Below are 53,823 nucleotides of genomic sequence, written 5' to 3'. Positions count from 1 at the left end.
GTGCAGCAGCCGCGCCAGGCGCGGCTCCATCATCACGTAGGTCTGCTCGATGCCGTTCAGCAGCAGCAGCGCCGAGGCCGCCAGGAACAGCCCCATGGCGATGAGCGGGTAGTGGCGGTCGGCGCTGTCCTCGGCGTCGGCGTTGCCGCCCACGGGGTTGTGGAAGTCGCCGCGGCGGCGCCTGAAGTCGTGGTGCACCGCCAGGCGCGACACCTCCACGGCCGCGTCGCGAAGGGCCGGGTCAGGCTCCAGGTAGTCCGGGTACAGCCGCTCGCCGCAGGCGCGCTCGAAGGGGAAGCGCCAGCCGGGCGGTTGGTGCGGGTGCGTGATCAGCCGCACGCAGCCTGCGGGGCGGCCACTGGTGCGGTGGCGCACCAGCGCGAACATCGAGTGCGGGTCGCAGTCGTCGCTCTCGATGCCGTCGGGGCGCGGCGGCTCGTAGCCCATTTCCTCGCAGTACACGGCGTGGCGCAACTGCAGCACCTCGCGCCGGGAGTCGGCGTCGCGCGCCGGCGCGGCCTCGAAGTACAACGTGAAGCGATCGACCAGCCCGAGGCTTTCCATGAGGGCGCTCCCGACGTGATGCAATGTGCCGGACCGTCCGGCGCCACGGCGCCGGCCTCTCCTCTTATCCCGATCGAGCCTACTCCATGGGACTGCTGCTTCTGGAGGCGCTGGCGGCGCTGGCGCTGCTGGTGTTCATCGTCTGGTGGACCATGTTCAGCGGGCGCAAGCGCGGCGAGCGCCATGAGCGCGACGAGGAATGAGCCCTGAAGTCTCTTTCACCTCGCGCTTGCCGGGGGGCTCAAAAAGCCTGTGACTGAAGGGGTGAAGCGGGGCGCCGCCCCGGCTCACCGCTCCGGCACCAGCAGGCTCAGCGGGCGGCGGCAGATGCGGCGGCGGATGGCCGCGCCCAGGTGCGCGCGATCCTTGCGATGCAGCCCGCGCGCGCGCAGCGCCAGGCGGAACGCCAGGTAGAAGCTCACGCCCACGTTGAGCAGGCCCGTGACCACGATGCCCGCCACGCACCACCAGAAGGCGGGCTCGCCCAGCAGGCCCCAGCCCAGCGCGCCGGCCGCCGCGGCCAGCTGGCCGGTGGACAGCGTGACGTGGCGCACGTCCAGCGGCAGCGCGAAGAAGCCCGCCACCGCCGGCGTGAGGCCCAGCATCAGCCCCAGCGAGACGTTGGCCGCCAGTCCCGAGACGTTGGCCCGCGCCCACGCCGCCCAGCGTGCCGCGCGCGCCGTCCCCAGCCGCGCCACGATGCGCGGGTTCCAGGCGATGGCGCTGTCGAGCCGGTTGAAGACGAACCAGTTCTCCACCCAGCCCGCGATCACCGAGCTGGCGAACAGCAGCACCCCGGTGAAAGCCGCGTACAGCGGCGTGGGGCCCAGCAGCGAGAGGTTCTTGAGCGCGTACACGGCGTGCTTGGCGTCCACCAGCGGCGCGTCCATCAGCCACCACGCCAGGGCCTGCAACGCCACCACCACCGGCGCCACCAGCGCCAGATTGCCCAGGATGCCCGCGGACTGGGAGCGGATGAGGTGCACCACCTCGTCCACGAAGCCTTCCTCGTCGCGGTGGCTGCCGCGCAGCCGCGCCGCCATGGCCGGCGCCGTCATCGCCGGCTGCTTGGTGGCCACCGTGAAGTGCAGCAGCATGATGATCACGAAGCTGGCGGCGTAGTTCACTCCCGCCAGCAGCCCGCTCCAGAACGCCGTCAGCCCCAGCCCGGCGATGGCGAACTTCACGAAGGTGGTGCCCGCCATCACCATGCCGCCGCCGGCGGCGCGGCGGAACATCGAGGCGTACTCGGCGCGGTCGCGGGTGATGTAGTGCTCGCCGGTCTCGGCGCTGCGCTCGGTCATCTTGCGGGCGAGCTGCCCGTACTGCGCCGCCAGCAGCGAGCGCACGCCCTCGCGCTCGCGCAGGCCCTGCACCAGCTGCAGCGTCAGCAGCTGCAGCTCGCGCGCGGGCTCGGGGCTGACCAGGCAGTCCAGCAGCCGCTCGATGCGCAGCGTGCGCAGGCGCAGCTGCTCGGTCTCGTAGACGATGTCCACCGAGACGCCGAACTCCTCCAGGTGCTCGCCGATGCTGTCGGCCGCGCGCCGGCAGGTATCCAGCAGCGCGCGCAGGTACAGCGCCTCGCGCAGCAGCGCGGCCGGGTCCCCGGCGAGCTCGGCGTCGCGCAGCCGCTCGCTGGCACGCGTGAGCTGGCGGAAGGGCTCCTCCGCCAGCAGCGCCGGGCTCATGCGCCGGCGCAGCGGCGGCGACAGCCCCGCGCCGTGCACCGCGCCCACCAGCAGCGTGACGGCGTCGGCCATGGTGTCGCGCCAGCGCGGCGCGGACAGCGGCGTGGCGGCGGGGTCGCCCGCGTCGTCCAGGGCGCCGTCCGTGCCGGCGGCGGGTGGATCGTCCGCGTCGCGCGGCGCCATGAGCACGGCCAGGCGCTGCAGCGTGTCGGCGTCGATGGCCTCGATCCACGGCGCGTCGCTTTCCTCGAACAGCAGCGGGAACAGCTCGGCGAGGTCGGTGGTGTCGGGCGTGCCGGGCAGCACGCGCTCGCGCAGCCGGCGCAGCAGCTCGCCGGTCAGGTGCACGCGGTGCGGGAAGCCGAAGTCGGCGAACAGCGCCGCGGCGTCGACCTCCTGCCAGAAGCGCTGGATCAGCCCCTGCACCGCGGCGCGGTGCTGCGGGTGCTGCTCCAGCACGTTGAGCAGGTGGCGCAGCCGCAGCAGCGGGGCGGGGGTGGCGTCCGGGTCGAGGCGGCGCGGCGGGTCGTGGCGCAGCCACTCCAGCAGCCGCACCAGCCAGAGGTGGCGCTCGGCCAGCGGCGCGCGCGGGTCGGCCGCGTTGAGCAGCGCCGTCAGGTCCCAGGCCGAGGTGGGCTGGGCTCCGGCCATGCCGAAGCTCAGCGCGATACCCGCCGGCGCGGGCCGGGGCGGCGCGGCATCAGTGCAGCGCGCCCGGATGGGCCAGCATGAACTCGGGCACCTCGGCCTCGAAGGGGCGAGCCTCCTCGGTCATGCAGTAGAAGGTGCCGCGCATGGTGCCCTGCGGGGTGGGCAGGCTGGTCCAGCTCGTGTACTCGAAGGACTCGCCGGGCTTGAGCACCGGCTGGTGCCCCACCACGGCGAGCCCGCGGACTTCCTCCTCGCGGCCGGTGGCATCGGTGATGAGCCAGCGCCGCGCCACGAGCTGGGCCGTGATGTCGCCGCGGTTGGTGATGGTGATGGTGTAGGCCCAGGCGTGCTGACCGCCTTGGGACTGCTCCGGCAGGAACTGCACCTTGACGCTGCAGTTGAACTCGGGTTTGGCCATGCACCGATTCTAGGGACCCCCCGCGGCGGAGCCCCTGGGTTGCTCAGGGCTTGGCCGGCGCCCCCGCCGCCGGATCGACCATCACCGCGGCCGGCAAGGCCCGGCCCATCACGCCCGTCGCCGTGTCGGCCGCGGCTGCCGGTTGCCCAGCGCCCGTGCCGACCGTGAGGCCCACCGTGGCGGTGGCCGGGCCGGTGGTGAGGAGCGCCGGCGCCGCACGCCCGGTGGCCGGCGCGGCACCGGCGGCGGTGAAGGTACCCGCGTCGTACTGCTCGTCGTTGTCGAACTCGCCTTCCCAGCGGTCGCCGTTGCTCCAGGTCAGCGTGCCGCGGCCCTGCTTGCGGCCGGCCTTGAAGGCGCCGACGTAGTGGTCGCCGTTCTTCCACTGGTAGCGGCCCTGGCCTTCGGGCAGCCCGGCCACGAAGGGGCCGGCATAGACGTCGCCGCGGGCGTAGCGCATGCGGCCCACGCCGTGTGGCTGGCCCGCCACCAGCGGGCCCTCGTACTGGTCGCCGTTGGCGAAGCGCAGGGTGCCCGCGCCGTGCGGGCGCTGGCCCTGGAAGCTGCCTTCGTAGCGCTGGCCGTTGCGCCAGACGTACTCGCCGCGCCCGGCGGGCACGCCGCGCTCGAACTGGCCGCTGTAGCTGTCGCCGCTGGCATAGACCATGCGCCCGGCGCCTTCGGGCATGCCGCCGGCGACCTGGCCCTCGTACACGTTGCCGTCGGGGAACCTCAGCGTGCCGCGGCCGTGGGGCCGGTCCTGCGCCCACTCGCCTTCGTAGCGCAGCCCCTTGGCGCTGCTGAAACGGCCCTGGCCCTGGCGCTGGTTGCGCGCCAGGCTGCCTTCGTAGACGTCACCGTTGCTCCATGTCACGCGGCCTTGGCCGGACCAAGTGCCGGGCTTGCCGGAACCGGGGTCGGGCGTGAAGCGGCCTGTCAGCACCATGCCGCCGAGGTCCACGGTGACCGGCGGAACCGACGGGTCCTGCGCGGCGGCGGCCTCGGTGCCGCCGGCACTGGCCTTCGGGGTGCCCGGGACGGCGCCCGCCGCGGCGCGCGCGGGGACGACGGGAATCGCGGCGCTGGGTGCCGGCGGTGCCGCGCTCGTGCCCGGTGCAGGCGGCGTCGCCGTGGGCGTGGCGGAGGGCAGTGGGGCAACCACGGGCGGCGAGGCCATCGGCGCTGCCTGGGCCGGCGCCAGCGTGGGAACGGCCGCGGGCGCTGCGGCCGGCACCGGCACGGCGTCGGCCATGGGCGGGGCGGCCACGGCTGCCGCAGGTGTCGCGGCCGTCGGGGCGGACAAGGCAGCGGGCGTAGGAGACGTGGCCGCCGTGGGCAAGGCCTCGGGAGCCGTCGTGGCTGCCGGCGCGGCCGCCGCACTCGGCATTTCGACCAGGAGCGGACCACGTTCCCGCGCCATGGCTTCGGCTTGGGCCCGCGCTTCGGCCTGCTCGGCCCCGCGGCACTGCGATGCGGCGAGGCGCCACAGCGATTCCGCGCTCAGGTACAGCTGCTGGCGCTGGGCCGGTGCCTGGCGGGCCGGGGCGTTGTTGAGCTGCTCGGTCTGGGCGCGCGCGCGCTCCATGCGCGGCATGCAGAACTGGGCGTTGTGGCCGGCGACGCCGGCCTGCGTGCGCTGCGTCAGCGCCAGTTGCTGCTGGTCGCCGCGGCAGCGGTCGGCCGCTTCCTCCCACATGCCCTCGGTCTTGCGGAACAGGCGCGACGCGTCGTTCCAGCGCTGCTCCTCGACGGCCTGCTGCGCCAGCGCCTGCAGCGCCTGGGCGTTCTCCTGCGCCGCGCTGCAGGGCTGGCCGGCACCGAGGCGTTCCTGCGCCGCCGTGACCGCCTTGCGGTTTTCCTCCAGGTTGCGCAGCGCACGCTCGCGCGCCCGGCCTTCGCAGCGCGTGGCCGCGGCCTGCCAGGCGCGCGTGGTGGCGTCTAAAAGCTCGACCTCCTGCAGCGGGTCCTGTGCTTGCGCGCCGGCGGCGCTGAGCTCGGCTTCCATGGCGTGGTCGGTCAGCGTCAGGCAGTCGTTGCCGGCTTCCGGCGCGGGCTGGGCCGGCGCGGTGGCCGTTCCCGCTGGAGCCGGCGCTGGGGCCGCTGGCACGGCTTCCGCCCTCACCGGGACAGCCGGGGCTGCGGGGGCGGCCGGCGTCGTCACCACCCCGGTCGAAGTCACCGTCAAGCCGCGGGCCGCCGGTGCGGAAGGCGCTTCTGCCGTTTCGGCCGAGCCTTGCGCCACGCCCGGGGCCGCCGCGATGCCGGCCGGTGCTGCCGGCGCCGTGGCCGTCCGGGCCGTTGCCGGCTTGGCCGCAGGAGCCGTCGCCGCAACGGGCGCGACGCCGCGGATCGGCGGCGGCAGGGGGGCGTTATCGCTGGCCGGGGCCGCGTGCAGGGCCGAGGCGCCCAGCATCGCCACGCACAGGCCGGCCTGCTGCAGCCGTTGTCGCAGGCGCGTCGCGGGTTCAGGTGGGCTGGCCTGGGACTCCATCGCGGGCAACGCCCGCTGGTCCTGCAGGCTCTTGGACGTCCTCGTGCGAGGGAAGGTCTTCATGCGCGCACCCCTTGAGCGATGGCTCTGTGGCTGGGCACGCGGCGCGCGACATGGCGACGCGAGCCCAGGGACCATTGCACTCGCGCGCAGGGCGCCGCGGCAAGTGCGCAACCCCTGTGCCTTCCTGCATGTGGGGCACCGGGAGTTGCCTGGGTCCGGGGGCGCCGCGTCAGCGGCCGCGCTTGCGCTCCCCGCCGCCCGGCGCCTTGGGGGCCGGCGCCGGCGCGGGGGTTGCCGCGGCCACGGTCGCGGCGGGTGCGGCGGCGAGCGAGCGGAACTCCTCGTCCTCGTCGAACTCGCCTTCCATGCGCTCGCCGTTGGCGCGCACCAGCGTGCCGCGGCCCTGCTTGCGGCCTTCCTTGAAGGCGCCGACGTAGTGGTCGCCGTTCTTCCAGTCGTAGCGGCCCTGGCCCTCGGGCATGCCGCTGACGAACACGCCGCTGTAGCCGTCGCCGTTGGCGTAGCGCATGCGGCCCTCGCCGTGCGGGATGCCGGCGGCGAGCGTGCCCTCGTAGAGGTCGCCGTTGACGAAGCGGAGCTTGCCCTCGCCGTGGGGCTGCTGGTCCTTCCAGGGACCCTCGTAGCGCTGGCCGTTGCGCCAGAGGTATTCGCCGCGCCCGGCGGGCACGCCCTGCGCGAACTGGCCGCTGTAGCTGTCGCCGCTGGCGTAGGCCATGCGGCCCTGGCCCTCGGGCACGCCGTCCACCACCTGGCCCTCGTAGCGGTCGCCGTTGGGGAACTTCATCTGGCCGCGCCCCTGCGCGCGATCCTGCACCCATTCGCCCTCGTAGTGCTGGCCGTTGGCCCAGGTGAAGCGGCCCTGGCCGTGGCGCAGGCCGTGCACCAGCAGGCCCTCGTAGACGTCGCCGTTGGGCCAGGCCAGCCGGCCCTGTCCGGAATAGGTGGGCAGCTTGCCGTCGGCACCCTCGTTCAGCGTGAACTGCCCGCTGTAGCGGATGTTGCCGCTGGTGAACTCCGGCGGCTGCACCTGCGGTGCGTGGGCTGCTCCCGCCGTCGCCACCGCCGTGGTGGCGGCAGCGGCGGCCGTTGCCGCGGCTGCCGGTGCAGGCGCCGCGCTCCGGGCGCCGGTGCCGGTCGCGGCGGCGAGCGCCGATGCCGGGGCCGCCGCGGTGCCCGTGCCCGCGGCCGGCGGCGCGGGCGTGCGCGCCATGCTGGCCTCGGCCGTGGCCACCCAGGGCGTGCCGCGCTCGCGTGCCACGGCGCCGGCGTTGGTGCGGGCGAGCTCCTGCGCAGAGCCGCGGCAGCGCGAGGCGGCGTCGCGCCACAGCGTCTCCACCACCTGCGACAGCTGGCGGCGCTGCCCGTCCTCCATGCCCGCGCCGCTGGTCTTGAGGCGCTGGGTCTGCTCGCGCGCGCGTTCGTAGACGGGGGCGCAGAACTCGGCGTTGTGGCCGTCGGTTTCGGACTGCTCGCGCCGCTGCTGCGCGAGCTGCTGCTGCGCGCCGCTGCAGCGCTCGGTGGCCAGGTCCCACATGCTCTCGGCCTTGCGGTAGAGGATGGCGGCCTCGCTCCAGCGCCGCTCGGCCGAGGCGCTCTTGGCCAGCTCCTGCAGCGAGGTGGCGTCCTTGTGCGCGGCGCTGCACTGCGGGCCCGAGCCCAGCAGCTCCTGCAGCGAGGCGGCAGCGCGGCGGCTGTCCTCCAGGTTGCGCTGGGCGCGCTCGCGCGCGCGGTCCTGGCAGCGCTCGGCCGCCTGGCGCCAGCCGCCCACCGCTTCCTCGTACAGCGCCAGCACCTGCTGCGGCTCCTGGCGCGCGGACTGCGCGGATGCCGCCTTCAGGTCCGCCGCCATGGCCTGGTCGGTCAGGGCGCGGCAGCTCGGCCCGGCAGGAAGGGCCGGCGCGGCGCCGGCCGCGGGCTCCGTGGACGCCGTGGGCGTCGGCAACGGCGCTGCCGCCGTGGCAGCGGCGGCTGGCGCGGGCGCATCAGCCGCGGCGGCGTGGACGGCCGCGGCGCCCAGGCCGGCCAGCGCCAGCGCGCGCAGCGCGGCGCCCAGGCGCTGGCGCCAGGCCTCATCCCCGCGCGGCGGTTGCGCGGGCCGGGCGGGAGGGCGGGAGGCCACGCCCTGTGATGGCGCGCGGCGCCGCAGGGCGGCCCAGGAAGGCTTCGGGGCGGACGGTTTCACGGCTTGTCCTTGGATTCGATGGGCAGTTCGAGCATGGTTTCGATAAGGCCGGGCCGGGCGGCGGCGACCGGGCGCACGGCGGCGTCCTCGTAGGAGAAGCGCGGCGGCGCGGAAGCCAGCGGCATGTCGGAGAGATCGAGCAGCAGCTCCTCGGCGGTGAGGCCCTGCAGCGCCGCCGTCACGGCTTCGCCGCGGCCCTGGGCGCGGGCGATGCCTTCCAGCGCGGCCAGCCGCTCCGGGTCCAGCACCATGGCGTTCTCCGGCAGCTCCTTCTCCAGCAGCTTCTGGTGCAGCGTGAAGGCCGCCACCGGGTCCTCGCCCAGGCGCTTCATGCGCTCCCAGGCCCAGGCATCGGCGCGGTCGAACACGGTGGAGGCGACCCAGGCCACGCCGCTGAGCGAGCCGCGGTTGGCGGCGGAGCGCTCCATGGCGGCCATGGCCTGCGCGCGCGTGACGCGCTGCGCGGCGTCGCCCAGCTCCGAGCGCAGCTTGGCGCTGGCCGCGGCGCTGGCCTGCTGGATGAGCTGCTGCTTGAGGGCCTCGCTGATCGCGGCGGCCGCGGCGTTGCGCGCCACGGTGGCGGCCTGTTCCGCGGCCAGGGCCACGCCCTTGGCGCCCGACACCAGCGTCGCCAGGTCGTAGAGGGTGCCCACGATCTTCTTGGTGTAGTGGAAGGTCTTCATGCGCGCGCCGCCCTCCTCGGACACGCCTTGCGTCCACAGCACCAGCCACAGCGCCTCGGGGCCGTTGAGCCGCGCCTGCGTCACCTCCAGCGGGTGCACGCTCATGAGCCAGTGGTAGTCCTGCACCTTGGGCGTCTCCACCGGGGCGAAGCGCGTGTAGCCGCGGCAGACCTGGAACGGCTGCACCCGCACCTGGCGCCCGTCGGCCAGCAGCAGCTCGAAGGGCTGGCCCGCGTCGCGGCGCTGCGCCAGCTCCAGCAGCATCTTGGCGCTGTCGCGGCGCGAGTAGCCGGCGACGGCCTCGATCTTGTCGCCCGGCGCCAGCGGCACGCCGGGCGCCGCGCCCACCACCGTCACGCGCTCGTCCACGTCCAGCGCGCGCACCCAGGCGACGCGGTCGGTGGCGTCGTCCCAGCCGTAGCTGGTGGCCACCGAGATCGGCAGCTCCCACTGCGGGTCGCACTCCGGGTCGCGCAGCTCGGCGCTGCGCGCGATGGCCGGCCGCACCACCTGCTCGGCCTGGCCGTAGTGGCGCAGCCGCGCCAGCAGCTCCTCGTTGACCGGACGGCCGTCGTCGACCGTGTACTTCACCGTGCCGCAGGCGGCCAGCCACAGCAGCGGCAGCCACCCGGCCAAGCGCAGCGGGCGGCGCAGCGCCGCGGGAAAACGGGCCAGGGGAGGGCGTGCAGGCATGGCGGGACTTCCAGTGCCGGGCAGGCACGGGGGCCCGGGCTCAACGGCAAAGTGAAACAAACAAATTTGCTAAGAAAGCAAATGTTAAGCCGTGGCGTCTTGCGCGGGCCGGACGTCCGAGGAGCGCAACCTAGAATTTCCGCCCGCTTTTCACCTTTGTTTGCCCGCCGTCATGACCACCTACCGCATCGCCCCTTCGATCCTCTCCGCCGACTTCGCACGCCTGGGCGAGGAGGTGCGCAACGTGATTGCCGCCGGCGCCGACTGGATTCACTTCGACGTGATGGACAACCACTACGTCCCGAACCTGACCTTCGGGCCGATGGTGTGCCAAGCGCTGCGCCCGCACGCCGTCACGCCCGAAGGGCAGCGCGTGCCCATCGACGTGCACCTGATGGTGCAGCCCGTGGACGCGCTGGCGCAGGCCTTCGCGCGCTCGGGCGCCGACCTCGTGAGCTTCCACCCTGACGCCAGCGCGCACGTGGACCGCACGCTGCAGCTGATCAAGGCCGAGGGCTGCCAGGCCGGCCTGGTGTTCAACCCCGCGAGCCCCATCGACGTGCTGGAGTGGGTCATCGACAAGGTGGACCTGGTGCTGGTGATGAGCGTGAACCCGGGCTTCGGCGGCCAGAGCTTCATCGACAGCGCGCTGCGCAAGGTGGAGAAGCTGCGCAAGATCATCGACGCCAGCGGGCGCGACATCCGGCTGGAAGTGGACGGCGGCATCAAGGTGGACAACATCCGCCGCGTGGCCGACGCCGGCGCCGACACCTTCGTGGCCGGCAGCGCCATCTTCGGCCAGCCCGACTACAAGAGCGTCGTCGACGCCATGCGCGAGCAGCTGGGCCGTTGAGCCTGCAACCGTAGCGGCGTTCGGGGCTGGCGCCGCTGCGAATTTTCGCTTGACGCGCGTCACGCACCGGGCCCACACTGCGCAGCGCTCCGGGGTGCAAGGCCAGTTGGCCTTGCTGAGATGGTGAATCAACCAAACCCGCGAACTTGAACCGGTTAGTACCGGCGGAAGAAGAGCCCTCCTCCTTGTCTCCCGTGGCCCCAGTGGCCTTGCGGGAGCCGGGACGACCTTCGGAGCAGCACCACTTGCGAAGGAGTCCCGATGAACGCCCCCCACGACCTGCCTGATCTGGCCCAGCGCCTGGGCCTCACGCGCGAGCCGCTGCCCGCTTCCCGCAAGGCCTACGTCACCGGCTCGCGGCCGGACCTGCGCGTGCCGCAGCGCGACATCGCGCTCACCAACGGCGAGCAGGTCTCCGTCTACGACACCTCCGGCCCCTACACCGACCCGGCCGCCGAGATCGACGTGCGCCGCGGCCTGCCCAGCGTGCGCGCGGCCTGGATCGAGGAGCGCGGCGACAGCGAGGCCTACGCCGGGCGCGAGCGCCAGGCCATCGACGACGGCGGCAAGGCGCGCGACGGCGAGCACATCGCCTCCATCCGCGAGCAGGCCGCGGGGCTGCAGCGCCAGCCGCGCCGCGCCAAGGCCGGCGGCAACGTCACGCAGATGCACTACGCGCGCCGCGGCATCGTCACGCCCGAGATGGAGTACGTCGCCATCCGCGAGAACGGCCGCCGCGAGTGGATGGCCGAGTACCTCTCGGACGCGCAGCGCGAGCAGCGCCGCCGCGGCAACCCCATGGGCGCGCACATCCCGGACCTGATCACGCCCGAGTTCGTGCGCGACGAGGTGGCGCGCGGGCGCGCCATCATCCCGTGCAACATCAACCACCCCGAGGTGGAACCGATGGCGATCGGGCGCAACTTCCGCGTCAAGATCAACGCCAACATCGGCAACTCGGCCGTGACCTCCAGCATCGAGGAGGAAGTGGAAAAGCTCGTGTGGGCCATCCGCTGGGGCGCGGACAACGTGATGGACCTCTCCACCGGGCGCGACATTCACACCACGCGCGACTGGATCCTGCGCAACTCGCCGGTGCCCATCGGCACGGTGCCGATCTACCAGGCGCTGGAGAAGGTGGGCGGCATCGCCGAGGACCTCACCTGGGAGATCTTCCGCGACACGCTGGTCGAGCAGGCCGAGCAGGGGGTGGACTACTTCACCATCCACGCCGGCGTGCGCCTGCCCTTCGTGCCGATGACCGTCAACCGGCGCACGGGCATCGTCTCGCGCGGCGGCTCGATCATGGCCAAGTGGTGCATCGCGCACCACCGCGAGAGCTTCCTGTACGAGCACTTCGAGGAGATCTGCGAAATCATGAAGGCCTACGACGTGGCCTTCTCGCTGGGCGACGGCCTGCGCCCGGGCTGCGCCTCGGACGCCAACGACGAAGCGCAGTTCGCCGAGCTGCGCACGCTGGGCGAGCTCACGCAGATCGCGTGGAAGCACGACGTGCAGACCATGATCGAAGGCCCCGGCCACGTGCCCATGCACCTGATCCAGGCCAACATGGACGAGCAGCTCAAGCACTGCCACGAGGCGCCGTTCTACACGCTGGGCCCGCTGACGATTGACATCGCACCCGGTTACGACCACATCGCCAGCGCCATCGGCGCGGCCATGATCGGCTGGATGGGCACCGCGATGCTGTGCTACGTCACGCCCAAGGAGCACCTGGGGCTGCCCGACCGCGACGACGTCAAGCAGGGGATCATCGCCTACAAGATCGCCGCGCATGCCGCGGACGTGGCCAAGGGCCACCCGGCCGCGCGCGCCCGCGACGACGCGATCTCCAAGGCCCGCTTCGAGTTCCGCTGGACCGACCAGTTCAACCTCGGCCTGGACCCCGACACCGCGCGCGAATTCCACGACGAGACGCTGCCCAAGGACGCGTCCAAGGTGGCGCACTTCTGCAGCATGTGCGGCCCGAAGTTCTGCTCGATGAAGATCACGCAGGAGGTGCGCGACTACGCCGCGCAGCAGGCGGCCGACGCGGGCATGGCGCAGAAGTCGGCGGAGTTCAAGGCCTCGGGCGGCGAGCTCTACATCCCCATCGCGAAGGGCTGAGCCATGGCGGCCCTTTCCATCGGCATCGCCGGGGCGGGGCTGCTGGGCCGGCTGCTGGCATGGCGGCTGGCCCGGGGCGGCCATCGCGTCACAGTGTTCGATCCGGCTGCGGGGGCCGCGCCGTCCTTCGACGGCACGGGCGCGGCCGGCTTCACCGCCGCGGGCATGCTCAGCCCGCTGGCCGAGCTGGACAACGCCACGCCGGCGCTGGCCGCGCAGGGCTGGCGAGCCATCGGGCTGTGGCAGGCCGTCGTGCAGGCACTGGATGCGCCCGCACTCATGCGCCGCCGCGGCAGCCTGATGCTGGCGCACCGCGGCGACCTGGGCGCGGCGCAGCGCGTGCTGGCGCGGCTGGAGACGGCGCCGGCGGGCTTTCCCACGCCGCAGGCGCTGGTGCCCGCCGCGCTCGCGGAGCTGGAGCCCGCGCTGCAGGCAGCCAACGCCTGGCTGCTGCCCGAGGAAGGGCAGATCGACACCGTCGCCACGCTGGAGCAGCTGCACCGCCAGGCCCGTGGCGCGGACTGGCGCTGGGGCGCGCGCGTGGCGGACGTGTCGCCGGGGCGCCTCACGCTGGAAGGCGGCGAGGCGCTGGCCTTCGACCTCGCCATCGACGTGCGCGGCGCGGGCGCGCGTCCGGCGCTGCCGGTGCGCGGCGTGCGCGGGGAAACCGTGTGGCTGCGCCTGGCCGGGCACGGCCTCACGCGGCCGGTGCGGCTGCTGCATCCGCGCCATCGCGTCTACCTGGTGCCGCGCTCGGGCGATCTGCTGATCCTGGGCGCCAGCGAGGTGGAGAGCGAGGACCGCTCGCCCGTGTCGCTCAAGAGCGCGGTGGAGCTGATGAGCGCCGCGCACAGCGTGATGCCGGCGCTGGCGGAGGCGCGCATCGAGCGGCTGGACCGCAACCTGCGCCCGGCGCTGCCCGACAACGAGCCGCGCACCGAGCTGGGCGAGGGGCTGCTGCGCCTCAACGGCCTGTTCCGCCACGGCTGGCTGCTGGCGCCCGCGCTGGTGGAGGAGGCGCTGGCGCGTGCGGCGCTGGTGCCGCCGCTGGAGGCCGCGGCATGAGTGAAACGGTGCAGACCATCGAGATCCAGCTCGACGGCGTGTCCTGCCAGGTGGCGCCCTGCACCCTGGCCGAGCTGGTGCAGCGTCTGGGCCATGCCAGCGAAGGCGTGGGCACGGCGCTCAACGGCCGCTTCGTGCCGCGCGGGCAACGCGACCGGGCGCTGCAGCCCGGCGACGCGGTGCTGCTGTTCAAACCCATCGTCGGCGGCTGAAGGCCGTCCGACCTTTCTCCCAGGAGTCGTCATGCATTCCCACGACGCCACCACCGTCCCCGGCCTCGACGATCCGCTGCGCATCGGCGATGCCGTGCTGGGCAGCCGCTTCTTCCTGGGCAGCGCGGGCTATCCCTCGCCGCAGATGCTGCACGACGCGCTGCGCGCCGCGCAGACGCAGGTGGTGACGGTGGGCCTCAAGCGCACGCTGCACGCTGCCGGCGACAACGGCTTCATCCACCTGCTGCAGGAGGCCCTGCGCGCCAACGGCGCGCGGCTGCTGCCCAACACCGCCGGCTGCCGCAGCGCGCGCGAGGCGGTGCAGCTCTCGCACATGGCGCGCGAGCTCTACGGCACGCCGTGGGTCAAGCTGGAGGTCACGGGCGACGACCACACGCTGCAGCCCGATCCCTTCGAGCTGCTGTCGGCCGCCACCGAGCTGGTCAAGGAAGGTTTTACTGTTTTCCCCTACTGCACTGACGACCTGGTGCTGTGCCGGCGCCTGCTCGATGCCGGTTGTGCCGTACTCATGCCCTGGGGCTCGCCCATCGGCTCGGGGCAGGGGCTGCTCAACCCCTTCGCGCTGCGCACGCTGCGCGAGCGGCTGCCCGATGCGGTGCTGATCGTCGATGCCGGCCTGGGCGCGCCCTCGCACGCGGCGCAGGCGCTGGAGCTGGGCTTCGATGCCGTGCTGCTGAACTCGGCCGTGGCGCAGGCGCGCGACCCGGTGCGCATGGCCGCCGCCTTCCGCGACGCGGTGCGCGCCGGGCGCAACGCCTGGTGCGCGGGCGTGATGGCCAAGCAGGACTTCGCCGTGCCCAGCACGCCCGTGGGCAGCGAGCCGGTGCTGCTGGGATGAGCGCGATGTTGCCCATCGTCTGGAGCATCGCCGGCACCGACAGCGGCGGTGGCGCGGGCCTGTCCGCCGACCAGCGCATGGCCGACGCTTTCGAGGTGCACTTGTGCCCGGTGGTGGCGGCCGTCACGGCGCAGAGCTCGACGGCGGTCACGCGCGTGGAGCCGCTGGCGCCGGAGCTGATCGAGGCGCAATTGCTAGCGCTGGAGCACGACATGCCGCCGCAGGCCCTCAAGACCGGCCTGCTCGGCGGTGTGGCGCAGGTCGAGCTGGTGGCGCGCTGGGTGGACCGGCTGCGCGCGCGCGGCCCGCTGGCGCTGGTGGTGGACCCGGTGCTGGGTGCCAGCACCGGCGCCGGCTTCGCGGACGAGGCCACGCTGCGCGCCTACCAGGCGCTGCTGCTGCCACGCGCCACGGTGGTCACGCCCAACCGGCGCGAGGCCGCGGCGCTGCTGGGCGAGGCGCCGGCCGGCGGTGACGCCGCGTGCGCCGCGCCTGCGCTGGCGCGCGCGCTGCAGGCGCGGCGCGGCGCGCGCAGCGTGTGCATCACCGGCGGGGACAGCGCGCAGGACGGGGCGCTGGCCCTGGACTGGATCGCCACGCCGCAGGCCGAGGGCTGGCTGGCGCTGCCGCGCCAGGCCACGCCGCACACGCACGGCACGGGCTGCAGCTTCGCCACCGCGCTGGCCTGCGCGCTGGCGCTGGGCTTCGTGCCGGCCGACGCCGCGGTGCTGGCCAAGATGGCCACGGCGCAGGCACTGCGCCACGGCGGCGCGGCGGGGCAGGGCGCGGGGCCGGTGTGCGCGCGGGCAGGCTTCGGCCTGGAGCCGGCGCTGCTGCCGCGCATGAGCTGGGGCGAGGCGCCGGCGTTCGGCGTCGGGGAAGCCTCCTCCGGTGCCGCGGCGGCGCGTCCGCTGGACCTCTACGCCATCGTGGACAGCGCCGCGCGCGTGCGCCAGGCGCTGGCGGCGGACGTGCGCACGCTGCAGCTGCGCATCAAGACGCCGGCCGTGCCCGATGCCGCCTGGCACGCCGCGCTGGCCGAGGAGATCCGCGCCGGCGTCGCGGCCTGCCGCGCGGCGGGAGCCGAGCTGTTCGTCAACGACCACTGGCGGCTGGCGCTGGAGCTGGGCGCCGAGGCCGTGCATTTGGGGCAGGAAGACCTGATGGCGCTGGGCGACGCGGGCCGCCGGGCGCTGCGGGACAGCGGTCTGAAGCTGGGCATCAGCACGCACAGCCTGTGGGAGCTGTGCCGCGCGGCGACGCTGCGCCCGCGCTACCTGGCCTGCGGCCCGGTGTGGCCTACCCTGACCAAGGCGATGCCCTGGCGTCCGCAGGGGCTGGACAACCTTGCGTGGTGGTGTGCCATGGCGCCGGCGCCGGTGGTGGCCATCGGCGGGCTGCTGGAAGCGGCGCAGTTCGAGCAGGCTGCGCGCTGCGGGGCCGACGGCGTGTGCGCCGTGCGCGTGCTGGGCGAGGAGCCGGCGCGCACGGTGCCGGCGCTGCAGCGGGCGCTCAGCCAAGGGCGCGCCGCGGCGGCGCTGCCGGTGCCGGCCCTGCCGCATCCCAGCCTCGAACGCGAGGACTGACCAACCGGCCGGGTGTCCATCCCCCGGCCGTCTCCAAGCCGGCCTGGAACATCCCCTGGGCACAGGGCTTGCCAGATCAGGGTTCCCAAGCTGGTGATGTGATGAGCCCTCAAAACCCTGCCTCTCCCGACCCCGATCTCCCGGTGACCTTGCCGGTGGTGAGGGAAGAACTGCACGTGAACACGCGGACCGAGGAGGTCGGCGCATTGCGCGTGCGGGTGCTGACCGAGGAACACAGCGAAACGCTGGAGCACTCGCTGGAGCAGGAGAGCGTGGTGGTGGAGCGGGTGCCCGTGGGTGTGGCGGTGGCGCAGACGCGCGAGCCGTGGACCGAGGGCGAGGTGCTGGTGGTGCCGGTCTACGAAGAGGTGATCGAGCGCCGTCTGGTGCTCAAGGAGGAGATCCGCCTGCACCGTCAGCGCTTCACTGCGTCGCACACCGAACAGGTGCCGCTGCGGCGGCAACGTGCGGTAGTGGAGCGGCGCCAGGCCGATGGTTCCTGGACCGAGGTCGACAACGCCTGAGGCCCATCGCAACCCAGCTGCAACTGCCTGCGGGCACGTCCCGCCTGCAAACCCAAGGAGTCCGGAAATGAGACAGACCGTCGTTGGCGTATTCGATTCTGATGCCGAGGCTCAGCGCGCAGCGCAGGCCCTGGCCAGCACGGGTATCGACCCGGCCTGCGTGCATGTCACGCATTCCGACGACACCACGCTGGGCAGCACCGCGGCCACCGACACGACCACCACGCACGCCGAGACCGGCGTGATGGGTCGCGTGCGCAACTTCTTCGCCGACCTGTTCGGGCCGGATGACGACCGCGAGGTCGGCCACTACGCCGAGGCCGTGCGCCGCGGCGCGGCGGTGGTGAAGGTGGACGTGGACGACGACACGCGCCTGGACGAGGTGCGCGACACGCTGCAGAACGCCGGCGCGGTGGACATCGACGAGCGCGTCGAGTCCTGGCGCTCCGAGGGCTGGAGCGATGACGCCCTGTCCACGCCCAGCACCGCAGCGGCCGCCACCAACACCACGCTGGACCGCGACCGCACCACGCTGGGCGAGTCGCTGGGCAACGAGGCCACGGCCCGCGTGCGCGCCACGGGCGACACCGAGGGCGTGATCCCGGTGGTGCGCGAGGAGCTGCAGGTCGGCAAGCGCGCGGTGAGTACCGGCGGCGTGCGCGTGTACTCGCGCACCATCGAGACGCCGGTGAGCGAGACCGTGCAGCTGCGCGAGGAGCATGCGCAGGTCGAGCGCCGCCCGGTGGACCGTCCGGCCACCGCCGCCGACCTGGCGGACCTGAAGGACCGCACCATCGAAGTCCGCGAGACCGCCGAGCAGGCCGTGGTCGCCAAGACCGCGCGCGTGGTGGAAGAGGTGCGCGTGGGCAAGACCGTGGAGCAGCGCACCGAGCAGATCAGCGACACGGTGCGCAGCACCGAGGTCGAGGTCGAGAAGCTGGCGGGCAGCCGCACCGGGGCCTTTGACAGCGACTACTACCGCAACGACTGGCAGACCAACTACGCCAGCCAGGGCGGCACCTATGACGACTACGAGCCGGCCTACCGCTACGGAAGCACGCTGCGCAGCGATGCGCGTTACGCGGACCGCGACTGGGACGCCATCGAGGCCGATGCACGCCGCGACTGGGACACCCGCAACCCCGGCGGCACCTGGGAGCGCATGAAGGGCGCCGTGCGCCGCGGCTGGGAGCGCACGAAGGACGCCGTGACGCCGGACTCGATGCAGCGCGGCTCGGCCTATGACGCCGACTACTACCGGAACGACTGGCAGACCAACTACGCCAGCCAGGGCGGGACCTACGACGACTACGAGCCCGCCTACCGCTACGGCCATTCGCTGCGCGACGACGCGCGCTACAGCGGCCGTGACTGGGCTGCCGTCGAACCCGATCTGCGTCGCGACTGGGAAAGCCGCAACCCCGGCGGCACCTGGGACCGCATGAAGGGCGCCGTGCGCCGTGGCTGGGATCGCATGACCCAGTAACGACCGTCCCGCCCCGGGCCGGTGGCCGCCTCGCGGGCGGCCTCGGCCTTCGGCTCTGCCAAGAAGCGAAGCCCGGCCCGTGCCGGGCTTCGTGCTTCTTGCGGGAGCAAAGTCCCGCTTGCGCGGGGTGACGCGAGGCAGCCGCTACATTGCGGGCCCTTGTCGAACGCTGCCGTAGGATCCGCCGTGAATGCTCTTCGTTTGGACGCCGCCATCATCGACCTCGACGGGACGATGGTGGACACGCTGGGCGACTTCGTCGTCGCGCTCAACGCGATGCTGGCCGACCTGGCGCTGCCGGCGGTCGAGCGCCACTTCGTCGAGCAGACGGTGGGCAAGGGCTCGGAGCACCTGATCCGCCGCACGCTGGCGCACGCGGGCGCCGCGCCGGAGCGCTTCGACACCGCCTTCGCGCGCTACCAGCACCACTACCTGGCCATCAACGGCCGGCATTCCGAGCTCTATCCCGGCGTGGTGGAAGGCTTGCGGCAATTGCAGGCGGCGGGGCTGAAGCTGGCCTGCCTGACCAACAAGCCCAACGCCTTCGCGCGGCCGCTGCTGGCGGCCAAGGGCATCGAACAATTCTTCAGCTTCGTCTTCGGCGGCGACGCCTTCGCGGCCAAGAAGCCCGATCCGCTGCCGCTGCTCAAGACCTGCGAGGCGCTGGGCACGGCGCCCGGCCGCACGCTGATGGTGGGCGACTCCAGCAACGACGCCGAGGCCGCGCATGCCGCGGGCTGCCCGCTGGTGCTGGTGAGCTACGGCTACAACCACGGCCAGCCGGTGCGCGAGCTGCGCGCCGAGGCGCACGTGGACCGGCTGGACGCGCTGGACCTGGCGGCGCTGCGGCGTCACCTCTGAGAACAGGCCCGGTTTCAAAGCGTCCCACCCCGGGCCTCGGGCTTGCGCCGCGGGCCTGCTAGACTGGAACGCATCATGTTTTTGGCGCGCAAACTGACGAAGGGGTCGATCGACCGGGGAGCCTGGCCCTGGCGAGGCTGGCCTGCCTGACGTTTGGTTTGCGCCCCGGCCGTCGTGACGACGCGCCTGCGGCGCCTGCCCCAGCCGGCCGCCCCTGAGCGGCCCTGAACCACCGACCTTACGGGCCGCCCGCCTCGGGCGCCCGCCGGGCCTGGAGGGCCCGCACCGTGATCACTGAACTCGAATTCAAGAGCCTGGCCGCCGAAGGCTTCAACCGCATCCCGCTCATCGCGGAAGCTTTCGCCGATCTCGAAACGCCGCTGTCGCTGTACCTGAAGCTCGCCGGCGGACGGCCGAACAGCTTCCTGCTGGAGTCCGTCGTCGGCGGCGAGCGCTTCGGCCGCTATTCCTTCATCGGGCTGCCCGCGCGCACGCTGCTGCGCGCCACGGGACAGAAGACCGAGATCGTCACCGACGGCCAGGTGGTGGAGAGCCACGAGGGCAACCCGCTGGACTTCATCGCCGCCTACCAGCAGCGCTTCAAGCCGGTGCTGCGCCCGGGGCTGCCGCGCTTCTGCGGCGGGCTGGCCGGCTACTTCGGCTATGACGCCGTGCGCTTCATGGAGTCCAAGCTCGCGCGCACGGTGAAGGAGGGCGGCATCGGCACGCCCGACATCCTGCTGCTGCAGACCGAGGAGGTCGCCGTCATCGACAACCTCTCGGGGCGGCTGTACCTCATCGTGTGGGCCGACCCGGCGCAGGCCGAGTCCTATTTCCGTGCCAAGAAGCGCCTGACCGAGCTGACCGACCAGCTGCGCTACAGCGTCAGCGCCCCGGCGGTGCGGCGCGGGCAGTCCTACCCGGTGGAGCGCGAGTTCGCCAAGGCCGACTTCGAGGCCGCGGTGCTGCGCTGCAAGGAGTACATCGCCGCGGGCGACTGCATGCAGGTGGTGCTGGGGCAGCGCCTCAAGAAACGCTACACCGAGAGCCCGCTGAGCCTCTACCGCGCGCTGCGCTCGCTGAATCCCTCGCCCTACATGTACTTCTACGACCTGGGCGAGTTCCAGATCGTCGGTTCCTCGCCGGAGATCCTGGTGCGTCACGAGCACGTGGCCGAGGGCGAGAAGGTCACGATCCGCCCGCTGGCCGGCACGCGTCCGCGCGGCGCCACGCCGGAGAAGGACGCGGCCAACGAGACGGAGCTGCTGGCCGACCCGAAGGAGCGCGCCGAGCACCTGATGCTCATCGACCTGGCGCGCAACGACATCGGCCGCATCGCCCAGACCGGCAGCGTCAAGGTGACGGAAGCCTTCGCGGTGGAGCGCTACTCGCACGTGATGCACATCGTCAGCAACGTCGAAGGGCTCCTGAAGCCCGGCACCAACAACCTCGACGTGCTGCGCGCCACCTTCCCGGCGGGCACGCTCTCCGGCGCGCCCAAGATCCGGGCCATGGAGATCATCGACGAGCTGGAGCCGGTGCAGCGCGGCATCTACGGCGGCGCCTGCGGCTACCTGAGCTTCGCCGGCGACATGGACGTGGCCATCGCCATCCGCACCGGCATCGTCAAGGACCAGGTGCTGTACGTGCAGGCGGCAGCCGGCGTGGTGGCGGACTCGGTGCCCGAGATGGAATGGAAGGAAACCGAGGCCAAGGCGCGGGCCGTGCTGCGCGCCGCCGAGCTTGTTGAAGAAGGCTTCTGAAGGAGACCGCCATGCTGCTGATGATCGACAACTACGACTCCTTCACCTTCAACCTCGTGCAGTACTTCGGCGAGCTGGGCGAGGAGGTGCGCGTGTTCCGCAACGACGAGATCACGCTCGAAGGCATCGCGGAGCTGAAACCCGACCAGCTGGTGCTGTCGCCGGGGCCGTGCTCGCCGGCGGAGGCGGGCATCTGCGTGCCGGCCATCCAGCACTTCACCGGAAAGCTGCCGATCCTGGGCGTGTGCCTGGGGCACCAGAGCATCGGTGCCGCGCTGGGCGGGAAGATCATCCGTGCCAAGGTGCAGATGCACGGCAAGGTGAGCACCATCCACACCGACCAGGCGGGCGTGTACGCCGGGCTGCCGCAGGACTTCGACGTGGTGCGCTACCACTCGCTGGCCATCGAGCGCGAGACCATGCCGCAGGCGCTGATCGTCACCTCGCAGACGGACGACGGCGAGATCATGGGCGTGCGCCATCGCGACCTGGCGGGCACGCGCACGCCGCTGGAGGGTGTGCAATTCCATCCCGAGTCCATCCTCTCCGAGCACGGGCACGCGATGCTGCGCAACTTCATCGAAATGAGCCGGGCTGCAGCATGAGCACCGTGAGCTACGGCAGCGCCGCGGCAGCGGCACCGGTGGGCACGCCGGACGTGGTGGACCTGCGCAGCGACACCGTCACGCGCCCCACCGCCGCCATGCGCGCGGCGATGCTGGCCGCGCCGGTGGGCGACGACGTGTTCGGCGACGACCCCACGGTCAACGCGCTGCAGGCGCGCGTGGCGGCGCTGCTGGGCAAGGAGGACGCGCTCTTCATGGCCAGCGGCACGCAGAGCAACCTGTGCGCGCTGCTGTCGCACTGCGGGCGCGGCGACGAGTACATCGCCGGCAACCTCGCGCACTGCTACCGCTACGAGGGCGGCGGCGGGGCGGTGCTGGGCGGCATCCAGCCGCAGCCGCTGCCGCAGCAGCCGGACGGCACGCTGCGGCTGGAGGACATCGAGGCCGCCATCAAGCCCGATGACGAGCATTTCGCGCGCACGCGGCTGCTGTGCCTGGAGAACACCTGGAACGGCAACGTGCTGCCCGCCGGCTACGTGGAGGCAGCCACGGCGCTGGCGCGCCGGCGCGGGCTGGCGACGCACCTGGACGGGGCGCGGCTCTTCAACGCCGCGGTGGCCTCGGGCGTGGCGCCGGGCGAGATCGCGCGCCACTTCGACTCCGTCTCCGTCTGCTTCAGCAAGGGCCTGGGAGCGCCGGTGGGCTCGATGCTGTGCGGCTCGCGCGAGCTGATCGCCCGCGCTCGTCGCGTGCGCAAGATGGTCGGCGGCGGCATGCGCCAGGTCGGCGTGCTGGCGGCGGCGGTGGACCACGCGCTCACGCACCACGTGCAGCGCCTGGCCGAGGACCACGCGCTGGCGGCGCGCCTGGCGCAGGGGCTGGAAGGCCTGCCGGGCCTGGCGGTCAAGCGCCCGCAGACCAACATCGTCTTCGCGGACGTGGCCGGCGGCCGCGGCGAGGCGCTGCTGGCGCACCTGCGCGCGCGCGGCGTGCTGGCCACGGGGCTGATCGGCCTGCGCTTCGTCACGCACCTGGACGTGGACGCCGCGGGCGTGGAGCGCGCCATCGCCGCCGTGCGCGAGTTCTGCGCACAAGACAACTGACAACGACTGCCTGGAGGCCTGCGATGCCCATCACCAACACCGAAGCCCTGACGCGCGTCATCGAGCACCGCGAGATCTTCCACGACGAGATGCTGGCGCTGATGCGCCGCATCATGAGCGGCGAGATGAGCGCGCCGATGATGGCGGCGCTGCTCATCGGGCTGCGCGTGAAGAAGGAAACCATCGGCGAGATCACCGCGGCGGCGCAGGTGATGCGCGAGTTCTCGACCAAGGTGCCGGTGGCCGACCGCGAGCACCTGGTGGACATCGTGGGCACGGGCGGCGACGGCGCCCACACCTTCAACATCTCCACCTGCTCGATGTTCGTGGCCGCGGCCGCGGGCGCGCGCGTCTCCAAGCACGGCGGGCGCAGCGTCTCCAGCAAGAGCGGCAGCGCCGACGTGCTGGAGGCGCTGGGCGTGCGGCTGGACCTGGCGCCGGCGGAGATCGCGCGCTGCATCGAGCGCACGGGCATCGGCTTCATGTTCGCTCCCAACCACCACCCGGCCATGAAGAACGTGGCGCCGGTGCGCAAGGAGCTGGGCGTGCGCACGATCTTCAACATCCTGGGCCCGCTGACCAACCCGGCCGACGCGCCCAACATCCTGATGGGCGTGTTCCACCCGGACCTGGTCGGCATCCAGGTGCGCGCGCTCCAGCGCCTGGGCGCGAAGCACGCGATGGTGGTCTACGGCCGCGACGGCATGGACGAGGTGTCGCTGGGTGCGGCCACGATGGTGGGCGAGTACCGCGACGGCGGCATCGAGGAGTACGAGATCCATCCGGAGGACTTCGGCCTGTCCATGGCCAGCAACCGCGCGCTGCGCGTGGAGACGCCGCAGCAGTCGCTGGAGATGCTGCGCGGCGTGCTGGACAACCGGCCGGGCGCGGCGCGCGACATCGTGCTGCTCAACAGCGGCGTGGCGCTGTACGCGGCGGACGTGTCGGCCTCGATCGCCGAGGGCATCGAGCGCGCGCGGGAGGCGCTGGCCAGCGGCGCGGCCAAGGCCAAGATGGAGGCCTTCGTGGCGGCCACGCAGCCATCGGCTGGGAGCGCGGCATGAGCGACATCCTGAACAAGATCGTCGCGGTCAAGCACGAGGAAGTCGCGGCGGCGCGGGCCGTGCGCCCGCTGGAGGTGGTGCGCCGCGAGGCGGAGGCCCTGGGCGGCCAGCGCGACTTCGTGGGCGCGCTGCGCGCCAAGGTGGCGGCGGGGCAGGCGGCGGTGATCGCGGAGGTCAAGAAGGCCAGCCCGAGCAAGGGCGTGCTGCGCGAGCGCTTCGTGCCGGCCGAGATCGCCGCCAGCTACGAGCGCCACGGCGCGGCCTGCCTGAGCGTGCTCACCGACGAGCGCTTCTTCCAGGGCCATGCCGACTACCTGCGCCAGGCGCGCGCCGCGTGCGCGCTGCCGGTGCTGCGCAAGGACTTCATGGTCGATGCCTACCAGGTGTTCGACGCGCGGGCGATGGGGGCGGACTGCATCCTGCTGATCGCCGCCTGCCTGGACGACGCGCAGATGGCCGACCTGGAGGCGCAGGCGCAGGCGCTGGGCATGGCGGTGCTGGTGGAGGTGCACGACGGCGAGGAACTGGACCGGGCGCTGAAGCTCAAGACGCCGCTGGTGGGCATCAACAACCGCAACCTGCGCACCTTCGAGGTCAGCCTGGACGCCACGCTGGCGCTGCTGCCGCGCGTGCCGGCGGAGCGGCTGCTGGTGACGGAGTCCGGCATCCTGGCGCCTGCGGACGTGCGCCGCATGCGCGACGCCGACGTGCACGCCTTCCTGGTCGGCGAGGCCTTCATGCGCGCCCCGGACCCGGGCGCGGCGCTGCAGGCGCTGTTCGGCTGATTCCACGCGCCGCCAAGGTGGCCTGATGAGCCTGCCCGGGGCCTCGCAGGAGGTCGCGGGCAGGCTTTCTTCATGGTGCGGCCGATGTGCCGGCGGGGAGATGGCGGCTGGGGCGCGGCGGCGGGTCCGCGCCGGCCCTAGGCTTGCGCCATGGACGACATCGAACAACTCAATCGCCTGCAGCCGCCCCTGGAGGCGCAGCTGCAGGGCATCGATCCCGGCTGGCAGCACGTCGTGGACGGCTGGCTGGACTCGATCACCGGGCAGGCGCTGGTGAGCTTCGTGGACCAGCGGCTGGCGGCCGGGGCGACCGTGTTTCCGGCGCGGCCGCTGCGGGCGCTGGAGCTCACGCCGCTGGCACAGACGCGCGTGGTGCTGCTGGGGCAGGACCCGTATCACGGCGCCGGCCAGGCCGAGGGGCTGGCCTTCTCGGTGCCCGAAGGCGTGACGCCGCCGCCGAGCCTGCGCAACGTCTTCAAGGAGATCCAGCGCGACCTGGGGCTCAAGCCGCCGCGCCACGGCCATCTGGTGGCGTGGGCGCAGCGCGGCGTGCTGCTGCTCAACACCACGCTGACGGTGGAGGAGGGCAAGCCCGCCAGCCATGCCAAGCGCGGCTGGGAGGCGCTCACGGACGCGCTGATCCGCGCTGCGGCGGAGGAGGCGCAGCCCAAGGTCTTCATGCTGTGGGGCGCGCATGCGCAGGCCAAGCGGCCGCTGATCGAGGCGGCAGGGCGAGATCATCTGGTGCTGGTGAGCAACCACCCCTCGCCGCTGGCGGCGACGAAGCCGCCGATTCCCTTCATCGGCAACGGGCACTTCGGGAAGGCGAGCGCCTTCTTGGCCGAGCGGGGGGGGGCGATCGACTGGCAGCTGTGACGGGAACGCTGAGGGCTGGTCCGGATCAGCCTGGTTTGACTGGACTGGAACTGTTTGCCGCGGGCCGCTTGCCAGGGTGAAGCAGGGGCGCGAGCCGGCGTCTGCGGGGGAGGTCCGGCGCAACCGGGGGCTGCGCCGCAGAGCGACTTCTGCGAGTCTCAGAAATTTTTCTTCGAAAGGCTTTGCATTCTTTTTTTACGGTGTTATAGTCTTGGTCTTGCCTCGGAGGGGTGCCCGAGTGGCTAAAGGGGGCAGACTGTAAATCTGTTGGCTTACGCCTACGCTGGTTCGAATCCAGCCTCCTCCACCAAGGCAAACAAATTCGGCCGTGCTGCGACTCGCTGACGCAGTGTGGTCAGGGTCGGTAGCTCTGCTGCAGTCGATGACTTCGGTTGCAGTGGGGGTGCTGATCCAGCTCCCAGAGCGGGAGTAGTTCAATGGTAGAACCCCAGCCTTCCAAGCTGATGACGCGGGTTCGATTCCCGTCTCCCGCTCCAGCGATCACGCTTCGGCAGTGGTGTGGGCTCTGATGAAAAAGAGCCTAGACCTGTGCCGATGCCCATGTGGCTCAGTGGTAGAGCACTCCCTTGGTAAGGGAGAGGTCGCGCGTTCGATCCGCGCCATGGGCACCACCCAACAGTGAACTCGTTTGATCGCCAGGAGAGCTGAGCATGGCAAAAGGTAAGTTCGAGCGGACCAAGCCGCACGTCAACGTGGGCACGATCGGCCACGTGGACCATGGCAAGACGACGCTGACGGCGGCGATCACGACCATTCTGTCGGCCAAGTTCGGCGGCGAGGCCAAGGCATACGACCAGATCGACGCGGCCCCGGAAGAAAAGGCCCGCGGCATCACGATCAACACCGCGCACGTGGAATACGAGACGGCCAACCGTCACTACGCGCACGTGGACTGCCCCGGCCACGCCGACTACGTGAAGAACATGATCACGGGCGCGGCGCAGATGGACGGCGCCATCCTGGTGTGCTCGGCCGCTGACGGCCCGATGCCCCAGACCCGCGAGCACATCCTGCTGGCGCGTCAGGTGGGCGTGCCCTACATCATCGTCTTCCTCAACAAGTGCGACATGGTCGACGACGCCGAGCTGCTGGAGCTCGTCGAGATGGAAGTGCGTGAGCTGCTGAGCAAGTACGACTTCCCCGGCGACGACACCCCCATCGTCAAGGGCTCGGCCAAGCTGGCGCTGGAAGGCGACAAGGGCGAGCTCGGCGAGCAGGCCATCCTGGCGCTGGCCGATGCGCTGGACAGCTACATCCCCACGCCCGAGCGCGCCGTGGACGGCACGTTCCTGATGCCCGTGGAAGACGTGTTCTCGATCTCCGGCCGCGGCACCGTGGTGACCGGTCGCGTCGAGCGCGGTGTGGTCAAGGTTGGCGAGGAAATCGAGATCGTCGGTATCCGTGCCACGCAAAAGACCACCTGCACCGGCGTGGAAATGTTCCGCAAGCTGCTGGACCAGGGTCAAGCCGGCGACAACGTGGGCATCCTGCTGCGCGGCACCAAGCGCGAGGACGTCGAGCGCGGCCAGGTGCTGTGCAAGCCCGGCTCGATCAAGCCGCACACGCACTTCACCGCCGAGGTGTACGTGCTGTCCAAGGATGAAGGCGGCCGCCACACGCCGTTCTTCAACAACTACCGTCCCCAGTTCTACTTCCGTACCACGGACGTGACCGGCGCGGTGGAGCTGCCCAAGGACAAGGAAATGGTGATGCCGGGCGACAACGTCTCCATCACCGTCAAGCTGATCGCCCCGATCGCCATGGAAGAAGGTCTGCGCTTCGCCATCCGCGAAGGCGGCCGTACCGTCGGCGCCGGCGTCGTGGCCAAGATCATCGAGTAAGTCGTTGCGTGACGGCCTGGGTCGGCGACGGCCCGGGTTGCGCCTTCAACACCGCGGCCCGCGGGCCGCATCGCTCTTTCAAGGAAACGTCATGCAAAAGCAGAAGATCCGCATCCGCCTCAAGGCCTTCGACTACAAGCTGATCGACCAGTCGGCCCTCGAGATCGTGGACACGGCCAAGCGCACCGGCGCCATCGTCAAGGGTCCCGTGCCCCTGCCCACGCGCATGCAGCGCTTCGACATCCTGCGTTCGCCGCACGTCAACAAGACCTCGCGCGACCAGTTCGAGATCCGTACCCACCAGCGTCTGATGGACATCGTCGATCCGACCGACAAGACGGTGGACGCGCTGATGAAGCTGGACCTGCCCGCGGGCGTGGACGTCGAGATCAAGCTGCAGTGATCTTGCTCTGAGCGATTGGGGCTGGCGTAGGGTTTTCCACGTCTGCTACAATCGCCGGCTTTGCACAAGGGCGCCCTTCGTGGGCGCCTTTTGTACAGGCCGGCGGTCTTCCACGGAGTTTTCGTGGGGGTCGTCGGTCATGTCACTCCCGGCCAATCGTTGTCGGGTGTCTGAAACAAAGGCCTCGCCATGCGGGGCTGGAGAAGAACCATGAGTCTGAGCAATCGCCTCGGATTGCTGGGCCGCAAGGTGGGCATGATGCGCATCTTCACGGACGACGGCGACGCCGTGCCCGTGACGGTGCTGGACGTGTCCAACAACCGCGTCACCCAGATCAAGACCGAAGAGACCGACGGCTACAGCGCCATTCAAGTGGCGTTCGGTACGCGCAAGGCTTCGCGCGTGACCAAGCCCGAGGCGGGCCATCTGGCCAAGGCTGGCGTCGAGCCGGCTGAAGTCCTCAAGGAATTCCGCGTCAGCGCTGATGTGGCCTCGCAGTACCAGCCGGGCGCCGCGGTGCCGGTGACGCTGTTCGCCGCGGGCCAACTGGTGGACGTGCAGGGCACGTCGATCGGTAAGGGCTTTACCGGCACCATCAAGCGCCACAACTTCGGTTCGCAGCGCGCGTCGCACGGTAACAGCCGTTCGCACAACGTGCCTGGCTCGATCTCGATGGCGCAGGATCCGGGTCGCGTGTTCCCGGGCAAGAAGATGTCCGGCCACATGGGCGACGAGACCGTCACCACCCAGAACCTGGACGTCGTGCGCGTGGACGAGGCTCGCTCGCTGCTGCTGGTGCGCGGTGCCGTCCCCGGGTCGAAGAACGGCCACGTGGTCGTGCGTCCCGCCGTCAAGGTCAAGGTCAAGAAAGGGGCCCAGTAATGCAGCTCGAGCTCCTGAACGAGCAGGGTCAGGCCACCGCCAAGGTTGACGCCCCCGACACCGTTTTCGCTCGCGACTACAACGAAGCGCTGGTGCACCAGATCGTCGTGGCCTACCAGGCCAACGCCCGTCAAGGCACCCGCAAGCAGCTCACGCGCGCCGAAGTTCACCACTCGACCAAGAAGCCGTTCCGCCAGAAGGGCACCGGTCGCGCTCGTGCCGGTATGACCTCCTCGCCGCTGTGGCGCGGAGGCGGTCGGATCTTCCCGAACACGCCGGACGAGAACTTCAGCCAGAAGGTCAACAAGAAGATGTATCGCGCCGGCATGGCCGCCATCTTCTCGCAGCTTGCCCGTGAAGGCCGTCTGGCCGTGGTCGAGTCGCTGGCCGTTGAAGCCCCCAAGACCAAGCTGCTGGCCCAGAAGCTCAAGGCCATGGGCCTGGATTCCGTGCTCGTGATCGCCGACCAGATCGACGACAACCTGGCACTGGCCTCGCGCAACTTGGCCAACGTGCTCGTGGTCGAGCCGCGTTACGCCGACCCGCTGTCGCTGGTCTTCTACAAGAAGGTGCTGGTGACCAAGGGCGCGATCGAGCAACTCAAGGAGATGTTCGCATGAGCACCCCCAAGTTCGACGAGGGCCGTCTGGCCCAGGTGCTGGTGGCGCCCATCGTGTCCGAGAAGGCCACGAGCGTCTCCGAGAAGCACAACCAGGTCCTGTTCAAGGTCCTGCGCAACGCCACCAAGCCCGAGATCAAGGCCGCTGTTGAACTGATGTTCAAGGTCGAGGTCGAGTCGGTGCAGACCGTGAACCAGAAGGGCAAGGTCAAGCGCTTCGGTCGCTCCATCGGCCGCCGCGACCACGTCAAGAAGGCGTACGTGTCGCTCAAGGAAGGCCAGGAGCTCAACTTCGGTGGGGAGGCCGCGTAATGGCTGTCGTCAAGATCAAACCGACTTCGCCGGGCCGCCGCGCCCAGGTGAAGGTGGTGCACAAGCATCTGCACAAGGGCGCTCCTGAAGCCTCGCTGCTGGAGCCCCAGAAGCAGAACGCCGGCCGCAACAACAACGGCCACATCACGATGCGCCACAAGGGTGGTGGTCACAAGCACCACTACCGCGTGGTGGACTTCAAGCGCACCAAGGACGGTATCCCCGCCAAGGTCGAGCGCATCGAGTACGACCCCAACCGCACGGCCCACATCGCTCTGGTGTGCTATGCCGACGGCGAGCGTCGCTACATCATCGCGCCGCGCGGCCTGGAAGCTGGTGCCACCGTGATCAGCGGCTCTGAAGCCCCGATCAAGGCCGGCAACACGCTGCCCATCCGCAACATCCCCGTGGGTTCGACCATCCATTGCGTCGAAATGCTGCCGGGCAAGGGTGCGCAAATCGCCCGCTCGGCCGGTACCTCGGTGACGCTGATGGCTCGCGAAGGAACCTACGCCCAGGTGCGACTGCGCTCGGGTGAAGTGCGCCGCGTTCACATTGAGTGCCGCGCCACGATCGGTGAGGTCAGCAACGAAGAGCACAGCCTGCGCCAGTACGGCAAGGCCGGTGCGATCCGCTGGAAGGGCATCCGTCCGACGGTTCGTGGCGTGGCCATGAACCCGGTGGACCACCCGCACGGCGGCGGCGAAGGCCGTACCGGCGAGGGCCAGGTGCCGGTGTCGCCGTGGAACACGCTGACCAAGGGCTACCGCACCCGCAACAACAAGCGCACGCAGACGTTCATCGTCTCGCGTCGCAAGAAGTAAGAAGGGCAGCACCAGATGGCACGCTCTCTGAAAAAGGGTCCTTTCGTGGACCACCACCTGTTGGCCAAGGTCGAGAAGGCCGTGGCGATCAAGGACAAGAAGCCGATCAAGACCTGGTCGCGTCGCTCGACGATCCTGCCCGAGTTCATCGGCCTGACGATCGCCGTGCACAACGGCAAGCAGCACGTGCCCGTGTACGTGTCCGACCAGATGGTCGGCCACAAGCTGGGCGAGTTCGCGCTGACCCGGACCTTCAAGGGTCACCCGGCCGACAAGAAGGCCAAGCGCTAAAGGATGACGACCATGGAAACCCGTGCAATCGTTCGCGGCGTCCGCCTGTCGGCCGACAAGGGCCGCCTGGTGGCCGATCTGGTCCGCGGCAAGAAGGTGGACCAGGCGCTCAACATCCTGACGTTCACGCAGAAGAAGGCCGCCGGCATCATCAAGAAGGCCCTGGAGTCCGCGATCGCCAACGCCGAGCACAACGACGGCGCCGACATCGACGAACTGAAGGTCACCTCGATCTACGTCGAGCAGGCTGCCACGCTCAAGCGTTTTTCCGCGCGCGCCAAGGGCCGCGGCAACCGCATCAGCAAGCCCACCTGCCACATCTTCGTGACGGTCGGCAACTGAGGCGCTGAGGAAGACTATGGGACAGAAAATCCATCCGACCGGCTTCCGCCTGCCCGTCACCCGTGCGTGGGCGTCGCGTTGGTACGCGTCGAACACCAACTTCGCCGGCATGCTGGCTGAAGACCTGCAGGTGCGCGACTACCTGCGCCAGCGCCTGAAGAACGCTGCCGTGTCGCGCGTCCTGATCGAGCGCCCCGCCAAGAACGCCCGCATCACCATCTTCTCGGCACGTCCGGGCGTGGTGATCGGCAAGAAGGGCGAGGACATCGAGAACCTGAAGGCCGAACTGACCAAGCGTCTGGGCGTGCCGGTGGCGGTGAACATCGAAGAGGTGCGCAAGCCCGAAGTCGATGCGCAGCTGATCGCCGACTCGATCACTCAGCAGCTGGAAAAGCGCATCATGTTCCGCCGCGCCATGAAGCGCGCGATGCAGAACGCCATGCGCCTGGGCGCCCAGGGCATCAAGATCATGAGCGCCGGTCGTCTGAACGGCATCGAGATCGCCCGTACCGAGTGGTACCGCGAAGGCCGTGTGCCCCTGCACACCCTCAAGGCCGACATCGACTACGGCTTCTCGGAAGCCCGCACGACCTACGGCGTCATCGGCGTCAAGGTCTGGGTGTACCGCGGTGATCGTCTGGCCAGCGGCGAAGCCCCTGGCATCGTGAGCCCCGCCGGTGAAGAAGAGCGTCGTCCGCGTCGCAATGCGCGTCCGGGTCCGGGCGGCCGTGGTCGTCCCGATGGCCGTGACAGCCGTGGTCCGCGTGCCGATGGTGGCGGCGACAAGCCTGCCGGCGGCGCGCCGCAGCGCGTGCGCAAGGCGCCCACGGGTGCCTAAGGAGAACTAGCAATGCTGCAACCCTCTCGTCGCAAGTTCCGCAAGGAACAGAAGGGCCGCAACACCGGCATCGCCACGCGCGGCGCCAATGTGTCGTTCGGTGAATTTGGCCTGAAGGCCACCGAGCGCGGCCGTATCACCGCCCGCCAGATCGAAGCTGCGCGTCGTGCCATCTCGCGTCACATCAAGCGCGGCGGCCGCATCTTCATCCGCATCTTCCCGGACAAGCCGATCTCGCAAAAGCCTGCCGAAGTCCGTATGGGTAACGGCAAGGGCAACCCCGAGTACTACGTGGCCGAGATCCAGCCGGGCAAGGTGCTCTACGAAATCAACGGCGTGCCTGAGCAGCTCGCTCGCGAAGCGTTCACGCTGGCCGCTGCCAAGCTGCCTCTGCGCTGCACGTTCGTGGCGCGCCAGGTCGGCGCCTGAGATCGGAGAACCTCATGAAAGCATCTGAACTCCGCGCCAAGGACGTCGCCGAACTGGAGAAGGAAATCTCCGAGCTGCTGAAGGCCCACTTCGGTCTGCGCATGCAGAAGGCGACCCAACAGCTGAGCAACCACACTGTCCTGGGCAAGACGCGCCGCGACATCGCCCGCGCCAAGACTGTGCTGGCTCAGAAGAAGAAGGAAGCCGCCCAATGAACGCCCAAGCCCAAAACGCCGAAGGCAAGACCAAGGTCGTTCGCACCTTCATCGGCAAGGTCGTCAGCGACAAGCGCGCCAAGACCGTGACGGTGCTGGTGGAGCGTCGCGTCAAGCACGAGCTCTACGGCAAGATCGTTGCGCGCTCGAACAAGTACCACGCTCACGACGAGAACGGCGAGTACAAGGTCGGCGACACGGTCGAGATCACGGAAAGCCGTCCGATCTCCAAGACCAAGTCCTGGGTCGTGACGCGCCTGGTCGAGAAGGCCCGCACCGTTTGACCTTAGGGCCTTAGCGTCCGCACGAGCGGCCGCCTGCGTCGGATCCCCGGCGTGGCGGCCGTTTTTCATTTCCACTGCAGGAGACGAGCACCATGTTGAAAATCGGTGACCGGCTGCCCGAGGGCACGCTGTACGAGTTCATCGAAGTCGAGGGAGAGGGCTGCAGCCTGGGTCCCAACGCCTTCGACATCGCAAAGTCCACCGCCGGGCGCACGGTAGCCCTCTTTGGACTGCCCGGTGCATTCACCCCGACGTGCTCGGCGCAGCACGTGCCTGGCTATGTCGCGGCAGCCGAGGAACTCAGGGCTGCCGGTGTGGACGAGATCTGGTGCGTGTCCGTGAACGACGCCTTCGTGATGGGGGCCTGGGGTCGCGAGCAGGGCACGGCTGGCAAGGTTCGCATGATGGCTGATGGCAGCGGCGACTTCGCCCGGGCCACCGGACTGGAGCTGGACCTCACCGGTCGCGGTCTGGGCAAGCGCCTGCAGCGTTGTTCCATGCTGGTGGTCGACGGCGTGGTGCGCGCGCTCAACGTGGAGGCGCCGGGCAAGTTCGAGGTCAGCGACGCGCAGACCTTGCTGGCCCAGGCGCGCGCTTTGCGCCAAGGCTGAAGCCCGAACTTCAGGCCCGGAGCCGCTCGCCGCGCGGTGGCCGGGCCCATGACCCCACGCCGTGCCATGAGTTGACACGGCGTGGAATTCCGCTGCATAATCAGCAGCTTCGCCGGAAGGCCGGCTTGCGTCCAGTTACAGCGACGTAGGCAAGGCCTCCGGATCCGCCCCAATCGCCGGCTGTCTGAGCGTTCGTTTTAGCCGCCGGTGCGACGGGCCCAAGACTGACCGGTGCGACGTTGTTGTCGCTCTGGGGCAAGTTGGGGACAGACATGATCCAAATGCAATCGCGACTCGACGTCGCTGACAACACGGGCGCCAAATCCGTCATGTGCATCAAGGTGCTCGGCGGTTCCAAGCGTCGTTATGCCGGCATTGGCGACATCATCAAGGTCAGCATCAAGGAAGCTGCGCCTCGTGGTCGCGTCAAGAAGGGCGAGGTTTACAGCGCCGTGGTGGTGCGCACTGCCAAGGGCGTGCGCCGTCAGGACGGTTCGCTGGTGAAGTTCGACGGCAATGCCGCCGTGCTGCTGAACAACAAGCTCGAGCCCATCGGTACCCGCATCTTCGGCCCGGTCACGCGTGAACTGCGTACCGAGCGCTTCATGAAGATCGTCTCGCTCGCGCCCGAAGTGCTCTGAGCCCCAGGTCAAAGGACAGACCATGAACAAGATTCGCAAGGGCGACCAGGTCATCGTGCTGACCGGCCGCGACAAGGGCAAGCGTGGCACCGTGACGCAGCGTGTGGACGATTCCTATCTGATCGTCGAAGGCGTGAACGTTGCGAAGAAGCACGTCAAGCCCAACCCGATGAAGGGCACGACCGGTGGCGTCGTCGACAAGACCATGCCGATCCACCAGTCCAACGTTGCCATCTTCAACGCCGCTACCGGCAAGGCTGACCGCGTTGGCGTCAAGCTGCTGGCCGACGGCAAGAAGGTGCGCGTGTACAAGTCCAGCGGCGACGAGATTCAAGCTTAAGGCGAGGTTCGAATGGCTAACCAACAAATCGCTCGTCTGCAGCAGCAGTACCGCGAAAAGATCGTGCCGGACCTCATGAAGAAGTTCGGCTACAAGTCGGTGATGGAAGTCCCGCGCCTGACCAAGATCACGCTGAACATGGGCGTGAGCGAGGCGGTGTCGGACAAGAAGGTGATGGACCACGCCGTGGGCGACCTCACCAAGATCGCCGGCCAGAAGCCCGTGATCACCAAGTCCAAGAAAGCCATCGCCGGCTTCAAGATCCGCGAGAACGTGCCCATCGGCTGCATGGTCACGCTGCGCGGCGTGCAGATGTACGAATTCCTGGACCGCTTTGTCACCATCGCGCTGCCGCGCGTGCGTGACTTCCGCGGTATCTCGGGCCGTTCTTTCGATGGTCGCGGCAACTACAACGTCGGCGTCAAGGAACAGATCATTTTCCCCGAGATCGAGTACGACAAGATCGACGCCATCCGTGGTCTGAACATCAGCATCACGACGACGGCCAAGACCGACGACGAGTGCAAGGCCCTGCTGCAGGCCTTCCGTTTCCCGTTCAAGAACTGAGGTGACCTGTGGCTAAACTTTCTCTGATTCAGCGCGAGCTGAAGCGCGAACAGCTGGTCGCCAAGTTCGCCAAGAAGTACGCCGAGCTCAAGGCCATCATCGACGATGCCAAGCGTTCGGAAGAAGAGCGCTACGCCGCGCGCCTGGAGCTGCAGAAGCTGCCCCGCAACGCCAACCCGACCCGTCTGCGCAACCGTTGCGAACTCACCGGTCGTCCCCGTGGCACCTTCCGCCAGTTCGGTCTGGCACGTACCAAGATCCGTGAACTGGCCTTCAAGGGCGACATCCCCGGTGTCGTCAAGGCCAGCTGGTAAGTCGGCGAGAGCAGGAGATTTCGAATGAGCATGAGTGATCCGATCGCCGACATGCTGACGCGCATCCGCAACGCCCAAAGCGTTGACAAGGCCAGCGTGTCCATGCCGTCGTCCAAGCTGAAGGTGGCGATTGCCCAGGTCCTGAAGGACGAGGGTTACATCGACGGCTTCGCCATCAAGGGCGAGCCGGGCAAGTCCGAGCTGGAAATCGCGCTGAAGTACTACGCGGGTCGTCCGGTGATCGAGCGCATCGAGCGCGTGAGCCGCCCGGGCCTGCGCATCTACAAGGGCCGCCACGACATTCCCCAGGTTCAAAACGGCCTGGGCGTGGCGATCGTCACCACCCCGAAGGGCGTGATGACGGACCGCAAGGCGCGCGCTGCCGGCATCGGCGGCGAAGTGCTGTGCTACGTGGCCTAAGGAGAGACGAGCAATGTCCCGCGTTGGAAAAATGCCCATCGCCGTCCCGCAGGGCGTGGACGTGTCGGTGACGGCCGAACAAATCACCGTCAAGGGCGCGCAAGGCACGCTGTCCCGTCCCGTGAACTCGCTGGTGACGGTGAGCAACGAGGCCGGCACGCTGCGCTTCGCCCCCGTCAATGACAGCGCCGAAGCCGATGCCATGAGCGGCACGCTGCGCGCGCTGGTCAACAACATGGTCACGGGCGTGAGCAAGGGCTTCGAGCGCAAGCTCAACCTGGTCGGCGTGGGCTTCCGCGCCCAGGCCCAGGGCCAGAAGCTGAACCTGCAAGTGGGTTTCTCGCATCCTGTGGTCAAGGACATGCCTGCCGGCATCACCGTGCAGTGCCCGACCCAGACCGAGATCCTCATCAAGGGAGCCGATCGCCAAGTGGTGGGTCAGGTGGCCGCTGAAGTGCGCGCCATCCGTCCTCCCGAGCCCTACAAGGGCAAGGGCATCCGCTACAGCGACGAGCGCGTGGTCCTCAAAGAGACCAAGAAGAAGTAAGGAGTGGCAGCATGACCATCAACAAGAAGGATCAGCGCATCCGCCGCTCGCGCCAGACGCGCGCGCGCATCGCCGTGCAGCGCGTGGCGCGCCTGACGGTGTTCCGCTCCAACCTGCACATCTACGCCAGCGTCATCTCCGACTGCGGTACCAAGGTGCTCGTGAGCGCCTCGACCGCCGAGAAGGAAGTGCGCGAGCAACTGGGCGCCGAAGGCAAAGGTGGCAACACCGCCGCCGCGGCCCTGATCGGCAAGCGCATTGCCGAGAAGGCCAAGGCCGCCGGTATCGAGAAGGTGGCCTTCGACCGCGCGGGCTTCGCCTATCACGGTCGCGTCAAGGCGCTGGCCGAAGCCGCTCGCGAAGCCGGCCTGCAGTTCTGACCAGGATCCAACATGGCAAAGTTTCAACCTCGCGCTCAGACTGAAGGCAACGACGACGGTCTGAAGGAAAAGATGATCGCGGTCAACCGCGTCACCAAGGTCGTCAAGGGCGGCCGCACCATGAGCTTCGCGGCTCTGACGGTGGTGGGTGACGGCGACGGCCGCATCGGCATGGGCAAGGGCAAGGCCAAGGAAGTGCCGGTGTCGGTGCAGAAGGCCATGGAAGCCGCCCGCCGCAACATGTTCAAGGTGGCCCTGAAGAACGGCACCGTGTACCACAACGTGCGCGGCGAGCATGGCGCTGCCAAGGTGCTGCTGGCCCCCGCGCCGGCCGGTACCGGCATCATCGCCGGCGGCCCGATGCGTGCCGTCTTCGAGGTGATGGGCGTCACGGACATCGTGGCCAAGAGCCTGGGCTCCTCGAACGCCTACAACATGGTGCGTGCCACGCTGGACGCGCTGCGCCGCTCCACCACGCCGGCCGAAGTTGCGGCCAAGCGCGGCAAAACCGTCGAAGAGATCTTCGGCTAAGCCGCAGCGGAGAATCAGCATGTCTGACAAGCAAACCCTGAAGGTCAAGCTGGTGCGCAGCGTGATCGGCACCAAGCAGTCCCACCGCGACACCGTGCGTGGCCTGGGCCTGCGCAAGCTCAACAGCGAGTCTGTCCTTGAGGACACGCCTGCTGTGCGCGGCATGATCAACAAGGTCGCCTACCTCGTGAAGGTGCTCTAAGCATCCACGGGACCAGGCACAAGGAATCGAACCATGCAACTCAACACCATCAAGCCCGCCTCGGGCGCCAAGCATGCCAAGCGCCGTGTCGGCCGTGGCATCGGCTCGGGCCTGGGCAAGACTGCGGGTCGTGGCCACAAGGGCCAGAAGTCGCGTGCCGGCGGCTTCCACAAGGTGGGCTTCGAAGGCGGCCAAATGCCGCTGCAGCGCCGCCTGCCCAAGCGCGGCTTCAAGTCGGCTTCGCTGAAGTACAACGCCGAGATCAGCCTGGCCGAGCTGCAGAAGCTCGAGGCCACGGAAGTGAACCTCGTGGTGCTCAAGGCCGCAGGCCTGGTGCCCGAGATCGCGCGCAACGTGAAGGTCATCAAGTCCGGTGAGCTGACCCGTGCGGTCACGCTGTCGGGCATTGGTGCCACCGCGGGCGCCAAGGCGGCGATCGAAGCGGCCGGCGGCAGCCTGGCCAGCAACGCTTAAGGACCTGCGACCTTGGCTACTTCAGCGAACCAACTGGCCAAGAGCGGGAAGTTCGGCGATCTGCGTCGCCGGCTCGTGTTCCTGGTGCTTGCGCTGGTGGTCTATCGCATCGGCGCCCATATCCCGGTGCCGGGGATCGACCCGCAGCAACTGCAGCAGCTCTTCAAGAGCCAGTCGGGCGGCATCCTGAGCCTGTTCAACATGTTCTCCGGCGGGGCGCTGTCGCGTTTCACGGTGTTCGCGTTGGGCATCATGCCGTACATCTCGGCGTCGATCATCATGCAACTGATGACCTACGTCGTGCCTTCGCTGGAGTCGCTGAAGAAGGAAGGCGAGGCCGGGCGGCGCAAGATCACCCAGTACACGCGCTACGGCACGTTGGGTTTGGCGCTGTTCCAGTCGCTGGGTATCGCGCTTGCGCTCGAAGGATCGCAGGGTCTGGTGCTGTCGCCGGGATTCGGCTTCCGCATGACGACCGTGGTGAGCCTGGTGGCCGGCACGATGTTCCTGATGTGGCTGGGTGAGCAGATCACCGAGCGTGGTCTGGGCAACGGTATCTCGATCCTGATCTTCTCGGGTATCGCCGCAGGTCTGCCGGGTTCGGTGGGCGGTCTGTTCGAGCTGGTGCGTACCGGCGCGATGAGCATCATCGCCGCGCTGTTCATCATCGCCATCGTCGTGCTGGTGACCTACTTCGTCGTGTTCGTCGAGCGGGGTCAGCGCAAGATCCTGGTGAACTACGCCAAGCGCCAGGTGGGCAACAAGGTTTACGGCGGCCAGTCGTCGCATCTGCCCTTGAAGCTCAACATGTCGGGCGTGATTCCGCCGATCTTCGCGTCGTCGATCATCCTGCTGCCCGCGACGATCGTCGGCTGGTTCGCCACCGGCGAGGGTCTGACGTGGCTGAAGGATCTTTCGGGTGCGTTGTCGCCGGGGCAGCCGATCTATGTGCTGCTGTACGCGGCGATGATCGTCTTCTTCTGCTTCTTCTACACGGCGCTGGTATTCAACAGCCGTGAGACGGCAGACAACCTGAAGAAGAGCGGTGCGTTCATTCCGGGCATCCGTCCGGGCGAGAACACGGCGCGGCACATTGATCGCATCCTCTCGCGCCTGACGCTGGCGGGTGCTGCGTACATCACGCTGGTGTGCCTGCTGCCCGAGTTCTTGGTGCTGAAGTACAACGTACCGTTCTATTTCGGTGGCACCTCACTGCTGATCATCGTGGTGGTGACGATGGACTTCTGGGCTCAGGTCCAGAGCTACGTGATGAGCCAGCAGTACGAGTCACTGCTGAAGAAGGCGAACTTCAAGGCAAGCTGAGACACGCATGGCCAAAGACGACGTCATCCAGATGCAGGGCGAAATTCTCGAGAACCTGCCCAACGCCACCTTCCGGGTGAAGCTTGAGAACGGGCACGTGGTGCTCGGCCACATCTCCGGAAAGATGCGCATGCACTACATCCGCATCCTTCCCGGCGATAAGGTCACCGTGGAGCTCACCCCTTACGATTTGAGTCGCGCTCGCATCGTCTTCCGGGCGAAATGAGTCATTGAAAGGTCAAGGAGAAGACCATGAAAGTAGCAGCTTCGGTCAAGAAGATGTGCCGCAATTGCAAGATCATCCGCCGCAACGGCGTGGTGCGCGTCATCTGCACCGACCCGCGCCACAAGCAGCGCCAGGGTTGAGCGGCTGAGCCCTCAACGACAGGACACAGAGGTATTCCATGGCACGTATTGCCGGCATCAACATCCCGCCGCACAAGCACACCGAGATCGGCCTGACCTCGATCTACGGTATTGGCCGTACCACCGCGCAGAAGATCTGCGACGCGGTCGGCATCGCTTATTCCAAGAAGGTCAAGGACCTCACCGACGCCGATCTGGAAAAGATCCGCGACGAGATCAGCCGCCTCACCATTGAAGGCGACCTGCGTCGTGAGATGTCGATCAACATCAAGCGGCTGATGGATCTCGGCTGCTACCGTGGCATGCGCCACCGCCGCGGCCTGCCCGTGCGCGGTCAGCGCACCAAGACCAATGCCCGTACCCGCAAGGGTCCGCGCAAGTCGGGCGCCCTGGTCAAGAAGTGAGCTGCTCGCAGCGATTGAGAGATACCGAACATGGCTAAGGCACCTACCAACACCGCCGCGCGTCGCGTCAGCAAGAAGGTTCGCAAGAACATCGCCGACGGCATCGCGCACGTGCACGCGTCGTTCAACAACACGATCATCACGATCACCGACCGCCAGGGCGGCGCCCTGTCGTGGGCTTCCTCGGGCGGCCAGGGCTTCAAGGGCTCGCGCAAGAGCACGCCGTTTGCGGCGCAGGTGGCTGCCGAGATGGCCGGCCGTGCGGCGCAAGAACAGGGCATCAAGAACCTGGACGTCAAGATCAAGGGCCCGGGCCCGGGTCGCGAGTCTTCGGTGCGCGCCCTGGCCTCGCTGGGCATTCGCATCACGTCGATCTCTGACGTGACGCCCGTGCCGCACAACGGCTGCCGCCCCCAGAAGCGTCGCCGCATCTGATTTCGTTGTAGAATCGCGCCCTTTGCCGCCGCCTTCGGGCGGCATTGGCGCTTACAGTGGGCCCAATAGCCAACTCGACGCATGAGTCGAGCAGTTTTGGGCCATGAAGACCACCGTCTGAGCGTTTGCACAACAAGACCCGCCAGACTCGCGCGCGGCCTTTGGCCGTCGCGTCAGACCGACTTCCAAGGACAAGCACGTGGCACGTTATCTCGGCCCCAAGGCCAAACTTTCCCGCCGTGAAGGCACTGACCTGTTCCTGAAGAGCGCCCGTCGCGCCATCAGTGACAAGGCCAAGTTTGACAGCAAGCCCGGACAGCATGGCCGTACCTCCGGCTCGCGCACCAGCGACTTCGGCCTGCAACTGCGTGAGAAGCAGAAGGTCAAGCGCATGTACGGCGTGCTGGAGCGCCAGTTCCGCCGCTATTTCGCCGAAGCCGAACGCCGCAAGGGCAACACCGGTGCCAACCTGCTGTCGCTGCTGGAGTCGCGCCTGGACAACGTGGCCTACCGCATGGGCTTTGGTTCCACCCGTGCTGAAGCGCGTCAGCTGGTGTCGCACAAGGCCCTGACGGTCAACGGCCAGGTCGTGAACATTGCCTCCTACTTGGTCAAGCCGGGTGATGTGGTGGCCGTGCGCGAGAAGGCCAAGAAGCAGCTGCGCATCCAGGATGCGCTCAAGCTGGCCGACTCCATTGGCCTGCCGGGCTGGGTGCAGGTGGACATCGCCAAGATGGAAGGCGTGTTCAAGAAGGCCCCGGACCGTGATGAATTCGGTGCCGAGATCAACGAGTCGCTGATCGTCGAACTCTACTCGCGCTGATGCGCGAGCCTTCGCCGCCGTGCGCCGCACCCGCGGGCGCGCATGGCGGCGGCAGACCTGCTGTGCATGCCGGGCGTGCAGCGGGCTGCGTCAGGCCCGGCAGCTCCATCAGCCTTATCGGTGTAACGAGCCGAGGGTATTGACAGGAACAGGACTCAATGCAAACCAATCTGCTGAAACCCAAGGCCATCAACGTCGAGTCGCTGGGTGGTCACCGTGCCGAGGTGACACTCGAGCCGTTCGAGCGCGGCTACGGCCACACGCTGGGCAACGCCCTGCGCCGTGTGCTGTTGTCGTCGATGGTGGGTTACGCGCCGACGGAAGTCACCATCGCGGGCGTGCTTCACGAGTACTCCACGATCGACGGCGTGCAGGAAGACGTGGTCCACATCATGCTCAATCTCAAGGGCGTGACGTTCCGGCTGCACAACCGTGACGAGGTCACGCTGGTGCTGCGCAAGGAAGGCGAGGGCCCCGTCACCGCCGGCGACATCCAGACGCCGCACGACGTCGAGATCATCAATCCCGAGCACGTCATTGCGCACCTGTCGCAAGGCGGCAAGCTCGACATGCAGATCAAGGTCGAGAAGGGCCGCGGCTACGTGCCCGGCAACATGCGCCGCTACGGCGACGAGCCGACCAAGGCCATCGGTCGCATCGTTCTCGATGCTTCGTTCTCGCCTGTGCGTCGCGTGAGCTACGCCGTGGAGAACGCGCGCGTGGAACAGCGTACCGACCTCGACAAGCTGGTGATGGAGATCGAAACCAACGGCGCCATCTCGCCGGAGGAAGCCATCCGCGCTTCGGCCAAGATCCTGGTGGAACAGCTCGCCGTGTTCGCGCAACTCGAAGGCAACGAGATCGCCGCCTTTGACCAGCCTGCGCAGCGCAGTGCCCAGTTCGACCCGATCCTGCTGCGCCCGGTGGATGAGCTTGAGCTCACCGTGCGCTCGGCCAACTGCCTCAAGGCAGAGAACATCTACTACATCGGCGACCTCATCCAGCGCACCGAGACCGAGCTGCTCAAGACTCCCAATCTGGGCCGCAAGTCGCTCAACGAGATCAAGGAAGTGCTGGCCTCGCGCGGCCTGACCCTGGGCGCGCGTCTGGAGAACTGGCCACCGCAAGGCCTCGACAAGCGTTGATGAACGCCAGGCGCAGTTGCCACTGTGCCTGTGACCTACGAAATAGGGCCGCCTTGGCGGGCGGCCCGGTGCACCCCCCGGTACCTGATCCGGCCGGGGGTTTGATAAGGAAAGGAAAGCACCATGCGCCACCGTAACGGCCCCCGCAAACTCAACCGTACCAGCGAACACCGCGCCGCCATGCTGCGCAACATGTGCGTGTCGCTGCTGCAGCACGAGGCCATCAAGACCACGCTGCCCAAGGCCAAGGAACTGCGCCGCGTTGTCGAGCCGCTGATCACTCTGGCCAAGGAGCCCACGCTGGCCAACCGCCGCCTGGCTTTCGACCGCCTGCGTGACCGCGACATCGTCGTCAAGCTGTTCAACGACCTGGGCCCGCGCTTCAAGGCCCGTCCGGGCGGCTACACCCGCATCCTGAAGATGGGTTTCCGCGTTGGCGACAACGCTCCCATGGCCTACGTCGAGCTGGTGGATCGTCCCGAGACCACCGAAGCTGCGTCGGCTGCTGAAGCTGCTGCCGAATAAGTCGCGATACAGCGCCTCATACAAAAGCCCGCCCTGAGCGGGCTTTTTCGTGCCTTGGCGCCCCTGTTGTGCTGGGGCCGCCATCCTGGGGTTCCGTGCGTCAACAAAACTTTTTCGAAGCAGCCCTTGTGTGCCGCCAAAAGGCTTGCTAGAATTCAATTCTTCAGTCGCGGGGTGGAGCAGTCTGGTAGCTCGTTGGGCTCATAACCCAAAGGTCGTTGGTTCAAATCCAGCCCCCGCAACCAAAAATCAAAACAGGCCGTCCGTGTGACGGCCTGTTTGCTTTTGGGCGTATGCCTTGTGTATGTGCAGTGCTTGTGGCCATCAAGGGAACGCACCGGCCGGCATGTCACTCCAAGCCACTCCGATGGTGGCTTGACCGCCGCTTAGAATCCCGGGTTCCCTGCTTCGCGCTGCCGTCGGTAGCGCGGGCGCTGGACACCTTACAGAACAAGGAACGCCTGCCGTGTTGATTTCCCCCGCCTTTGCCCAGGCCGCCGCCCCGGCCGCCTCTGCCACTGACAGCCTGATGAGCATGCTGCCTCTGGTGCTGATGTTCGTGGTGCTGTACTTCATCATGATCCGTCCCCAGATGAAGCGGCAGAAGGAGCACAAGGCCATGATCTCCGCCCTGGCCAAGGGCGATGAGGTGGTGACCGCCGGCGGTCTGCTGGGCAAGGTCACTAAGCTCGGCGAGAGCTTCGTCCATATCGAAGTCGCCAACGGTGTGGAAATGCAGGTGCAGCGCAGCGCCGTGGTGCAGGTGCTGCCCAAGGGCACCTTCAAGTAATTCGCGGCGTGCCCGTCCTGACGGGCGGTCGCAGGCGCCGGGTTCGCGCGGCGCAAGGAACCATCGATGAACCGCTATCCCTGGTGGAAATACGCGATCTTGGCGATCGCGCTGCTGGTCGGGCTCGTGTACACGCTGCCCAACTTCTTTGGCGAGGCCCCTGCGGTCCAGGTCTCCAGCGGCAAGGCCACCGTCAAGGTCGATGCCGCGCTGACGCAACGCGTTGAAGACGTGCTGAAGCAGGCGGGCGTTCAGCCCGACTTCGTGCAACTCGACGGCAATTCGGTGCGTGCGCGCTTCACCGATCCGGATACGCAGCTCAAGGCAAAAGACGCGCTCAATCGCGCCCTCAACACGGATCCGGCCGACCCGACCTACATCGTCGCGCTCAACCTGGTCAGCCGTTCGCCGGCTTGGCTGACGTCGCTGCACGCACTGCCCATGTACCTGGGCCTGGACCTGCGCGGCGGCGTGCATTTCCTGATGCAGGTGGACATGCGGGCGGCGCAGACCAAGAAGGCCGAATCGATGGCCGGTGACGTACGCACGCTGCTGCGCGACAAGAACGTGCGTCATGCCGGGATCGCGCGCGAGGGCAACAACGTGGAAGTCCGCTTCCGCGATGCCGCGACGCTCGCCAGCGCCCAGAGCCTGCTCACCACCCAGCTGCCTGACCTGCAATGGACGCCCATGGGCGAGGGCAGTGATCTGCGTCTGACTGGCGTGCTCAAGCCGCAGGCCGCGCGCGCCGTGCAGGAGGCTGCGCTCAAGCAGAACATCACCACGCTGCACAACCGCGTCAACGAGCTCGGTGTTGCCGAGCCGGTGATCCAGCAGCAGGGTACGGACCGTGTCGTGGTGCAGTTGCCCGGCGTGCAGGACACCGCCAAGGCCAAGGACATCATCGGCCGCACCGCCACGCTGGAAGTGCGCCTGGTGGACGACAGTGCCGAGGCGGCCGCGGCCGCCGTGGGCTCAGGCCCCGTGCCTTTCGGTACCGAGCGCTACGTCGAGCGCGGCGGCGCGCCGCTGATCGTCAAGCGCCAGGTCATCCTCACCGGCGAGAACCTCAACGACGCCCAGCCGGGCTTCGATGGCCAAAACCACGAGCCCGCCGTGCACCTGACGCTCGATGCCAAGGGCGCACGGATCTTCCGCGACATCACGCGCGAGAACGTGGGCAAGCGCATGGCCATCCTGCTGTTCGAAAAGGGCAAGGGTGAAGTCGTTACCGCGCCCGTGATCCGCTCGGAAATTTCCGGCGGACGCGTCCAGATCTCCGGTCGCATGACCACGCAGGAAGCCAGCGACACCGCGCTGCTGCTGCGCGCGGGCTCGCTGGCGGCGCCGATGGAAATCATCGAGGAGCGCACCATCGGGCCGAGCCTGGGGGCGGACAACATCGCCAAGGGTTTCCACAGCGTGACCTACGGCTTCCTGGCCATCGCCACGTTCATGTGCGCGTACTACCTGCTGTTTGGCGTGTTCTCCACGCTGGCGCTGGCCTTCAACCTGCTTCTGCTGGTGGCGGTGCTGTCCATGCTGCAGGCGACGCTGACGCTTCCGGGTATCGCGGCCATCGCACTGACGCTGGGCATGGCCATCGACGCCAACGTGCTCATCAACGAGCGCGTGCGCGAGGAGTTGCGCAACGGCTCTTCGCCGCAGACGGCCATCCACGCCGGCTACGAGCGCGCCTGGGCCACCATCCTGGACTCCAACGTCACCACGCTCATCGCCGGCGTGGCGTTGCTGGCTTTTGGCTCAGGCCCGGTGCGCGGCTTCGCCGTCGTGCACTGCCTGGGCATCCTCACCTCGATGTTCTCGGCCGTGATGTTCTCGCGTGGCCTGGTCAACTTCTGGTACGGGCGCAAGAAGCGCCTGAAGTCGGTGTCCATCGGCCAAGTCTGGCGCCCCGAGGGCGACACCCCGGCCGCCAAGGCCTGAAGCAGCAGTAGCCCTCGGAGACCTGCATGGAGTTCTTTCGCATCCGGCGCGACATCCCGTTCATGCGGCATGCGCTGGTGTTCAACATCATTTCGTTCCTGACCTTCGCCGCGGCCGTGTTTTTCCTGGTCACGCGCGGCCTGCACCTGTCCATCGAATTCACAGGTGGCACGGTGCTGGAGGTCAACTACGCTCAGGCTGCGGATATCGACCGCACACGCGCCGCCGTGGAGTCGCTAGGCTTCGGTGAAGTGCAGGTGCAGAACTTCGGCACTGCGCGGGACGTGCTCATCCGGCTGCCTGTGCGCGGCGACGTGAAGCAGAGCGAGGTGGCCAGCCGCGTCTTCGGCGCGCTGTGCCAGGCGACGCAGGGGCGCGTGGAAACGCGTCCCGGTGAAGGTGACACGACGCGCCAGGCCTGTGTGGCCGCCGATGGCGGCGAACCGCTGAAGCTTTCGCGCACCGAGTTCGTCGGCCCTTCCGTGGGTTCAGAGCTGGCGCGCGACGGTGCGCTGGCGTTGGCCGTCACGGTGGCCGGGATCATGATCTACCTGGCCATACGCTTCGAGTGGAAGTTCGCCGTGGCCGGCATCATCGCCAACCTGCACGACGTGGTCATCATTCTGGGCTTCTTCGCCTTCTTCCAGTGGGAGTTCTCGCTGGCGGTACTGGCGGCGGTGCTGGCAGTGCTGGGCTACTCGGTCAACGAATCGGTCGTCATCTTCGACCGGATCCGGGAGGCTTTCCGCAAGTACCGCAAGATGAGCACCATGCAGGTGATCGACCACGCCATCACCAGCACCACCAGCCGCACCATCATCACGCACGGCTCGACGCAGATGATGGTGCTGGCGATGCTGCTCTTCGGCGGTCCGACGCTGCACTACTTCGCCGTGGCGCTGACCATCGGCATCCTGTTCGGCATCTACTCCTCGGTGTTCGTCGCTGCCGCCATCGCCATGTGGCTGGGCGTCAAGCGCGAAGACCTGGTGAAGGCCTCTTCACGCGGCAGCTCGGATCCCAACGATCCCAACGCCGGCGCTGCGGTGTGACACCGCAGACCCCATGAAGCACAAGGGCCGCAATAGCGGCCCTTGTCTTTTGGTCGGTGCATCCAGGCGGCGAGAGTGGCCCGGCACGCTGGCTGAATCGATCAGTGGATGATGCGCTCCGCGTCGTCTACGAACAGCTCGTCGAGGATCAGCGCATCGGGCTCTTCGCCCAGGCTCCAGAAGACCATCAGCACGATGATCTTCAAGTCTTCCAGCTCCAGCGGCACGCGGCCGATGGCGCTGGCACGGTCGATCACCATTTCGCGCATGAGCGGCGGCAGCACGCCGGCGCCTTCCAGGAAGCTGATGAAACCAATGGAGGCATCGCCCAGCAGCTCGCACTCCGCGGCGGTGTACACACGCATGCTCGTGGAGGCCTGGGCTTGCGAACAGGACTCGGCCACGCCGGCCAGACCGTCCAGCCAGCTCAGCGCCTCCTCGATGTCGTCAGACTCGAAGCCCACCGCCGAAAGCTTGCGCGTGAGCTGGTCGTGATCGGGACAAGCGTCAGGGCGCCAGTAGTTTTCGTACAGGTAGACGAGCACGTCGAACATGGGAGTCACTATAGCTCAGGGCATCTGAACGCAGGCTTGCAGGAAGGATGCCCGTGTGGGCAGCGCCGCGATGCGTTCAGGCCAGGCCGCGGCGCTGGTACAGCCCGCCGGGCAGGCGCTGCAGCCGGCCCTCCAGCTCCAATTCCAGCAGCCGCGCCGCCAGCGCGGGCGCTGGCCAGCCGGTACGGTCGATCAGCATGTCCAGCGTTGCGGCGTCATGCCCCAGCGCAGCCAGCACTGCGTCGGGCGGGCCGTCATCGGCCGGCAGTGGCGTGGCGGAAGCAGGCTTCGACGCCTTACGTTCGGGGTCCACGGGTTGCGAACCGTTCTTCTGCACCATCTGCAGCTCCTCCAGGATGTCCTGGGCACTTTCCACCAGCTTGGCTCCTTGCTTGATGAGCGCATGGCAGCCGCGCGATTGCGGTGCATGGATCGAGCCCGGAATGGCAAACACCTCCCGGCCGCTTTCTACCGCCAGCCGCGCCGTGATCAGCGAGCCGGATTGCAACGCCGCCTCCACCACCAGCGTGCCGCGCGTCAGCCCGGCGATGAGCCGGTTGCGCTGCGGGAAGTTCTCCCGCAGCGGCGGCGTGCCCATCGGGAACTCGCTGATCAGGAGCCCCTGGGCCGCAATGCGTAGCGCCAGGGCGTGGTGGCGCGCCGGGTAGAGCCGGTCGATGCCCGTGCCCAGCACCGCCATGGTGCTGCCCGGACCAGCCAGCGCGCCCTCGTGCGCGGCGCCGTCGATGCCCAGCGCCAGGCCCGAGACGATGGTCCAGCCGGCCTCGCTGAAGAAGCGGGCGAAGGCGGCGGCGTTGTCCGCGCCCTGGGCGCTGGGGTTGCGGCTGCCGACGACGGCCAAGCCCGGCCGGGCAAGCAGCTCGTGGCGGCCGCGCAGGTGCAGCAGCAGGGGCGGGTCGGCGGTGTCGAGCAACGTGGCTGGATACAGCGGGTCGCCCAGCGTCACCACATGCCGGTCCACGCCGCCGTCCAGCCAGTTCAGCGTCTGTGCCAGGCAGCGTTCGAGCTCCTTCGGCGGCGCCGACAGCGCCTGGGCCTGGGCCGGCGTCACCAGCTCCCGCAGCGTCTCGACCGGGTTGTCGAACACTTGCTGCGGCGTGCCCAGCGCGGACAGCAGCCGCCGCGCCGTCACCCGGCCCACGCTCAGCACCAGGCGCAGCCACGCCCGGAGCTCGTCCTCGCCTGCACGTGGAAAAAGGTGGTCGGTGGCAGGTGGCGGCTCCGTAAAGGCCGGCTCCGGGGATGAAAAGGCCATGGTGCAAGGCTCCTGGTCGGTGCAGCACCTGCACGGCGTTGGGGCGCCAGGGCGCTGCGGTTCATGGGCACACGCCGGTGACGGCCTGACCGATGGGCGAAAATGCAGGCCCGGTATCACCTGATTCTGCCCCCAGGCACGCCGCAGGCCGTGGCCCCGATTGCTGTGCAGCCCTTGCGCGCAGCCTCCCGCCACTGAGCGCCGCGACGCCGGGGGCCTTGCGCCATGGCCCAGCTTCCCATCCTGCGTTATCCCGATCCCCGCCTGCACACCGTCGCCGCCCCGGTGAAGGCGGTGGACGAGCGCATCCGCCGCCTCGCTGCCGACATGCTGGACACCATGTACGCCGCCGATGGCGTCGGTCTGGCCGCCACGCAGGTCAACGTGCATGAGCGTCTGGTGGTGATGGACACCTCCGAGACGCGCGACCAGCCGGTGGTGCTCATCAACCCCGAGATCACCGAGCGCAGCGAGGAAATGATGGTGGGCGACGAGGGCTGCCTCTCGGTGCCGGCCATCTACGACAAGGTGCAGCGGCATGCCCGCGTCAAGGTGCGTGCGCTGGACCGCGACGGCAACGTGCAGGAGTTCGAGGCCGAGGGACTGACCGCCGTGTGCGTGCAGCACGAGCTGGACCACCTGCTGGGCAAGGTCTTCGTCGAGTACTTGAGCCCGCTCAAGCGCGAGCGCATCAAGACCAAGCTGCTCAAGAAGAACCGCGAAGAGCCGCAGCGCGCATGAGCGGCGTCATGCCCGGAACGGCGGCCCCCGGCGCCGCCGCCGCGCCGCTGCGCGTGGCCTACGCCGGCACGCCGGAATTCGCCCGCGTGGCGTTGCAGGCCATCTTGGATGCCGGCTTCACCGTGCCGCTGGTGCTCACGCAGCCCGACCGCCCCGCCGGTCGCGGCATGAAGCTGCAGCCCTCGGCGGTGAAGCAGCTGGCGCTGGAGCACGGCATCCCGGTGGCGCAGCCGCGCAGCCTGCGCCTGGACGGCAAATATCCTGAGGACGCCGCCGCCGCGCGCGAGACCCTGCAGGCGGCCCGCGCCGACGTGATGGTGGTCGCGGCCTACGGCCTGATCCTGCCGCGCTGGGTTCTGGAGCTGCCGCCGCGTGGCTGCCTCAACATCCACGGCTCGCTGCTGCCGCGCTGGCGCGGCGCCGCGCCCATCCAGCGGGCGGTGGAGGCGGGCGACGCGCAAAGCGGCATCACCATCATGCAGATGGACGAGGGCCTGGACACCGGCGACATGCTGCTGGTGCATGCCCTGGACCTGGCGCCGGACGAAAGCTCCGCGACGCTGCACGACCGTCTGGCGGCGCTGGGCGCTGCGTCCATCGTGCAGGCGCTGCGCGAGCTCGACCGTCTGCCGCGCGTGCCGCAGCCGGCCGAGGGCGTGTGCTACGCGCACAAGATCGAGAAGGCCGAAGGCGCCATCGACTGGAGCCAGCCCGCCGCGCTGATCGAGCGCCGCGTGCGCGCCTTCGACCCTTTCCCGGGCATGAGCTTCAACCTCGACGGACAGGCCGTGAAGCTCTGGCGCGCGGCGCTGCGGCCCGAACTCTCCGGGCCGCCCGGCATGGTGCTGCGCGCCGATGCGCAGGAACTGGTCGTGGCCTGCGGGGAGGACGCCCTGGCGCTGCTGGAGCTGCAGCGCCCGGGCGGCAAGCGGGTGCCGGTGCGCGTCTTCCAGCAGCAGCTTGCGCTGGGCGCGGGCCGCAGTCTGGCGGGCTGAGCCGCCGCGGGCCCGCGCTGCCCGCGGCACAGGCCGATTGAACTTGCGGCCGCGGCCCGCATCTACCGGGCAGAGAGAGCAACCCACCGGGGAATCGAAACAATGTTCAACCTGATGAAGACGGCCATCCTGATGGCCGCCATCACTGCGCTGTTCATGGCCATCGGGCATCTCATCGGCGGCCGTGCCGGCATGACGCTGGCCCTGCTGGTGGCGCTGGGCATGAACTTCTTCAGCTACTGGTTCAGCGACAAGCTCGTGTTGAAGATGTACAGCGCGCGCGAGGTCGATGCCCAGTCCGAGCCCTACTTCTACGGCATGGTGCAGGAGCTGGCGCAGCGTGCCGGGCTGCCGATGCCGCGCGTGTACCTCATCGACGAGGACTCGCCCAACGCCTTCGCCACCGGCCGCAACCCGGACAACGCCGCCGTGGCTGCCACCACCGGCATCCTGCGAGTGCTCAACCACCGCGAGCTGCGCGGCGTCATGGCGCACGAGCTGGCGCACGTGAAGCACCGCGACATCCTCATCAGCACCATCAGCGCCACCATGGCCGGCGCGGTGTCGATGCTGGCCAACTTCGCGATGTTCTTCAGCGGCCGCGACGGCGAGGGCCGTCCGACCAATCCGCTGGTGGGCCTGCTGGTGGCGCTGCTGGCACCGCTGGCGGCCAGCCTGATCCAGATGGCCATCAGCCGCGCGCGCGAGTTCGAGGCCGACCGCGGCGGCGCCGAGATCAGCGGCGACCCGCGTGCGCTGGCCAGCGCGCTGGAGAAGATCCACGCCTACGCCACCGGCATCCCGCTGGCCGCGGCCCAGCGCCATCCCGAGACGGCGCAGATGATGATCATGAATCCGCTCTCGGGCGGCGGCCTGCAGGGGCTGTTCAGCACCCATCCCGCCACCGAGGAGCGCGTGGCACGGCTGCTGGCCATGGCGCGCTGAAGCAGGGAAGTCCGTCGCGCGTGCAATGCGCACGCGTGGGCGGGTCAAGTTTGGTCGCCGCGCGTCGATAAGTAAGCGTCGCCTTCTTCTACCCATCCCGGCCGTGACTCCGCGCCTGTCCCTGTTGCTTGTCGTCCTGGCGCTCGCGGGCTGTGAGCAGCTGGGTTATGAGTCCGCGAACACCACCGCGACGCGGCGCGAGGCCGAGAGCAAGGCCATTGGCGGTGCATGCCGCCATGCTGGGCGGGCCATCGAGGACTGCTTCACGCTCAACCGCAAGGCTGACAAGGCGGCCATCTTCGCCGGCTGGCGCGAGATGAACGATTACATGCGCGAGAACAGCATCCAGGCGGTCTCGCCGCAGCTCTCGGCGACGCCCCCCAGCAGTGCGGCCGCTGCCGCCTCTTCCGCGTCCGCGGCCGACGTGGCCGAGCAGTCCCGCCCTGGCACCAAGGCGCGCAAGAGCTGAGCCCCGTCGGCGCCCGGGCACAATCCCGGCAATGAATCGAGGTTCCGAGGGCGGCACGCTGCCGCCATGGCGCCATCCGTCCTTCCGGACCGGGGCGCGCGAGATGATGTCCATTGCCCCGGGCATCTCGGCCTGGGGGCTGGTGACGGGCGTGGCCATGGTCAAGGCGCTGGGCGTGCCACTGTCGCTGCTGATGTCGATGGTGGTCTTCGCCGGCAGCGCGCAGCTGGCTGCGCTGCCACTCATCGCTGCGGGCGCGCCGGTGTGGGTGGTATGGGCCACGGCGCTGTGCGTGAACCTGCGCTTCGTCATTTTCAGCGCGCAGTGGCGCCCGTACTTCGCGCACCTGCCGCTGGCACAGCGGCTGCGGCTGGGCTACTTCACGGCCGACCTGAACTACGTGCTGTTCATGAAGCGCTTCCCGGAGCCGAAGCCGTCGGCGGAGCAGCTGCCGTACTTCTGGGGCGGGGTGTCGCTGAACTGGTGTGCCTGGCAGATCCCCTCCGTCGCCGGCATCCTGCTGGGCGAGCGCGTGCCCACGCACTGGGGCCTGGGCTTCGCCGGCACGCTGGCACTGCTGGGCCTGATGAACACGCTGCTGTCCGACCGCGCTACCTGGGTGGCGGCCGCAGTGGCGGGCTGCGCGGCGGTGGCGGCCTACGCGCTGCCGCTGCGGCTGAACATCGTGGTGGCCATCGCCGCGGCGGTGGCCATGGGGCTGTTGATGGAGCAACTGCCCCGGCAACGGAGAGCGGCATGAGCGGTGCAGAGGCCGTCCTCACGATCCTTGGGCTGGGCCTGATCACGGTGCTCACGCGCAGCTTCTTCTTCCTGTCGCAGCGCGAGATGCCGCTGCCGGTCTGGCTCAAGCAGGGCCTGCGCTACGCGCCGCTGGCCGCGCTGGCGGCGGTGGTGGTGCCGGAGGTGGTGATGACGCAGGGCGTGCTCATCCACACCTGGCAGGACGCGCGGCTCTTCGCCGTGGTTGCCGGTAGCGCGTGGTTCTGGTGGCGCCGGGGCATCCTGGGCACCATCGTCAGTGGCACCGCCGTGCTGCTCGCGCTGCGCCTCGGCCTGGGGTGGTGACGAGGCAGGCCTAGAATCGTCGCCTTTCGGGAATATTGCCCGCTCTTCGGCGCTCGCTCTCCATGAACGTTCTTCGCTTCTCCGATCTCGTCGCCCAAGGCCAGGTGGCCGGTCGTCGCGTCTTCATCCGGGCCGATCTCAACGTGCCGCAGGACGACTCCGGCCGCATCACCGAGGACACGCGCATCCGTGCCTCCATCCCGTGCATCCGCATGGCGCTGGACGCCGGCGCCGCAGTGATGGTGACGTCGCACCTGGGCCGTCCCACCGAGGGCGAGTTCAAGCCCGAGGATTCGCTGGCGCCTGTGGCGCAGCGCCTGGGCGAGCTGCTGGGCCGCGAGGTGCCGCTGGTGAGCGACTGGGTCGATGGCGTGCAGGTCGCGCCGGGCCAGGTGGTGCTGCTGGAGAACTGCCGCCTCAACAAGGGCGAGAAGAAGAACAAGGAAGAGCTGGCCCGCAAGATGGCCGCCCTGTGCGACGTTTTCGTGCACGACGCCTTCGGCACCGCGCACCGCGCCGAGGCCAGCACCTACGGCATCGCGCAGTTCGCGCCGGTGGCCTGCGCCGGCCCGCTGCTGGCGGCCGAGATCGACGCCATCTCCAAGGCGTTGGCCAACCCGAAGCGCCCGCTGGTGGCCATCGTGGCCGGCTCCAAGGTCAGCACCAAGCTCACCATCCTGAAGGCGCTGTCCGAGAAGGTGGACGGCCTGATCGTGGGCGGCGGCATCGCCAACACCTTCATGCTGGCCGCCGGTCTGCCCATCGGCCTGAGCCTGGCCGAGCCGGACCTGCTGCAGGAAGCCAAGGCCGTGATCGAGGCCATGAAGGCCCGCGGCGCCGAGGTGCCCATCCCCGAGGACGTCGTCACCGCCAAGCGCTTCGCCGCTGACGCGCCGGCCAGCGTCAAGGCCGCCACCGAGGTGGAAGCCGACGACCTGATCCTGGACATCGGCCCCAAGACGGCCGAGAAGCTCGCTGCGCAGCTCAAGGCCGCGGGCACCATCGTCTGGAACGGCCCGGTGGGCGTGTTCGAGTTCGCTGCCTTCTCCAAGGGCACCGAGGCCGTTGCCCGTGCCATCGCCGCGAGCGACGCCTTCAGCATCGCCGGCGGCGGCGACACGCTGGCCGCCATCGCCAAGTACGGCATCGAAGCCGACGTGGGCTACATCTCCACCGGCGGCGGTGCCTTCCTGGAAGTGCTGGAGGGCAAGACCCTGCCGGCCTTCGAAATCCTCTCGCGCCGCGCCGCGGGCTGATCCCCAGCAAGCCCGGCGCCCACAAGGCGCCGGGTTTTCGCTCCTACCTTCCATCTCCCTTCGCACTGACCATCCGGCACGGACGCCGCGCGCGCCCGGCCGGCGCAGCCGTCGGCGTAGCTGACTCCTTACTTCGACCTGACAACACCTCCCCAGGAAGAGACAACCATGTCCGAAGAAGCCTCCATGTCCCCGGCCGAGCTGGCCCTGCGCGATGCCGCCCGCGAGTACCACCGCTC

Annotated in this window: 64 protein-coding genes, 4 tRNA genes and 1 riboswitch (1 of these 69 only partly in view); of the genes, 60 read left to right on the top strand and 8 right to left on the bottom strand. The window is 69.0% G+C overall.

The genetic code is table 11. The features are described from left to right. From H537_RS41635 to H537_RS0106910, 6 genes are all read right to left on the bottom strand, one after another. Positions 1 to 564 carry the 5' portion of a PEP-CTERM/exosortase system-associated acyltransferase gene (locus H537_RS41635; protein ID WP_051242076.1) on the bottom strand. It extends 150 nt beyond the left edge of the window, so the window shows 564 of its 714 coding nt (coding positions 1-564); it begins with the start codon at positions 562 to 564; the stop codon falls past the left edge of the window. Positions 565 to 851: 287 nt separating this feature from the next. Further along, a complete protein-coding gene (gene tlpB, locus H537_RS0106930) occupies positions 852 to 2,903 on the bottom strand; it encodes a transporter-like protein TlpB (RefSeq protein ID WP_028997317.1) in 2,052 nt (683 codons plus the stop codon). A 49-nt stretch (positions 2,904 to 2,952) separates the two neighbouring features. Continuing rightward, positions 2,953 to 3,321 (bottom strand): Co2+/Mg2+ efflux facilitator ApaG/CorD, encoded by a 369-nt coding sequence (apaG, locus tag H537_RS0106925; protein ID WP_028997316.1) that lies wholly within the window; start codon positions 3,319 to 3,321, stop codon positions 2,953 to 2,955. Between the two features lie 43 nt (positions 3,322 to 3,364). Further along, positions 3,365 to 5,875: an MORN repeat-containing protein gene (locus tag H537_RS56460; protein WP_156901487.1), complete on the bottom strand. Its 2,511-nt coding sequence runs from the start codon at positions 5,873 to 5,875 to the stop codon at positions 3,365 to 3,367. Between the two features lie 169 nt (positions 5,876 to 6,044). Next, the gene (locus tag H537_RS48965; RefSeq protein WP_156901485.1) at positions 6,045 to 8,018 is read right to left on the bottom strand and encodes an MORN repeat-containing protein; all 1,974 of its coding nucleotides are present in this window, start codon (positions 8,016 to 8,018) and stop codon (positions 6,045 to 6,047) included. Beyond that, positions 8,015 to 9,394 carry a hypothetical protein gene (locus H537_RS0106910; protein ID WP_028997315.1) on the bottom strand — a complete coding sequence of 460 codons (1,380 nt, stop codon included), beginning with the start codon at positions 9,392 to 9,394 and terminating at the stop codon, positions 8,015 to 8,017. Before H537_RS0106910 ends, H537_RS48965 begins: the two co-directional genes overlap by 4 nt. Before the next feature lie 172 nt (positions 9,395 to 9,566). On the opposite strand from H537_RS0106910, the gene rpe reads away from it, so the two are divergent. The 53 genes from rpe to secF all read left to right on the top strand — a co-directional run bounded on the left by rpe (position 9,567) and on the right by secF (position 46,262). Continuing rightward, positions 9,567 to 10,247 (top strand): ribulose-phosphate 3-epimerase, encoded by a 681-nt coding sequence (gene rpe, locus H537_RS0106905; protein WP_028997314.1) that lies wholly within the window; start codon positions 9,567 to 9,569, stop codon positions 10,245 to 10,247. Between the two features lie 80 nt (positions 10,248 to 10,327). After that, positions 10,328 to 10,437, top strand: a riboswitch (TPP riboswitch). A gap of 71 nt (positions 10,438 to 10,508) precedes the next feature. Further along, a complete protein-coding gene (gene thiC / locus H537_RS0106900; protein WP_028997313.1) occupies positions 10,509 to 12,374 on the top strand; it encodes a phosphomethylpyrimidine synthase ThiC in 1,866 nt (621 codons plus the stop codon). Positions 12,375 to 12,377: 3 nt separating this feature from the next. Beyond that, positions 12,378 to 13,439, top strand: a complete 1,062-nt coding sequence (locus H537_RS0106895) for an FAD-dependent oxidoreductase (RefSeq protein ID WP_028997312.1) — start codon at positions 12,378 to 12,380, stop codon at positions 13,437 to 13,439. Next, a complete protein-coding gene (gene thiS / locus H537_RS0106890) occupies positions 13,436 to 13,651 on the top strand; it encodes a sulfur carrier protein ThiS (RefSeq protein WP_043458342.1) in 216 nt (71 codons plus the stop codon). The genes H537_RS0106895 and thiS overlap by 4 nt, the downstream gene beginning before the upstream one ends. Before the next feature lie 31 nt (positions 13,652 to 13,682). Beyond that, positions 13,683 to 14,510: a thiazole synthase gene (locus H537_RS0106885; RefSeq protein WP_051242068.1), complete on the top strand. Its 828-nt coding sequence runs from the start codon at positions 13,683 to 13,685 to the stop codon at positions 14,508 to 14,510. Next, positions 14,507 to 16,096: a bifunctional hydroxymethylpyrimidine kinase/phosphomethylpyrimidine kinase gene (locus H537_RS41615; RefSeq protein WP_084150493.1), complete on the top strand. Its 1,590-nt coding sequence runs from the start codon at positions 14,507 to 14,509 to the stop codon at positions 16,094 to 16,096. Before H537_RS0106885 ends, H537_RS41615 begins: the two co-directional genes overlap by 4 nt. 101 nt (positions 16,097 to 16,197) lie before the next feature. Beyond that, positions 16,198 to 16,620, top strand: coding sequence for a DUF2382 domain-containing protein (locus tag H537_RS0106875; protein WP_084150492.1), 423 nt, complete (start codon positions 16,198 to 16,200; stop codon positions 16,618 to 16,620). Positions 16,621 to 16,687: 67 nt separating this feature from the next. Next, complete coding sequence (locus tag H537_RS55415) at positions 16,688 to 18,106, top strand: YsnF/AvaK domain-containing protein (protein WP_051242064.1); 1,419 nt, start codon at positions 16,688 to 16,690, stop codon at positions 18,104 to 18,106. 186 nt (positions 18,107 to 18,292) lie between these two features. After that, positions 18,293 to 18,967, top strand: a complete 675-nt coding sequence (locus tag H537_RS0106865; protein WP_028997308.1) for a phosphoglycolate phosphatase — start codon at positions 18,293 to 18,295, stop codon at positions 18,965 to 18,967. A gap of 287 nt (positions 18,968 to 19,254) precedes the next feature. Next, positions 19,255 to 20,730: an anthranilate synthase component I gene (gene trpE, locus H537_RS0106860; protein WP_028997307.1), complete on the top strand. Its 1,476-nt coding sequence runs from the start codon at positions 19,255 to 19,257 to the stop codon at positions 20,728 to 20,730. 11 nt (positions 20,731 to 20,741) lie between these two features. Further along, positions 20,742 to 21,335 (top strand): anthranilate synthase component II, encoded by a 594-nt coding sequence (locus tag H537_RS0106855; protein ID WP_028997306.1) that lies wholly within the window; start codon positions 20,742 to 20,744, stop codon positions 21,333 to 21,335. Beyond that, positions 21,332 to 22,399: a low-specificity L-threonine aldolase gene (gene ltaE, locus H537_RS0106850; protein ID WP_051242062.1), complete on the top strand. Its 1,068-nt coding sequence runs from the start codon at positions 21,332 to 21,334 to the stop codon at positions 22,397 to 22,399. Before H537_RS0106855 ends, ltaE begins: the two co-directional genes overlap by 4 nt. A 23-nt stretch (positions 22,400 to 22,422) precedes the next feature. Further along, on the top strand, positions 22,423 to 23,463 hold the full coding sequence (gene trpD / locus H537_RS0106845; RefSeq protein WP_028997304.1) for an anthranilate phosphoribosyltransferase: 1,041 nt from the start codon (positions 22,423 to 22,425) through the stop codon (positions 23,461 to 23,463). Beyond that, positions 23,460 to 24,248, top strand: a complete 789-nt coding sequence (trpC, locus tag H537_RS0106840; protein WP_028997303.1) for an indole-3-glycerol phosphate synthase TrpC — start codon at positions 23,460 to 23,462, stop codon at positions 24,246 to 24,248. Before trpD ends, trpC begins: the two co-directional genes overlap by 4 nt. Positions 24,249 to 24,398: 150 nt before the next feature. Continuing rightward, positions 24,399 to 25,124: a uracil-DNA glycosylase gene (locus tag H537_RS0106835; protein ID WP_051242060.1), complete on the top strand. Its 726-nt coding sequence runs from the start codon at positions 24,399 to 24,401 to the stop codon at positions 25,122 to 25,124. A 224-nt stretch (positions 25,125 to 25,348) separates the two neighbouring features. Beyond that, positions 25,349 to 25,434, top strand: a tRNA-Tyr gene (locus H537_RS0106830). Between the two features lie 113 nt (positions 25,435 to 25,547). After that, a tRNA-Gly gene (locus H537_RS0106825) sits at positions 25,548 to 25,621 on the top strand. A gap of 60 nt (positions 25,622 to 25,681) precedes the next feature. Then, positions 25,682 to 25,756, top strand: a tRNA-Thr gene (locus tag H537_RS0106820). Positions 25,757 to 25,795: 39 nt separating this feature from the next. Next, positions 25,796 to 26,986 (top strand): elongation factor Tu, encoded by a 1,191-nt coding sequence (tuf, locus tag H537_RS0106815; RefSeq protein ID WP_028997301.1) that lies wholly within the window; start codon positions 25,796 to 25,798, stop codon positions 26,984 to 26,986. Between the two features lie 91 nt (positions 26,987 to 27,077). Continuing rightward, on the top strand, positions 27,078 to 27,389 hold the full coding sequence (gene rpsJ / locus H537_RS0106810) for a 30S ribosomal protein S10 (protein WP_019561663.1): 312 nt from the start codon (positions 27,078 to 27,080) through the stop codon (positions 27,387 to 27,389). Between the two features lie 210 nt (positions 27,390 to 27,599). Beyond that, positions 27,600 to 28,271 (top strand): 50S ribosomal protein L3, encoded by a 672-nt coding sequence (gene rplC / locus H537_RS0106805; protein WP_028997300.1) that lies wholly within the window; start codon positions 27,600 to 27,602, stop codon positions 28,269 to 28,271. Then, positions 28,271 to 28,891 (top strand): 50S ribosomal protein L4, encoded by a 621-nt coding sequence (gene rplD / locus H537_RS0106800; protein ID WP_028997299.1) that lies wholly within the window; start codon positions 28,271 to 28,273, stop codon positions 28,889 to 28,891. The genes rplC and rplD overlap by 1 nt, the downstream gene beginning before the upstream one ends. Further along, positions 28,888 to 29,202 carry a 50S ribosomal protein L23 gene (gene rplW / locus H537_RS0106795; protein ID WP_028997298.1) on the top strand — a complete coding sequence of 105 codons (315 nt, stop codon included), beginning with the start codon at positions 28,888 to 28,890 and terminating at the stop codon, positions 29,200 to 29,202. The genes rplD and rplW overlap by 4 nt, the downstream gene beginning before the upstream one ends. Then, positions 29,202 to 30,026: a 50S ribosomal protein L2 gene (gene rplB / locus H537_RS0106790; RefSeq protein WP_028997297.1), complete on the top strand. Its 825-nt coding sequence runs from the start codon at positions 29,202 to 29,204 to the stop codon at positions 30,024 to 30,026. Before rplW ends, rplB begins: the two co-directional genes overlap by 1 nt. Positions 30,027 to 30,041: 15 nt before the next feature. Beyond that, positions 30,042 to 30,317: a 30S ribosomal protein S19 gene (gene rpsS / locus H537_RS0106785; RefSeq protein ID WP_028997296.1), complete on the top strand. Its 276-nt coding sequence runs from the start codon at positions 30,042 to 30,044 to the stop codon at positions 30,315 to 30,317. Between the two features lie 12 nt (positions 30,318 to 30,329). Further along, positions 30,330 to 30,659 (top strand): 50S ribosomal protein L22, encoded by a 330-nt coding sequence (gene rplV / locus H537_RS0106780; protein WP_028997295.1) that lies wholly within the window; start codon positions 30,330 to 30,332, stop codon positions 30,657 to 30,659. 16 nt (positions 30,660 to 30,675) lie between these two features. Then, positions 30,676 to 31,497 carry a 30S ribosomal protein S3 gene (rpsC, locus tag H537_RS0106775; protein ID WP_028997294.1) on the top strand — a complete coding sequence of 274 codons (822 nt, stop codon included), beginning with the start codon at positions 30,676 to 30,678 and terminating at the stop codon, positions 31,495 to 31,497. 12 nt (positions 31,498 to 31,509) lie between these two features. Beyond that, positions 31,510 to 31,926 carry a 50S ribosomal protein L16 gene (gene rplP / locus H537_RS0106770; protein WP_028997293.1) on the top strand — a complete coding sequence of 139 codons (417 nt, stop codon included), beginning with the start codon at positions 31,510 to 31,512 and terminating at the stop codon, positions 31,924 to 31,926. 14 nt (positions 31,927 to 31,940) lie between these two features. Beyond that, positions 31,941 to 32,141, top strand: a complete 201-nt coding sequence (rpmC, locus tag H537_RS0106765; RefSeq protein WP_028997292.1) for a 50S ribosomal protein L29 — start codon at positions 31,941 to 31,943, stop codon at positions 32,139 to 32,141. Further along, the gene (gene rpsQ, locus H537_RS0106760; protein ID WP_043458341.1) at positions 32,138 to 32,425 is read left to right on the top strand and encodes a 30S ribosomal protein S17; all 288 of its coding nucleotides are present in this window, start codon (positions 32,138 to 32,140) and stop codon (positions 32,423 to 32,425) included. Before rpmC ends, rpsQ begins: the two co-directional genes overlap by 4 nt. A gap of 92 nt (positions 32,426 to 32,517) precedes the next feature. Continuing rightward, on the top strand, positions 32,518 to 33,036 hold the full coding sequence (locus H537_RS0106755) for a peroxiredoxin (RefSeq protein WP_028997290.1): 519 nt from the start codon (positions 32,518 to 32,520) through the stop codon (positions 33,034 to 33,036). A gap of 272 nt (positions 33,037 to 33,308) precedes the next feature. Next, positions 33,309 to 33,677, top strand: a complete 369-nt coding sequence (gene rplN, locus H537_RS0106750) for a 50S ribosomal protein L14 (RefSeq protein WP_028997289.1) — start codon at positions 33,309 to 33,311, stop codon at positions 33,675 to 33,677. Positions 33,678 to 33,699: 22 nt separating this feature from the next. Then, positions 33,700 to 34,017, top strand: coding sequence for a 50S ribosomal protein L24 (gene rplX / locus H537_RS0106745; protein ID WP_028997288.1), 318 nt, complete (start codon positions 33,700 to 33,702; stop codon positions 34,015 to 34,017). Positions 34,018 to 34,044: 27 nt separating this feature from the next. After that, positions 34,045 to 34,584 carry a 50S ribosomal protein L5 gene (gene rplE / locus H537_RS0106740; protein WP_028997287.1) on the top strand — a complete coding sequence of 180 codons (540 nt, stop codon included), beginning with the start codon at positions 34,045 to 34,047 and terminating at the stop codon, positions 34,582 to 34,584. 8 nt (positions 34,585 to 34,592) lie between these two features. Beyond that, positions 34,593 to 34,898 (top strand): 30S ribosomal protein S14, encoded by a 306-nt coding sequence (gene rpsN / locus H537_RS0106735; protein WP_028997286.1) that lies wholly within the window; start codon positions 34,593 to 34,595, stop codon positions 34,896 to 34,898. A gap of 24 nt (positions 34,899 to 34,922) precedes the next feature. After that, complete coding sequence (gene rpsH, locus H537_RS0106730; protein ID WP_028997285.1) at positions 34,923 to 35,318, top strand: 30S ribosomal protein S8; 396 nt, start codon at positions 34,923 to 34,925, stop codon at positions 35,316 to 35,318. A 13-nt stretch (positions 35,319 to 35,331) separates the two neighbouring features. Continuing rightward, positions 35,332 to 35,865, top strand: a complete 534-nt coding sequence (gene rplF / locus H537_RS0106725; RefSeq protein ID WP_028997284.1) for a 50S ribosomal protein L6 — start codon at positions 35,332 to 35,334, stop codon at positions 35,863 to 35,865. Between the two features lie 11 nt (positions 35,866 to 35,876). Continuing rightward, a complete protein-coding gene (gene rplR, locus H537_RS0106720) occupies positions 35,877 to 36,245 on the top strand; it encodes a 50S ribosomal protein L18 (protein WP_043458340.1) in 369 nt (122 codons plus the stop codon). A gap of 12 nt (positions 36,246 to 36,257) precedes the next feature. Continuing rightward, positions 36,258 to 36,776: a 30S ribosomal protein S5 gene (gene rpsE / locus H537_RS0106715; RefSeq protein WP_043458339.1), complete on the top strand. Its 519-nt coding sequence runs from the start codon at positions 36,258 to 36,260 to the stop codon at positions 36,774 to 36,776. A 19-nt stretch (positions 36,777 to 36,795) separates the two neighbouring features. Next, on the top strand, positions 36,796 to 36,978 hold the full coding sequence (rpmD, locus tag H537_RS0106710) for a 50S ribosomal protein L30 (RefSeq protein ID WP_028997281.1): 183 nt from the start codon (positions 36,796 to 36,798) through the stop codon (positions 36,976 to 36,978). 33 nt (positions 36,979 to 37,011) lie between these two features. Next, complete coding sequence (gene rplO, locus H537_RS0106705; RefSeq protein ID WP_028997280.1) at positions 37,012 to 37,452, top strand: 50S ribosomal protein L15; 441 nt, start codon at positions 37,012 to 37,014, stop codon at positions 37,450 to 37,452. A gap of 12 nt (positions 37,453 to 37,464) precedes the next feature. Next, entirely contained in the window at positions 37,465 to 38,775 is a 1,311-nt protein-coding gene (gene secY, locus H537_RS0106700) for a preprotein translocase subunit SecY (protein ID WP_028997279.1), read from the top strand. Positions 38,776 to 38,782: 7 nt separating this feature from the next. After that, a complete protein-coding gene (infA, locus tag H537_RS0106695; RefSeq protein ID WP_009855680.1) occupies positions 38,783 to 39,001 on the top strand; it encodes a translation initiation factor IF-1 in 219 nt (72 codons plus the stop codon). 26 nt (positions 39,002 to 39,027) lie between these two features. After that, entirely contained in the window at positions 39,028 to 39,141 is a 114-nt protein-coding gene (gene rpmJ, locus H537_RS0106690; protein WP_028997278.1) for a 50S ribosomal protein L36, read from the top strand. Positions 39,142 to 39,179: 38 nt separating this feature from the next. Next, a complete protein-coding gene (rpsM, locus tag H537_RS0106685) occupies positions 39,180 to 39,545 on the top strand; it encodes a 30S ribosomal protein S13 (protein WP_028997277.1) in 366 nt (121 codons plus the stop codon). Positions 39,546 to 39,575: 30 nt separating this feature from the next. Continuing rightward, on the top strand, positions 39,576 to 39,980 hold the full coding sequence (gene rpsK / locus H537_RS0106680; protein WP_028997276.1) for a 30S ribosomal protein S11: 405 nt from the start codon (positions 39,576 to 39,578) through the stop codon (positions 39,978 to 39,980). Between the two features lie 199 nt (positions 39,981 to 40,179). Beyond that, on the top strand, positions 40,180 to 40,803 hold the full coding sequence (rpsD, locus tag H537_RS0106675) for a 30S ribosomal protein S4 (protein ID WP_028997275.1): 624 nt from the start codon (positions 40,180 to 40,182) through the stop codon (positions 40,801 to 40,803). A gap of 158 nt (positions 40,804 to 40,961) precedes the next feature. Further along, on the top strand, positions 40,962 to 41,948 hold the full coding sequence (locus H537_RS0106670) for a DNA-directed RNA polymerase subunit alpha (RefSeq protein WP_028997274.1): 987 nt from the start codon (positions 40,962 to 40,964) through the stop codon (positions 41,946 to 41,948). 123 nt (positions 41,949 to 42,071) lie between these two features. Next, entirely contained in the window at positions 42,072 to 42,473 is a 402-nt protein-coding gene (gene rplQ / locus H537_RS0106665; RefSeq protein WP_028997273.1) for a 50S ribosomal protein L17, read from the top strand. A gap of 168 nt (positions 42,474 to 42,641) precedes the next feature. After that, positions 42,642 to 42,718, top strand: a tRNA-Met gene (locus H537_RS0106660). A gap of 221 nt (positions 42,719 to 42,939) precedes the next feature. Next, entirely contained in the window at positions 42,940 to 43,263 is a 324-nt protein-coding gene (gene yajC, locus H537_RS0106655; protein ID WP_028997272.1) for a preprotein translocase subunit YajC, read from the top strand. A gap of 66 nt (positions 43,264 to 43,329) precedes the next feature. After that, positions 43,330 to 45,210, top strand: a complete 1,881-nt coding sequence (gene secD / locus H537_RS0106650; RefSeq protein ID WP_028997271.1) for a protein translocase subunit SecD — start codon at positions 43,330 to 43,332, stop codon at positions 45,208 to 45,210. Positions 45,211 to 45,236: 26 nt separating this feature from the next. After that, complete coding sequence (secF, locus tag H537_RS0106645) at positions 45,237 to 46,262, top strand: protein translocase subunit SecF (RefSeq protein WP_028997270.1); 1,026 nt, start codon at positions 45,237 to 45,239, stop codon at positions 46,260 to 46,262. Positions 46,263 to 46,363: 101 nt separating this feature from the next. On the opposite strand, the gene H537_RS0106640 is transcribed toward secF, so the two are convergent. Both H537_RS0106640 and dprA read right to left on the bottom strand, forming a co-directional pair. Then, complete coding sequence (locus tag H537_RS0106640; protein ID WP_028997269.1) at positions 46,364 to 46,816, bottom strand: Smg family protein; 453 nt, start codon at positions 46,814 to 46,816, stop codon at positions 46,364 to 46,366. A 76-nt stretch (positions 46,817 to 46,892) separates the two neighbouring features. After that, positions 46,893 to 48,092, bottom strand: a complete 1,200-nt coding sequence (gene dprA / locus H537_RS0106635; protein WP_084150491.1) for a DNA-processing protein DprA — start codon at positions 48,090 to 48,092, stop codon at positions 46,893 to 46,895. 225 nt (positions 48,093 to 48,317) lie between these two features. On the opposite strand from dprA, the gene def reads away from it, so the two are divergent. The 7 genes from def (at position 48,318) to H537_RS0106600 (ending at position 53,584) form a co-directional block, all read left to right on the top strand. Next, the gene (gene def / locus H537_RS0106630; protein WP_028997267.1) at positions 48,318 to 48,833 is read left to right on the top strand and encodes a peptide deformylase; all 516 of its coding nucleotides are present in this window, start codon (positions 48,318 to 48,320) and stop codon (positions 48,831 to 48,833) included. A 47-nt stretch (positions 48,834 to 48,880) separates the two neighbouring features. Next, positions 48,881 to 49,828 carry a methionyl-tRNA formyltransferase gene (fmt, locus tag H537_RS0106625; protein WP_028997266.1) on the top strand — a complete coding sequence of 316 codons (948 nt, stop codon included), beginning with the start codon at positions 48,881 to 48,883 and terminating at the stop codon, positions 49,826 to 49,828. 102 nt (positions 49,829 to 49,930) lie between these two features. Continuing rightward, positions 49,931 to 50,773, top strand: a complete 843-nt coding sequence (htpX, locus tag H537_RS0106620; protein WP_028997265.1) for a zinc metalloprotease HtpX — start codon at positions 49,931 to 49,933, stop codon at positions 50,771 to 50,773. A 103-nt stretch (positions 50,774 to 50,876) separates the two neighbouring features. Beyond that, the gene (locus tag H537_RS0106615) at positions 50,877 to 51,242 is read left to right on the top strand and encodes a hypothetical protein (protein ID WP_043458338.1); all 366 of its coding nucleotides are present in this window, start codon (positions 50,877 to 50,879) and stop codon (positions 51,240 to 51,242) included. Between the two features lie 31 nt (positions 51,243 to 51,273). Beyond that, positions 51,274 to 52,002, top strand: a complete 729-nt coding sequence (locus tag H537_RS0106610) for an AzlC family ABC transporter permease (protein WP_043458337.1) — start codon at positions 51,274 to 51,276, stop codon at positions 52,000 to 52,002. Next, positions 51,999 to 52,328, top strand: coding sequence for an AzlD domain-containing protein (locus H537_RS0106605; RefSeq protein ID WP_028997262.1), 330 nt, complete (start codon positions 51,999 to 52,001; stop codon positions 52,326 to 52,328). The genes H537_RS0106610 and H537_RS0106605 overlap by 4 nt, the downstream gene beginning before the upstream one ends. Positions 52,329 to 52,390: 62 nt before the next feature. After that, the gene (locus tag H537_RS0106600) at positions 52,391 to 53,584 is read left to right on the top strand and encodes a phosphoglycerate kinase (protein ID WP_028997261.1); all 1,194 of its coding nucleotides are present in this window, start codon (positions 52,391 to 52,393) and stop codon (positions 53,582 to 53,584) included. Positions 53,585 to 53,823 lie beyond the last annotated feature (239 nt).

The organism is Azohydromonas australica DSM 1124, assembly GCF_000430725.1.
Lineage (GTDB): Bacteria > Pseudomonadota > Gammaproteobacteria > Burkholderiales > Burkholderiaceae_C > Azohydromonas > Azohydromonas australica.
Note: the sequence above shows the minus strand (reverse complement) of the source record. Positions and strands in the feature narration are given on the sequence as shown.

Bases quoted from the DNA above. Each gene is read 5' to 3' on its own strand.
- tlpB (WP_028997317.1), bottom strand. From the start codon at position 2,903: ATGGCCGGAGCCCAGCCCACCTCGGCCTGGGACCTGACGGCGCTGCTC.
- apaG (WP_028997316.1), bottom strand. From the start codon at position 3,321: ATGGCCAAACCCGAGTTCAACTGCAGCGTCAAGGTGCAGTTCCTGCCG.
- H537_RS56460 (WP_156901487.1), bottom strand. From the start codon at position 5,875: ATGAAGACCTTCCCTCGCACGAGGACGTCCAAGAGCCTGCAGGACCAG.
- H537_RS0106910 (WP_028997315.1), bottom strand. From the start codon at position 9,394: ATGCCTGCACGCCCTCCCCTGGCCCGTTTTCCCGCGGCGCTGCGCCGC.
- rpe (WP_028997314.1), top strand. From the start codon at position 9,567: ATGACCACCTACCGCATCGCCCCTTCGATCCTCTCCGCCGACTTCGCA.
- thiC (WP_028997313.1), top strand. From the start codon at position 10,509: ATGAACGCCCCCCACGACCTGCCTGATCTGGCCCAGCGCCTGGGCCTC.
- H537_RS0106895 (WP_028997312.1), top strand. From the start codon at position 12,378: ATGGCGGCCCTTTCCATCGGCATCGCCGGGGCGGGGCTGCTGGGCCGG.
- thiS (WP_043458342.1), top strand. From the start codon at position 13,436: ATGAGTGAAACGGTGCAGACCATCGAGATCCAGCTCGACGGCGTGTCC.
- H537_RS0106885 (WP_051242068.1), top strand. From the start codon at position 13,683: ATGCATTCCCACGACGCCACCACCGTCCCCGGCCTCGACGATCCGCTG.
- H537_RS41615 (WP_084150493.1), top strand. From the start codon at position 14,507: ATGAGCGCGATGTTGCCCATCGTCTGGAGCATCGCCGGCACCGACAGC.
- H537_RS0106875 (WP_084150492.1), top strand. From the start codon at position 16,198: ATGAGCCCTCAAAACCCTGCCTCTCCCGACCCCGATCTCCCGGTGACC.
- H537_RS55415 (WP_051242064.1), top strand. From the start codon at position 16,688: ATGAGACAGACCGTCGTTGGCGTATTCGATTCTGATGCCGAGGCTCAG.
- H537_RS0106855 (WP_028997306.1), top strand. From the start codon at position 20,742: ATGCTGCTGATGATCGACAACTACGACTCCTTCACCTTCAACCTCGTG.
- ltaE (WP_051242062.1), top strand. From the start codon at position 21,332: ATGAGCACCGTGAGCTACGGCAGCGCCGCGGCAGCGGCACCGGTGGGC.
- trpD (WP_028997304.1), top strand. From the start codon at position 22,423: ATGCCCATCACCAACACCGAAGCCCTGACGCGCGTCATCGAGCACCGC.
- trpC (WP_028997303.1), top strand. From the start codon at position 23,460: ATGAGCGACATCCTGAACAAGATCGTCGCGGTCAAGCACGAGGAAGTC.
- H537_RS0106835 (WP_051242060.1), top strand. From the start codon at position 24,399: ATGGACGACATCGAACAACTCAATCGCCTGCAGCCGCCCCTGGAGGCG.
- tuf (WP_028997301.1), top strand. From the start codon at position 25,796: ATGGCAAAAGGTAAGTTCGAGCGGACCAAGCCGCACGTCAACGTGGGC.
- rpsJ (WP_019561663.1), top strand. From the start codon at position 27,078: ATGCAAAAGCAGAAGATCCGCATCCGCCTCAAGGCCTTCGACTACAAG.
- rplC (WP_028997300.1), top strand. From the start codon at position 27,600: ATGAGTCTGAGCAATCGCCTCGGATTGCTGGGCCGCAAGGTGGGCATG.
- rplD (WP_028997299.1), top strand. From the start codon at position 28,271: ATGCAGCTCGAGCTCCTGAACGAGCAGGGTCAGGCCACCGCCAAGGTT.
- rplW (WP_028997298.1), top strand. From the start codon at position 28,888: ATGAGCACCCCCAAGTTCGACGAGGGCCGTCTGGCCCAGGTGCTGGTG.
- rplB (WP_028997297.1), top strand. From the start codon at position 29,202: ATGGCTGTCGTCAAGATCAAACCGACTTCGCCGGGCCGCCGCGCCCAG.
- rpsS (WP_028997296.1), top strand. From the start codon at position 30,042: ATGGCACGCTCTCTGAAAAAGGGTCCTTTCGTGGACCACCACCTGTTG.
- rplV (WP_028997295.1), top strand. From the start codon at position 30,330: ATGGAAACCCGTGCAATCGTTCGCGGCGTCCGCCTGTCGGCCGACAAG.
- rpsC (WP_028997294.1), top strand. From the start codon at position 30,676: ATGGGACAGAAAATCCATCCGACCGGCTTCCGCCTGCCCGTCACCCGT.
- rplP (WP_028997293.1), top strand. From the start codon at position 31,510: ATGCTGCAACCCTCTCGTCGCAAGTTCCGCAAGGAACAGAAGGGCCGC.
- rpmC (WP_028997292.1), top strand. From the start codon at position 31,941: ATGAAAGCATCTGAACTCCGCGCCAAGGACGTCGCCGAACTGGAGAAG.
- rpsQ (WP_043458341.1), top strand. From the start codon at position 32,138: ATGAACGCCCAAGCCCAAAACGCCGAAGGCAAGACCAAGGTCGTTCGC.
- H537_RS0106755 (WP_028997290.1), top strand. From the start codon at position 32,518: ATGTTGAAAATCGGTGACCGGCTGCCCGAGGGCACGCTGTACGAGTTC.
- rplN (WP_028997289.1), top strand. From the start codon at position 33,309: ATGATCCAAATGCAATCGCGACTCGACGTCGCTGACAACACGGGCGCC.
- rplX (WP_028997288.1), top strand. From the start codon at position 33,700: ATGAACAAGATTCGCAAGGGCGACCAGGTCATCGTGCTGACCGGCCGC.
- rpsH (WP_028997285.1), top strand. From the start codon at position 34,923: ATGAGCATGAGTGATCCGATCGCCGACATGCTGACGCGCATCCGCAAC.
- rplF (WP_028997284.1), top strand. From the start codon at position 35,332: ATGTCCCGCGTTGGAAAAATGCCCATCGCCGTCCCGCAGGGCGTGGAC.
- rplR (WP_043458340.1), top strand. From the start codon at position 35,877: ATGACCATCAACAAGAAGGATCAGCGCATCCGCCGCTCGCGCCAGACG.
- rpsE (WP_043458339.1), top strand. From the start codon at position 36,258: ATGGCAAAGTTTCAACCTCGCGCTCAGACTGAAGGCAACGACGACGGT.
- rpmD (WP_028997281.1), top strand. From the start codon at position 36,796: ATGTCTGACAAGCAAACCCTGAAGGTCAAGCTGGTGCGCAGCGTGATC.
- rplO (WP_028997280.1), top strand. From the start codon at position 37,012: ATGCAACTCAACACCATCAAGCCCGCCTCGGGCGCCAAGCATGCCAAG.
- infA (WP_009855680.1), top strand. From the start codon at position 38,783: ATGGCCAAAGACGACGTCATCCAGATGCAGGGCGAAATTCTCGAGAAC.
- rpmJ (WP_028997278.1), top strand. From the start codon at position 39,028: ATGAAAGTAGCAGCTTCGGTCAAGAAGATGTGCCGCAATTGCAAGATC.
- rpsM (WP_028997277.1), top strand. From the start codon at position 39,180: ATGGCACGTATTGCCGGCATCAACATCCCGCCGCACAAGCACACCGAG.
- rpsK (WP_028997276.1), top strand. From the start codon at position 39,576: ATGGCTAAGGCACCTACCAACACCGCCGCGCGTCGCGTCAGCAAGAAG.
- H537_RS0106670 (WP_028997274.1), top strand. From the start codon at position 40,962: ATGCAAACCAATCTGCTGAAACCCAAGGCCATCAACGTCGAGTCGCTG.
- rplQ (WP_028997273.1), top strand. From the start codon at position 42,072: ATGCGCCACCGTAACGGCCCCCGCAAACTCAACCGTACCAGCGAACAC.
- secD (WP_028997271.1), top strand. From the start codon at position 43,330: ATGAACCGCTATCCCTGGTGGAAATACGCGATCTTGGCGATCGCGCTG.
- secF (WP_028997270.1), top strand. From the start codon at position 45,237: ATGGAGTTCTTTCGCATCCGGCGCGACATCCCGTTCATGCGGCATGCG.
- H537_RS0106640 (WP_028997269.1), bottom strand. From the start codon at position 46,816: ATGTTCGACGTGCTCGTCTACCTGTACGAAAACTACTGGCGCCCTGAC.
- dprA (WP_084150491.1), bottom strand. From the start codon at position 48,092: ATGGCCTTTTCATCCCCGGAGCCGGCCTTTACGGAGCCGCCACCTGCC.
- def (WP_028997267.1), top strand. From the start codon at position 48,318: ATGGCCCAGCTTCCCATCCTGCGTTATCCCGATCCCCGCCTGCACACC.
- htpX (WP_028997265.1), top strand. From the start codon at position 49,931: ATGTTCAACCTGATGAAGACGGCCATCCTGATGGCCGCCATCACTGCG.
- H537_RS0106610 (WP_043458337.1), top strand. From the start codon at position 51,274: ATGAATCGAGGTTCCGAGGGCGGCACGCTGCCGCCATGGCGCCATCCG.
- H537_RS0106605 (WP_028997262.1), top strand. From the start codon at position 51,999: ATGAGCGGTGCAGAGGCCGTCCTCACGATCCTTGGGCTGGGCCTGATC.
- H537_RS0106600 (WP_028997261.1), top strand. From the start codon at position 52,391: ATGAACGTTCTTCGCTTCTCCGATCTCGTCGCCCAAGGCCAGGTGGCC.